Source organism: Rossellomorea vietnamensis (assembly GCF_008180615.1).
GTDB classification, from domain to species: Bacteria; Bacillota; Bacilli; order Bacillales; family Bacillaceae_B; genus Rossellomorea; species Rossellomorea vietnamensis_D.
The window spans coordinates 55321-111933 of sequence record NZ_VTEH01000013.1 but is presented as its reverse complement, the minus strand read 5'-3'; the positions used below and the strand labels follow the sequence as shown (position 1 = coordinate 111933).

The window sequence follows — 56613 nt, the reverse complement described above, 5'->3', positions numbered from 1 at the left end:
TCTCCAAAATCCTGCAAGACCGAGTCCGTGAGCTGCAAGAAGCATATTTTGTATAGCTGCAAAAACAGCTCCATATTCTTCTACGTCTATTACCTTGGGATGATCAGTAGAGGGTTCCACTGCCACTGTGATTATTAAAGGAGCCCTATATGGTTTGACCAGCGTTTTCTCCAGTTTCTTTTGATTGGTTTCACTGGATGGGTCGTCCATGCTTTCCTTTGCAATTTCTGCCAGAACACTTCCAAGAGGTTTTCTCCCCTCCCCTGTCAGCACGAAGAATCGCCAGGGCTCAGTACGGTAATGGCTTGGTGCCCAGCTGCCCGCCTCCAGTAGTTGATGAATGACTTCTTCCGGAACCGGTTCGTCTTTAACCAGTCCCATGCTTCTTCGAGTTCTGATTGCTTCAAAAATATCCATGTTTTCACCTCCGAAAGTTATAGCTCCTTACTTATATATGATAAGATTGATACTTTTACTAAGATTATTTAGGGGTTAAGGCAAGCACTGTTGTTCCTGTGTTAATCGAAATCTGTAGTGGGACTGTTACGAGTGTGTATAAATCACACTTTAAAAATATCCATATTTTATTGGTAATACATTTCCCGGCTTACCAAAGTGTAAAAAATTTTAGAGTGGAATCATAATTGCTGGTTTGAAAGTATCAAACCTGAAACTATATAGTTGTTACAGCAACCATTATTTCCGCATATTCTTTACCTAACTACCTCAGTACAATGAAACCACCTACTGTAGATTTAAAGCATTTCAGTCTTGTCCAGTGTAGTCATATAAAGATAAAGCGGCCAAAAGGGGCCGCTTTATTGTTTCTAGTCTTTTACAGGGAACCACCCAGGTGTATTGATGATGGCATTCCACAGATAATCGGGAATCACTAATTTTTTTTGATCGTCTTTAGACAGAGTCGTCGCTATCTCTTCTTCTCTGCCCTCTTCAACTTTTTGGACCCAGTCAGGTTCCATAATCAGCTCCCGGCCCAATGCCAGTAATGGGACACCTGCGTTAAGAGCTTTTAGGGCTTCTTCAGGAGTATGAATACCGCCTACTCCGATCAGAGGTGCTCTGTCATTGATGGTGTTTAACAGATATTGAATCCTTGTTTGATCAGCTTCCACTCCTCTTCTTGGTTCAGACCAGAAGTCCATTAGCGATACGTGCAGATAATCAAGGTTCTGATCGGCGAGTTTGTCTACAAGAACAAGAGTCTCATCCATCGTTATGCCTGGTGTCTCCTGCTCTTCAGGAGAGAAACGGTAACCTATGATGAAAGAATTTCCTTCGTGCTGTGCAGCTGTTTTTTTAACTTCATCAACGACAGCCAGCGGGAAATTCAAGCGGTTTTCCAGACTGCCTCCCCATTTGTCTGAACGGCGGTTGGAATGCGGCGAAAAGAATTGCTGAAGAATATAGCCGTTAGCTCCGTGGATTTCCACTCCATCGAATCCTGCTTCAATCGCTCGGCGGGTTGCATCGCCAAAAGCTTTGATGATTTCTTCTATTTCTCTTTCCTCCAGAGCTCTTGGAGTATGTTCGCTTCCTTCTGCAGCTACTGCACTGGCGCTGACGATGTCTCCGTCAGGTACCAATTCCGGAGGGCAGGCTCTTCCTCCATGGAAAATTTGCAGGATAGCTTTTGTTCCCTGTTCTTTAAGGGAATCTGCCAGTCTTTTCAGGCTGGGAATCATTTCATCACTGTCAGCCGCAAATTCACCGGGAAACCCTTTCCCGTTTGGAGTAACATTGGTGCACGCGGTAATAGCCATTCCAACACCTTTGGTACGACGGATATAATAATTGATTTCTTCGTCAGTTACAGTCCCGTCAGGATTTGAGGCAAAGTTTGTCATAGGAGCAAGTACCATCCGGTTTTTTAATTGTACTCCATTATTAAAAGTAAAAGTCTTCAGTAAAGCATCATAGTTTTCATTCATTTCTTAACACTCCATTCAATTGTGGGTAGGGTTCAATTTTTTAATTTACAAATGGAAATTTAACCGGCTGCCTGCAGGAAATGGCTTTCTTGCCTGGCTGTTTCTGGAACGATCTTCATGAAAATCTTTCAGGTCTGCAGTCAGTCGTTCAAACCATTCCTTATCATGTGTCAGAAGAGCAAGGTCAATTAGTTCCAAAATATCCGCTTTCGTTTTTTTGTGAAATTCCTGTAATGGTGTAACAGATTGGATAGGTGTTTCAATGGAACTGCCTTTTACTCCATCCTGTTCATCTTGGACAGCTTTCATTCTCACTGACTTGCCATTTTTATTCACATTTTCTATATAGCCAATGACAATTTCACCTTCAAAGGACTTGGCTTTAACCCAATCTCCAACGGTAATTTTTTTTGTGTTCATGCCCTTCACCTTCCTCTAAATGTAATTCTAAAAGTTACAGTTATGTTAAAAGAAAAGCCTAAATGGTTTAAACACTTAAGCTGATATAATCAAATGTGCTATTAACTTTGAATTTCTTACTGTAATCATATAACTTACAGTTTTTGTTGTCAAATCATCCGTTTCATTCTGTCTTCCCTCTGATTTGATTCAGTACTGATTTTATTGTGGTTTTATCAAGATATTCCGCAAAAAATTGATCAGCTTCTAAGAAAATACCATTGACAACTTCTTGAATATTGGTTGAAATCAGACAGGATTTTTCTCTTTCTCCCTTGCACCATGTCGGCTTGATGGCGCCAAAAGAGACGGAACGATATACCTGTCCCAATGTGATATCTTTAGGATCCGCAGTAAGGGTATATCCCCCTCCGGTCCCTTCTTTTGTTTTTACAAAACCTGCCTCCCTGAGACAGCTCATGATTTTCCTGACTCTTACCGGATTTGTTGCTACATTGTGGGCAATGGACTGGCTGCTCGCCATATGATCAGGCAGATACGCTAAATAGACTAAACTGTGAACGGCAATCGTAAATTCACTATTCACTGCAATCACTTCCTCCAGACTTCTTACTGTAATAATATGATTTACAGTTGGACATGTCAATGGTAGCAGGTTTTGTATGACTGCCAGCGAGCACAGTTCTAGGTGAGTCTCTCAAGAAAGCCGGATATTCGCCTTGTAATAACGGCAAACTACAAACAGGGAATAACCACTAAGCAAAATTCTTGCTTTCAAATCGGCAACAAGCCAAAATCAAGAGGTAAAAATACTCAGGCTTTTTTCGTAAACTTGCTGCTATTTGATACTAAATACAATAAATAACCATAGTTCACCTGAGTAAGCTGGTAAACATGAAAAGAAAGAGCCGCTCTTCCCAATTATAGAGGATATCCGGCTCTTGGAATTTTTCCGAAAGCAGCAATATATGCGAATAAAGCCATTACCAATAAGAAAGGAAGTTATAATATGGATTTAAAAGGAAAATCGGTGCTTATTACTGGCGCTGGCCGGGGAATCGGCCGTGCAGCAGCCATCGCGTTAGCCAAGGAAGGAGTCAATGTAGGATTGCTCGGATTGACAATGGAAAACCTGGAAAAGGTTTCTGAGGAACTGGCCGAGTACGATGTGAAAGTATCTGCAGCTGTTGCAGATGTATCGGATCTTGAATCTGTAACTCATGCAGCAGAGCATATCCGTTCTGACTTAGGAAGCATTGATATCCTGATTAATAATGCAGGTACAGCTAAATTTGGAGGCTTCCTTGATTTGGACCCGGTCGAATGGGAAAAAATCATTCGTGTGAATTTAATGGGTGTTTATAATGCGACAAGAGCCGTTCTCCCTGAGATGATTGAAAGAAAAACTGGTGATATCATCAATGTTTCTTCAACAGCAGGGCAAAAAGGAGCTCCTGTTACAAGTGCTTACAGTGCATCAAAGTTTGGTGTTTTAGGTTTGACAGAATCACTTATGCAGGAAGTCCGCAAATACAATATCCGTGTGACTGCGCTGACACCTAGTACAGTGGCGACAGACCTGGCGCAAGAAAACAACCTTTTGTCAGGCAGCACTGAAAATGTTATGCAGCCGGAAGACTTGGCTGAACTGATTGTTTCCACTCTAAAATTAAACCGCCGAGTGTTCATTAAGTCTTCAGGCATGTGGTCTACGAATCCTTAAAAACAATATTAATATTCTTATCTGACATAATCAAAAGGCTTGGATGCACTCTTCCAAGCCTTTTGTATTTTAAACACTATTTCTTTATAAGAGGCTTTAAGAACTTTTCTTCATGCAAGACTTAATCAGTATGAAAAGCACTTGAACCTATGGCATACACAAGGCAGCAATCTAAACCTATGAATCACTCAGTTCTCTGCTTCCATCGCATCCAGCTTCGTGTTATGAACCGTTCCATAAGGGTGTTCAGGCGGAGCATAAATGGCGTATACTTTCATTGGAGTATTTCCCGTATTCGTTATATTATGCCACTTTCCTGCTGGAATCATAACAGCAAAATCGGCCGAAACATTTTGTTGGTAAGTCAGATTATCCTTCGTATCTCCCATTTGTACAAGCCCTTGTCCCTCTTCAAGGCGTATGAATTGATCTGTTGTCGGATGAACTTCCAGGCCGATATCATCTCCCACATCAATACTCATCAATGTCACCTGCAAATGATCGCCTGTCCATATGGCAGTCCTGTAAGTATCATTCTCTATGGTTGCATTTTCGATATTTACGACAAAGGGAGTTGATCCGTAGTCTTTTAATCTGCTGGCAGCATCCGCTCTCAAATAATTTATCCGCAGGGCATTATCTCTTTGCCCTGCAAAAGCTTGAAGATATACATTCTGAATTAGAGGGTGTAAGGCATCATAAAAACTGTTTCTGTATTCTTCAGAATGATTGAACTCCAGTTGAAAAACTCGTTCCAGCCCTTCCTGGTAATTGGAAAAAACCAGCTGTTCAACTTGGCAGTCAGGGTACTGCCCGGTTATTTGTGAGAATAAATCTAAGAATGGTCTAGAATAAGCATCTTTACATCTCATCGCATCCAGCAGTATACTCTGATGCTCCTGGTTAGGAGCCGCGTATGCGAGGCTGCTGTAAAGGTTTATGATTTCAGTATTTCGGGATATGGTTGTAAGTAGTTCATTTAGTATTTGCTGATCTTTCATTTCATAGGTGAATTCATACTGATTCAAGTCTCTTCATTCCCTTCCAAAGTTTTACGGAATATCATATGCCCAATTACTGAGAATGTACATATACAATTACTGTATACAGTTCCTTTCTCATTGAAAATGAGAATAAAAAAGCAGATCATTCGGAATCACCTAATAATCTGCTTAGCCCCTTATTATTTTCTTTTCTTCTTCGAAAGATCAACTGCTGCCTTTTTAATCACTTGTTCCAGTTGGAGCTGAACATGAACTTTATTTCCTTCAATAATAGTTGTTTGGACCACTTTTGCTTTACGTCCTTTGATTTTGAATTCATCACCATCTGCCGGGATTTTCTTTCGTAACTGCTGCAGCAACAGATTTCGTTCATGATAAAAATAAACAATGTACATTCTTCTCACCTGCTTCAAATGAATTGAAGTGCCTATTCATCACTATATGAAGGGCAAGGAGAATAGATACGGATTGACAAGCTGAGAAAAGCAGGAGATTTTCTTCCTAGATTTAATCGATCTCCTACATATTTTTTTATCTGATTTATCTCCCACTTGTTTTTCAAGGCCAAAAACCAGCTGAGGTAGAAAAAGAGTTGATTACCAACAACCAAACATGAACTAAATCGCGTCTAAACTTATTATAAAAACAGCTTTCAGACAAAGTCCATATTTTGGACTTTGTATGAAAGCTGAACACACCTAAAAGTGCGTTTTTATTGAATATATTCCAAAGCCTGCTTAACACTCTTAAATGTATTTCTGCTGCTATTGGTTTCGATGCCGATACTGACAGCAGTCTTGGCTAAGTGCGGCGAAATACCAGTCGAAATCATTTGGATTCCTAAGAGGCGAAGCATCCGCCTGATATTTTGAATATTTACTGCTGCTATGTCATCTATTTCGATGACTCCGGAAAAGTCCACAATCAGAAAATCAATTTTCAAATCATTGACTTTGGGAAGGACTGAATCCATTAAATGGGCTGATCGATGCTGATCGAGTTTGCCGACAAGAGGTATAACTGCCATGTTCTCTTTTAAAGGTACTACCGGAAAAGAAATGATATCAATCTCCTCTTTAAATTCTTCTTTCATTTTGGCGTTGAACTCTTCAAAGGCAGTTACCGTTTCTTCCAGACTGATATCGAGCATTTTATTGACCTTCTTCAAAAGAAGGGTAAATTGATCAGTTGAAAGATTGAATTGGGATGTCCATTTGGTTATAAAGTCGGTCAAAACTTCCCTTGTAGGGGGATAACGGTATATAATTTCAGAAATATTCCCATTAGCCGACACCTGTTCATAGGCATTCTGCTTGCTCCATTCCAAGAGTTCGGCAGGCATGTTCTTTCCTTCATATTCCAATGAAGAGCAAAGGAACTCCACGAAGGACTTGTACATTGAGACAGCCCTGTCCTTTTCAACTTGAGGGATCTCTAATGACATAAGATCAAGGACAGATTCGACTATTTGATTGGCTATATCTTCATTATTCTCTTCTAAAAATTCAATAAGGTTGTTCATCTTTGGTTTCAATAGAAGATGCTCCTAATTTTTCTTTCTATTATAACAAGTTTGGTGAAATTCTTGAACCTTATGCGAGTGCTGATAAACCAAATGGTTCTTTCGGTCTATCTATAGGATTTTTAAGTAGTATTGAAAGAAATCTTCTTTGGATCCACCAAATCTCTTTTTTGAGCCAGCTTGAATTCTTTTTCAACGGCCTTATTTGCAGAAGAGTTTTCACTCCTAATCTGTTTCCGCATAAAATGTCTGTCATCAGTTGGTCTCCGAGAATTAATACCTGCTCTGGCTTAATATCTCCTTGCTCTAGAAAATTCTTGATGGACGGCTTTTTACAATTATTAAATATATTTACCATTAAATTAATTTTTAAAAGGATTTATTCGTTGAGGGCCGCAGATATTCCAGTTACTTTGATTCCGTTGTCATTCAAGTTTCTCATCCACTTTTTTGCCTTATCGTTAGTCTGACTGTTGGCATAGACCAGTGTTTGATCTAAAATCCACTAAGACAAGTTTTATCTTTTGAAGATGCAGCCATTCTGGATCCACATTGGTAAAGTGATTAGTATAAAAATCAGGATTCATTTTTAATATCGGTAGTCCTCTCATATTACATAAATTTATGAACTTGATGATGAAATCTTCCCCCAACCCAGTAATGTTAAACGTTTAAATGTGCTTCAAAAAAAGTGCTTGCCACTTTAAAAATATCGGGACATACACACATTTTAATTATTCCAATATGATAAACAGAATCTTTCTTATAAAGGAGAAATGTCCTGTGTTTTATCATATAAAGGAATTGCAATACCAAGCTAAACCTGATCGGCCGGATCCATTGTTTGCTAAGCAGCTGCAAGAGGTGCTTGGCGGGCAGTTTGGTGAAATTTCCGTAGCCCTTCAATATCTTTTTCAAGGATGGAACGTCAGAGGCAATGGAAAATATAAAGATTTATTAATGGATACCGGTGCCGAGGAACTAGCTCATATTGAAATGCTTGCTACAATGATTGCCAGATTGCTTGATGGTGCACCTGTTGGAGATTTAGAAGTGGCGGCCAAGGATCCCATAATCGGAGCCATATTAGGCGGGATGAATCCCCAGCATGCCATCGTTTCCGGTCTTGGAGCCATGCCCGCTGACAGTGTTGGCAACAGGTGGACAGCTGACTATATAATTGCCAGCGGAAACCTTCTTGCAGATTTCAGAGCCAACTTAAACGCTGAATCTCAAGGGCGCCTTCAGGTGGTACGTTTATATGAATCCACCTCTGACCGCGGAGTTAAAGATATGCTCTCATGGCTCATTGCTCGTGATACCATGCACCAGAATCAATGGATTGCCGCAATTAAAGAATTGGAAGCAAAAGAAAACGTGGTTGTTCCAAGTACGTTCCCTAAAGAACTTGAAAAAAGAGAAGTATCTTATACATTATTCAATCTTTCCAGAGGAAACAAAAGTGCTGCGGGAAGATGGGCAAGCGGACCTAGCATGGATGGAGAAGGCACTTTCAATTATGTTGAAGATCCTGTGCCTTTCGGACCTAAGCCTGCACTTCGGCCAGCACCTTCTTATATTCATGATACGCTGCCAGCGGTGCTCAAAAGCGATATGATGCCTCCTAACATGTGTTAAAAAATCCGCCGCTGGTGTTATGTAAAAGGTGTGTCTTACAAGATTGACCAGAAACCTGTTTGGGCAGTATTTAGATAATAAAAAGACTCGTCATTGACGAGTCTTTATTGATTTGCATATGCGATTGTGACTCACGATATAGCTCCTGCCAATTGCTGCCCTTCTGATCTTCGGCGTCAACGTTCTTTCCCCATTTAGAAATCCAGCTTTCCCCCTAATAATAAAGGACAGCTGCGGAGGATAGAATTCCAATACAGTTAGCGCTGGCGGGGCTTCTGCTTTTCCGCAGAGATTCATATTTCAAAAGATTTTATCTAGCTTTTACAAGCTGCCTTCCTCTCTGCAGCTGGGTGATTATGCTTTTGTTCTATAAGTTTTCCTGTTTATCTTGTAAACGATGACAATTATATATATGGCTGCAATCGGCAATATGGCTTCAGATGTGGAACTGGGCAGGACATTAAAGACAAAACTGCCAAGTGAAAGAATTACCATATAACTGCAAGTCCAAACTAACTTTGAAAGTCCTACTAAATATTCACTAAGCCCCTTCTTTAACTTTTCCCCTATCATCACAGAAAAGATTAAAGAGAATATCATAAGGATAAATAATACAGGCCGTAAGAATTCGGGTAAGACAAAATGGCTTCCAATGGTAAAATAAGTTAATACGGAGAATGCAATAAACAGGTGCAAGTTATACTTTATGATTGGTGACAATCTTCTTCCCCCCTATTTATAAGACGATTTACCATGATAATTAGTTTCATAAACCTGTATAAAGCAACCAATGGTTATTATGAGTTGCGCTAACCACACAATAGTGTTCCTAAAAACTTTGATTCCTGATAAGTTACTGTTCCCTTTTTCATATTCTGAATTTCTTCAGAATTGGAGTAAAGGCACCTCACTTTTTTTAAAAAAATTTTCTTATTTTTCGAAACAATTTACTTATCCTCATAGTTTAACAGATAACACTAACAAATCAGAATAACCCGGAGGAAAAAATGAACTGCAAAGCGAGTCTTTTACTAATAATCTCCATTTCTTTATTACTTGGCGGCTGCCGGATAGAGAGTGGAAGTAGTGATGAAAACGCAGAAAAGGTAGAAAATAAAGCTATGCAAGAAAATGACATGAAATCTAAAGAGGAAAAAACCTCTGCTCTTGCAACCATGGAGATGTATAATCAGCTGGAGAAAGGAATGAGTTACGAAGAAGTTAAAGAAATTATTGGTTCAGAAGGCAAGGCTGCTACAGAAGAGGGAGACGCTGATATGATGTATATATGGGACGGCAGCTATCCCAATTCATTTTTGAGCGTTTCCTTTAAAAGAAATAAGTTAATGTCCAAAACACAAATGGGCTTGAAGTGATTCTCCAGACTACTGCTGCTCCCTGTTGAAAATCAATTTTTTAAAAAAATAAAGCATTCACCCCCTCATATCTTTAAAAGGAATCGAAGGATATAGTGAAAGGGTTGGTGAAGTCCTATGAATAAACCATTAACGAAACTTTCTTATGACGATATAGATAAATTGCTTCAACCGGCAGATCAGGATCTGTTTCATAATATAAATTGGCAGTTCATTTCCGAGGAAGAAATGGAAACCCTATTGAGAACCCCTTAATGATACACAAAACGAATTTACGACAGAGGGGCTAAAATGAAAAACACAGAGAAGGACGCACTTGAATTCATTATAGAATTCGGTGCGTCTTTATATTTATCAATACCTTTTCGTATGGTAAGCGCTTTTTTCCTTCATCACGATGTAAATCGCAGGAGGTGAATTGATTATGGGAGATTTCACAATAACAGTGTTTTCGTTCCCTTAATTTGAGTAACCTATAATATCTCTTGGTTTCCCGGATAAAAGTAAATGTTAGAGATGACAGACTGATTTCTATTACTCAAACTTCAGTATCTCAATTATCTTATCAATGACTACAGGGACATCCTCAGGCTTTCCTATTGTAAAGAGACAGACAGCTTCTCCCTTATTTGACGAGAAGCTATTTTGCCTATCTGAATCCTGATTCTGGCGATTTAAGACTTCCGTAAAAGTCGATGCGCTTCTGAAGATTTTTGTGCTTCGTGCACTGCACGCTATACGCTGATGAAGTAACTCATCTGAAAGATTGAAATACACCAGAATACTTTGAAACCCCTCTCTGTGATAGTACTCCAGAACCCTTGATTGGCTGTTTCGATCTAGATTCGAGTTGCAGAGAATAAGGTGACTGTCCGTATTTTTAACAGCATACTCAACAATAGATTGGGTAATGGCTGTTTTTAATGTGTTGGGACCTTCTTCAGGCAGCAGTCTTTTATAATGTGTGTTAATAAATTCAGCATGGTTATCCTGGTCAATAACAAAAATGTCCTCTTGCTTCTCTTCCAGCAATCTCGCAAAGGTAGACTTCCCGCTATGTGTTTTTCCGACTGTCAGTATGACATATCTTTTCATTTGTTCACCGCCCCTGCTCCTTATATGTTGGTTAACGTTTATGTGGACTCCGATTTCTGGGAAATCTATGTAGTTAAAAGTGCATATAACTACTTAAATTATCCATTTGTTTAATTGTTTCTTTAAACAATTAATATGGTACCTTTGTTTGAAAGACGTATGTTATAACAGAAAAAAAGCTGGTCAACATGGCTGGGCTGTTATAATCGCTCCTTGATAAATACGAATGAACTAAATGAAAGTTTCGGTTTTACTCTCAAAATTCCATTTAAAAGGCTGTTTTCGCAAAGATTGTGGCTATTGAGAAATAATGGATTTCCGCTCCAGGCGTACGACTCCGCGGGCGGGCGGTGAGCCTCCTCGGCTTCATAAAAAGCGGAAGCGGCCGTTCAGCACCGTACGGATTTAAGGGCTCCTGCATGAGATAAAGGAATCACGAAGAGCGAGAGCGATTCGATGATGACTTATCGCAAGGAAGGAGACCGAAATCCGCTAGGTGCTGGCCGATGGAACTGGATTCGCCTGTGGGGTCTCACCTGTCCCGCTATTCCCGCAGGAGATCGTACGCCTTCCGCTCCAATCCTCCTACGTAAAGGGGAATGAAAGTAAAATCGAATTCTATTTTTTTCAGAAAAGACTATAAGAAAGACTGTTTTCGCATATTTTACTTTAGGGGAAATCCCAATAGCAGGTTTCTCCCCACAGATACTAAGTTTTTTCTCTCTAAACGGTGGAGCAGCTCTTTTTTTGTTGCTCACCAGAATATTTTGGTTAATGCTATCTGACGAAGTTCATATAAAACAGCACAAAGTTTACGAATAGAGCCATTTAAAAAATCCCTTCCATGAACAGAAAGGGATAAATTACAACCTTCTTATCTCTAGTTAAATCTTTAGTTCTTATACTGTAAATAACTGTTGAATTAATCCTTAAAACTTAAAAAGGGTATTCTTATTGCTGCTTTTATTACTTTTTTCTTTTGCTTTCTTGAGCTTTTAAGGCTACGGTTTCAAGTCCATCCTGGGCAAATTCCACGTCATTCTTGGGCATTGCAGGATTATGCTGAAGTTCTTTATTTTTCTTTTTAGACATCTTTCTCCCCCTTTCCTTTCTAGAGTTACTTTGCTCCTTCAGACTTCCGAATAGGCAAGCTGTATTATTTTGTGAGGATTTTAGGGATAGTATTCCCACTCTTATATTGCTTTTTATGGGTATTCATCTGATTACCTAAGTGGATTTCTATTCCATCCATGTCATTTCAGCAAGAAAGCTGTGAGAAAGAGCTCAATAAAAAAACGACTGAACTCTTATTAGAGACCAGTCGTTTCTAATGATCATTAAGGAATTAATACCTCATCAATCACATGTATGACACCATTGGATGTTTCGATATCCGCTTTTACCACATTGGCATTATTCACTCGTACAGGGTCAAGGGATACATCTACTGTTTTCTTGGCGAGAGTTTCTGCCTTCATCCCGTCTTTCAAGTCAGTTGAAAGAACCTTTCCAGGAACAACATGATACAGCAGAATATCTTTCAAGTCCTCTCTTGCTAGAAGTTCTTCCGCAGTGATGCCTAATTTGGTTAGAAGTTTTTCGAAGGCAGCGTCCGTAGGCGCAAAAACGGTGAAAGGACCTTCTCCCTTCAACGTTTCAACCAATCCGGCTTTCTGCAAGGCTGCTGCCAAGGTTGTGAACTCTCCAGCCTCTACAGCCGTATCAATAATATCCTTCTTACTCCCGGGCGTTTCTGCTGCAAAAGCACTGTTTGCCAATGACATGAATATACTCATGACCATCAACAAAATAATTCCTTTTTTCTTCATGAATACTACCTCCTTTTTTACTGTAAACCTCTACAGAAGACTATATATATCTCCTATGAGTTTACTCCAATGGTAGTATTCGTTAATTCATGTTTCCTATACCCATTTGCAAATACTTTACATTTAAGGTCCATTTCCAGGTCCGGATCCCGGTCCTGCATTGTAATTCTTATCTTCCCCAGGTCTTTCTCCAGGATTTATTCCCTTGATATTATGATCGTTCCCCCGTCTCTTTCTTCTCATATCAATCAGTAAAGCGAATAATAACAAGCCGATAATTAAAACAGGAACCCACCACATAGGGGCTTCCTCCTCTCTGTGATTATATGAGGCTGACCAAAAAACAAGAAAGACATCCATAATAAGACTATATTTTTAATGAATGGTATTAATCACAAGCTGTGAAATTCTTTACATGGATTTTCCAATGATAATTGTAAAAAATGGAATGATATAGAGAAAAGTGAAAAAATTGGGCAATCAAAGGAGCAGACCATAGCCACTCTAAAGAGATATTGCCGAATGAAATTTAATAGCGGATGAGTTCATCCGTTAATGTAACTTGGTGAAATTTCATCAATAGTTCCTCTAAGCCATCAGGTGTTAAATTGCTGTCATAGGCGCAGACCGAAACCAGCCCTTTTTCAGAAGTAAAGGATTGAACTTGAGTTTCATAAAGAACTATCTTATCAAGTATATTTTCATCATCGCCCCATTCAACCAGCCCCCATGTCCATACAGGAACTCCCTGCTTTAGGTGTGGCTCGACGGTTTCCTTGAAATAGGAAATAATTGAGTCGGGGTCAAAGCTTTGGGTAGCAGAGTAAAAATCAAAATTATTGGAGAAGTGGACATTAGCTATTTCCTTCTCACTGAGGATTTTTTTTAATTGCTGCTTGATGCTGAGTAAATGTCTGTCATTTTCAACAAGCAGTACAGGACTGCCGGCTTTGATTCCAGCTTCTATAAAAGCAACCGCATTTTGAATGTAAGTCTGTTTGTTATTGAAATGATACAGGATGTGATTATCCCGCCCTTTGGATTCTTCTAAAACTTCCATTATTAAACTGCCCATATATGTAAAAACTCCTTGTAATTTATCCTAAAATAATGCATCTATTTAGATGAATCGTTCTGTTTCATAGTATACCACTATACTAACATTTACATATAAAGAAGGCGAATGAACTGGACTTTAAGGAGGCAGGCACATACTATGCTAAGAATAATGTGACCATTTATTGTTCTATGGACTTTATTGGCATGAATATTTCCACCCTTTCTTCTAGTGCAATTGCTTCAAGGTGAAAAATTTCAATCGGGGAGGAAGATTCGCAGCGATTTAGTTCTAAGCTGTTCTCTTTTATCCAATCATACAGCTGTGAGTAGCCTTTATCTATGTTTCTGTTTGTGCAGGTTATCTTTGCATATTTCGTCAAAGGAATTCTGAACCCTGACATGCCATCAGGAATCTGTGTAAGATCAATGACTTCCAGGCAGGCGAAGTAAGTTACCATGAGTTCATTCCTCATATAGGGACTGATTAATACTTTGCGGTCTACAGCATTAGGTATACTGTCCATTTTTCGTTCAAACCCCTGCTGGACCTTGATCGCAGCTTCTGGAAAAGACTCCGGGAAATTAGCTGTAATACTTTCCCCGACTAATAAGAATTCTCTTTCAATTATTTCAACCCTCAAATCTGCCATTATTGTACCTCCATACTGAATTATTTCATACAATGGTAATTCGATGGAGGATCGGTTTATCCCTTTCTAAAAAATGTATAGACAAAAAAAATCAGCCAAAGAAAAATTCTTTAGCTGAACTTGCTTAAAATTAACAGAAGGTATCTTTAGGTTTTGGAACTGAAAGGCCAAACAGCGGCCTTAAATAAAGTGCGATAAAGGTACCTGCCAAGGCAAGGATTCCCCAAACATAACCATGAAGGCTGAAAGAGGCGATGCCTCCAAAATAGGCTCCGATATTACAACCAAACGCCAGTCGTGCACCATATCCCATCAGCAAGCCTCCAATGACAGAAGCAGCAGCATTCTTACCAGTGATTTTTGAAACTTTAAAAAGGCCGCCGGCAGCAGAAGCGATAAAAGCTCCTAAGATGACTCCTAAGTTCAACACAGTGGTAGAATCTGCAAAAATAGAAGACTGTAAGACATCAGCATTGGTTCCCTGCCAATACCCCCAGCTGGCAGCATCAATTCCAAAGAACACCGCTGCTTTAGAACCCCACAGGGCAAACGCAGAAGTGATTCCCCAAGGAGCACCGCGTGTCATCAGAGTCAATGCATTAAGAACTGCAAGCGCAATTGCTGCAGCGAATAATGGCCAAGAACCGCGTAATATTCTTTTCCATCCACTTGCAGAGGGAACCGGTGCCATTTTAGGTGACTTCTTCTTTCTTTCCACCACAATGGAAATCCATGCTATAAGAGCGAAAAGTGCTAGAGAAAGTACCCAGGCACCGCCGTAGCCTAAACCTGTGGAAGTTGCCAGTGAAATCGGTTCAAAGGTTGGAAGTTCTTCAGTCCAGAAAGGCAAATGTGCCGCACCCACGGTCGCGCCGATAATGAAGAACAATAAAGTTATGAACATCACAGATCGTCCGCCCCCTACTGCATAAAGAGTACCAGAGGCACAGCCGCCGCCAAGCTGCATTCCAATCCCGAACATGAACGCACCCACCACGAGGCTGATCCCTACCGGCGATACATAACCATTCACCGGACCTCCAAAAAAAGATAAACCGAATGCGAGAATTGGGGCAAATAGTGTAACCGCAACAGCGAGCATCAACATATGAGAGCGCAGCGCTTCCCCATTGCCGACAGACATGAATCTGCGGAAAGCGGAAGTGAAACCAAAACGTGCATGAAATAAGGTATATCCAAGCAATAAGCCGATGATAAGCAATAAAGGCTGTGCCGCTGATTGAGTCATCATCAGATAGATTAATAGAATGGCACTCATGATCAGCCCGCCATAAATCAAGGGCATTTGAGGATTGTTTAACTTTGTATCTTGACGCAGGACAGGATCCTTTGCGTCATTAATGGGTTGAACTTTTGTTGGAGACATCACCAACCACCCTTTCCTGATAGTTTTAGTCGGATTTACTTTTCATATGATACAAGGGTATTGGTGCTCTGTCAAAAAAATTGTTTGATGTAAGCTGAAGTACATTCTGTTTGGGAATTCTGCCGCAATGTTGCACCCCTTATGCTGAGAAAAGGACATTATAAACGCAACCAAGGTTATTATGCACTAGGTATGCCCTTCAACCGGTAAGTTGCACTAAAAGAAAAATAATTAATATGGAGGAAACCGAGCATTCTGCAAGATGCATAAAAAAGAGAAATCCAAAAGAGATTTCTTCCGCATACAAGCATTCAGTTACACCTCTGATGAATTCATTACCAAAAAGGTTTTATTTTTAATGCTATACGAGCTTTGCCGGCAAGCGCAAACCGTGGTTTCAAACTCATTGAAATTAATGGTATCCAACCATTGAGGTAGAAAGCTCGGTCATGGCGTCGCAATTTTGGATGTATTAGAAAAGATCTGCGGTGTTGTTCAAAATAAAATTCCCGTATAGTTGGACAGCGGCATTCGCACGGGAAGTGATATATTTAAAGCCTTAGCACCGGGGGCTTACCCTCTTGCTATGTAATCATATGCTTTCTTTTCCATCGCCGATTTTTCCTCTTCCTCCCATCATCAGTAGAAATATATGGAAAATTGAGTTATCAAAATTAAACTTGTCTGAAAAATCAGCAGAGAAAGTAATTTGGCACTTTTAAAAGGATAACTTATATTCAGTCAATTCAGCGTCTTTTGATTGTAGGTTACTCAGCATCATTTCCCAGAAAGCTGTTAACTCTGCCTCATCCAAAGAAGCCAGTTCTGTATCCTCCATTCTCTCATGGATATATTCCAAATCAGAGACCCAAACCTTTAAGGTATTTAAAAATTCTTCCTTTGGCATCTCATTAATGCCGGATGACGGAATAAAACTATACAGAGAAAATAGATCAGCCAGCCTGGAATATAGATCATCATCCGGTTGGATCGTTTCCATTGTATGAGTGGAAAGTTCCAAGCTCCATGACATTGCTGTTAAATATTCTGCCTTTTCTGCTTCTGAAAACTCTGCGTACTTTCTCGTAAGAATATCTCCAAACTGGAAAGTGTATGCAACTCCGTCTTGCACTTTATCAAACTGAGCTTCTTTAACTTCCTTCCTATTTTCGAGTTGAAGAACAAGAAAACATTGATTAGTAGAGATAATGAAAAACCAATCAGCAGTTTGTTTTCTTTAAGGGTTTTCATGATTGCCCTCCTGGGTATGAACCTTTTTATTGAATGGACTGCTTATCTTAATTTCATGGCCGATGACTCCTTCTTGCGGACCGTTATCTTGGTCATCCCGTTGTTTCAATGGCCTATAAACTTAGTATGCGGACCGTTATCTCCGGCATCCAATGGTTTCGTTGGCCCGCAAACTCAGTATGCAGGCCGTTATCTCTAGCATGCAGTCGGTTCGTTGGCCCGTAAACTCAGTATGCAGGCCGTTATCTCCGGCATCCAATGGTTTCGTTGGCCCATTAACTCAGTATGCGGGCTGTTATCTCCGGCATCCAATGGTTTCGTTGGCCCATTAACTCAGTATGCGGGCCGTTATCTCCGGTATCCAATGGTTTCATTGGCCCGTAAACTCAGTATGCGGGCTGTTATCTCTGCCTTGCAGTCGTTTTTATTAGTTTTACCTGATGCACCACGGCCTGAGATCCAGATTATCATTCGATCTCCGTATCCTCTTATATTTTCAACGATTTCCTCGATAACTTTCTCCATGTATTCCCCGCTTCTCCATGAACTCCTCTATATTTTGAAAGTTGCATCTTTCAGCTATTTCGGCTGCAATAAAATAATGCATCATTCTAGATCCCGCAAGAGTCCCGCCCCTATTCTTTTTCGACCATCACAGAAATTTTCCTGCACTATCTCTATTTTATTTTTCTATGAATCTCCTTGCGAATTACTTCTTGTATTATAATTTTCATAGTCATCTTGAAGTATTCCATAAATAGCACAATCCTTGTATTGATTCTTGGAATTCCGGATCATATCCCTGACGACTCCTTCCTGTCTCATCCCCGACTTCAGCATGACTTTTCCTGAGGAGGGGTTGTCGGTGTTGTGAGCTGCAGAGATTTTATGTACATTCATTGTTTTAAAAGCAAATCGTACGACTTCCCTTAATGCTTCAGTAGCATAGCCTTTGTTCCACCAATTCGGCCCAACTGAGTAACTGACTTCACAATTGCCAGTTTGTTCATCAAAATCATACAAATCTATTTCACCTATTAGTTCCCCGCTTGCTTTAAGTTCCATTCCCCAATGGCAAAACTTTTCATGGCCGTATTGTCCGCAGACGGTCTCCAGCTTCCTGACTGTTTCTGAAATTGATTTGTGTGCTGGACTTACACGGTTATCACTTACTCTTTCATCAGAGAGCCAGCGATCGAAAATAGCTTCAGCATCAGATAAAGTCAGCCTCCTTAAAACCAGCCGATTCGTTTCTAACTCTGTTGTTCCCTCAAATCTGAACATGCTTACACCTCTTTGATCTGTTTTAGTAAGAAAACGTTTTTAAAGATTTCTTTTCATAAGGTTGTTCAAAGCTCTACTAATCTCACTTACTTTAAATAAAAGGATTTTTTTGATTTCTTCCTCAGAATGCAAGCCTTGAAAATACTTCTCTACCTCCCAGGCAATCATCATTGTAGTGTGGTCAATGTAAAAATGGTAGAAGTCCTGCTGGTAACTCTCCATATCAAGGGTCAGATTATTCTTTCTTAATTGTTCTGTATAATATGTATCTGCGTAGTCAATTAGGTAAGGATCATATAAATCCTGCAGCATTATGGTAAAATCTCTTAACGGCGAGCTCATTGCTGCCCATTCCCAGTCTATGAACCACATCTGTTTATCGTGGTAAAAGATATTCTCAAGATGGGGATCACCATGAGTGAAGACTAAAGGACATTGCGCTATATAATCAATAAGCCCTAATCTTTCATATGCATATTTGATATCTTTTATCCACTTCGTATCCGCCCATTTCACATGAAAATGTAATTTTGATAATTGATCTGAACACCATTCAAGCGACTCGGCTGTGATTCTATGGATTGGAAACCTCTTATCTATATGGCTGGTTTCTAGGCTATGCAGCTCGGCTAATCTTTCCACGATCCTTTTTATTGTTAATTCTTTCTCAGGGAGAGTCGCATTTGAAAAAGTTGTTTTAACTGGCCTCCCTAGATCCTCCATCAGGATAGCGGGTGGTGAATCGTTCCAGATTTCATTCATTTTAGAAAAAGGAGAAATATAGTGACTGGCCATCTCCATAATCTCTATTTCATTTTCCCTGCCTTTAGCAAATTCTTTATAAACAAAAGAATATTGACGACCGTATTCGCTTTCTGCTGTAACTCTATAAATATACCCGGCATGTGCTCCCTTTATCATTTTCGTATTCTTTAAAACGAGGCCTTTATTATGTAACCGCTGATATACGTGCTTCACTTTATTCTCCTTTTTAAAAAAATTTGCTTTAATAGTGATTTATGTACCTTCCATGAGATTCCATATAATAAGGAATTTCCTTTTGTGATGCTTCTTTTTTGGGGTTCACGAACACCGTGACTAAGATTTCCAATGCTAGTCTCCTTATGGTTTCGTATAAGTAATCGATTTTACATATGCCTTCTCGTTTCCATACCAAGCATATTCCACATCATATCTTTCACCAACTTTAATAAGCTCCCATATTTCTTCTGATTTCACCCTCAAGGTGACTATTTCTTTCTCATTCTTAACTTCAATATAATATTCACCCTCATATGAAGAATGAATTTTATCTGTAACTCTTACTCCTTCCATCTTTTTTTCCTCTATTCTGTGATGGCTTAAATAATAGAAGCTTCCTATAGTGAATACTAGTAAAATCGTTATTCGTAAAAGCAACTTCATAAGATAACCTCCCTTAATGCCTGAATATTCCTGACTGTTCTAATTCTACTGCTGAGATAAATCAGTGACTTCATTCCCCTGCTCCCTCAGTTTTTAAAACAGTAGTCTGTGGAGGGCTGGATTCTCTAATATTGTCCTATCAAACCTTAAGCTGCTTCCCTTCTCTTGCAGCTTCTTTCAATAAGAATGCATAAAAACTTTATTCTGTTTTCTAAGGAATAACAGGGTACAAAAGGAATTCAAACTGACTACCTGATCAACTATTTTCGGCCGCCCCCCTTTGCTTTATAAAAAAGGGCTTAAGACTTAAAAGGCTCCCCTAGTTAAGGGAAGCCCTCGTTCTAACTGGTTTTTTCAAAACCAACACTCAACGGTTCATTGAGTTGTTTTAATAATGGATTCATCAAGAAGTACAGTGCGAATAGAAGATAACCACATCCTGAAGTGCTCAAGAGGAACAGACCGGACGTCATTTCCCCTATGACTCCTCCAAGCAGGTACCCTATAGGACTTAGTGAACCGAGCAGGGAACTGATAAATGCAAACCCGATCCCCATGTAATCTCTTGGAAGATTCACTCCAATCATCGTTTGGACAAAGATGCTCAGCATTCCAATTCCAGCCCAGGAAAAACCGAATAAGAGATAAGGCAGGACGGGAATCTCAAGCAAGGTAAACGCCATCAGCCAAAATGCGCCTGACCATATTGAAATAAGCGGCATGATCCGATTTAGCGGAAATTGCTGTACTTTGCTTGACAGGATCGTTCCCGTTAAAGTACCGGCCGACATCGAGGTTAACCAGAATCCATATTGAGCTGAAGTATCAGAAATAACAGGCAGCATAGCTAATCCCATGGTTGCCATTACGTTCATTCCGATAATCCCGAAAATAAAATGAAGCAGCCTTCTTCTCTTTTTAACTACCATCAGGCCTTCTTTGAAATCTTCTTTGTATTGCTTAAAGAAACCCAGGGTCGATCTATCAGTCTCTTTTTTCGATTTAGGTATATTCAAAAATAGAAGAAACAACAGTCCTGTTAAAACCAGGATGATAGAATTAGATAGGTAAATAACACCTAATCCAACGAAAGCAATAAGCACTCCTGAAACTGCATCACAAAGAATATCAAGAGTTTGATAAGAAAAAGCAAATATGGAATTCACCTTTGTCAGCTTGCCTTTCTCGGCCAATCGCTCGATCAGAGCACTTTCAGTAGGATAGGTGAGTTCAGAAAACGATAAAGCAAAGAAAAGCAATGCGAGTAGCAGCGGAACCCATAATAGATTGTTTAGATATAAAATAGAGATAACAGTGACAAGCAGCCCTTGCCCCATCATCGCAGTCACTAAAATTTTTCTTTTGGAAAATCGATCGATCAGCGGTCCGTAAATGAATTGAATGGTCACCGGCAGGATAGCGATTGCACTTGTCACCCCAATCAGCAGGGGCGAATCTGTTACTGTTTTAACGTACCAAATCGTAGCAATCATATAAAAGCTGTCGGCGAAATTCGTTAAAATTCTTCCTATTAATAAAATCACTAATTGTCTGTTCATCGTATTGGTCCTCCTTAATTAATATTGAATCAATCAATATTAATTAAGGAGGCTTCCACATAAATACTATACGTTAATGGTCAAAAGGATTTCGATAAATGATTTTGATCATTGCGTTCTCCTTCCCTTTTTTATATGGTAATTATTTCATAATGATTTCGAATATTCAACTTAATTCCCTCTTTTTAACGCATCGATCAACTAAAAGAATGAATTCATGAAACCTTTAATGAAGTCAGATCGTATACTAAGCAGGAGGTGGAGAAGATGGATTTTATGTTTTTTGTTATACTAATCACAGCTCTTTCACTGATATATTACGGTTATATACATAAGATAGAGAATGATGTAAAAAAGAAAGAATTAGAATTAGAGGAAAGAAAGATTGAGTTAGAGATCATGCAATTGGAAGTTCAAAAGGAAAGGAAAAAGAGTGAGTAAAGAACCCCCTGTCTTCAAACTGGAGGGTTCTCTTTTTTAGCGGTTCAGTTATCTTACAATCAGCTTTTTTAACAACGCAAATATAGGGATGAAAAGAGCAATGAATATGCCGAGATCTGCCAGAAGCAGCCCTAGGTTGAATTCATCTGAAAAAACCTTGTATTGCACCCCCAGAAATTCAGTGATTCTTTCAGAGTAAATGCCGACCAGAAAAATGGTTAGGAATGCAGCAAGAAATTCTTTCATAGTATGTACTCCCTTTTTTTCTTTTTTTATAATTTTATATTCCCATACCCATTCGCTTAAAGTGCCAGTAAACCGGGAATGGTTTTATAGAACATGCACCAGTAATATAACGGAAAAGGAGGGAATTCACATATGATCATCCGCGAAACCTCTCATTCATTCTACATGATCCTTCAGCATGATCATGCCTTTTTATCAGGAGAAATAGTGAGGCATTTTGATGAAAATTCACTGCTTTCTAAAGAAGCTTTTGCCCATGTTCAGTATGCCGCCTATGAACATGACCGAGGCTGGATCGGTTTGGATGAGACTCCAATTTGGAATGACCGTTCCAGGGAACCCTATTCGTTTTCAGACTATCCATTGTTACCTAAATTAGCATTCTACCGAATAGGTCTGGATGAGATTGAAGAAACCAGTGCTTATGCAGCTCTGTTGTGCAGCATGCACTTCTGTTCTTTCTTTGCCCGCTCAAATGATAGTGATTGTCTAGCCTTTCTACAGAAGGAAAGGAAACGGCAAGAAAGGATAAGAGGTGAAATTCAGGAAGTGAACGATGAATTAGTAATGCAGCATTTCCGCTTGCTTCAATTCTCAGATAATCTCTCCCTCTATCTTTGCTTAAATGAACCTGGAACCAGTAAAGAAAACGAACATCCCTGGTTTCAAAAGGATTCATGAATACAGAAACACTGCATCCAAGCAATCAGCTTTTTATCCCTCGGTGGTTGAACAGAGGTGAAATAACAGTTGACCCGTTCCCTTTTCAAGAAGAGTTTCCTCTTTCCTTAAAATATAAAGAGGTGTCCAAAAAGAATATCAAGGAAAAAGGAATTGCTGAGGCCTTTCACCATAGTGAATTGAAGGAGCTGTGTTTTTTCATTCGCAGACCTTAGAAATATTTCGAGAAAAAGTATCGCTAAAAAGCCGCAAATTCCAATGCTGCAATTGTAGCATTGGCTTCCTTTTATTCATTAAAGCCGGCAAAGAAATTCATGGCCATTATGTAAAGAGGATAAACAATGAAAGTCCCTATTATAAGTAAGCCGGATGCAGGATTCGGAAAATCACCGTTATGGGTGATCGGGAATAACGTTGCGAAAAGGAAAGCAAACAGAACATAATATGGAAGCCAAAGAACGAGGGTTAAATAGCGGGCTTTACCTCTACTCAGCCATTTCCTTGTCAAAAAGAACAAAAGCAAGCTGAAAACTAGAAAGGCGAGTAAAGATGTGAGACCGCTTATTCTATTAACAGTTTGAATGTTCCACTCTGTTATACGTGTAATTCTGTATACATTCAACACCAGCTGAATGGGAATTAAGATGGTTAGAGCATAAATGATGCTGATTCCATTGAGTTTTAAAAAGTAATTCATTTTTCCACTCCAGTCAGCTGAGGATTCTTGCCTTTAAGGCGGGTAGAATTCTAACTTTAACTGCGTTTTCTCTACCTTGCTTCTTTTAAAATAGAATTTTCAGCATTCTCTCCTTGGGTGACGAGGAAATGCCCTCTGCCCTTGGACAGATCAACAGTTACACTATTGTTAATCTTTTTAGTGGAATCTCCATTCGTTTCTGTGACTAGTACTACAATCTCGGCCTTCCCTTCTAAAGGCAGGTCTTCCTCGAGAAATTCGACCTCCAGATCTTCCTCTTTTTTAATTGGCGAACCATCAGCATGAACTGTCCCTGAAGAGGAAAGCATTTTTCCTTCTTGGTAAATTTCAAGCTGGATATGATCAATTTTGGATTGCAGTTGATTTAGAACATGTATGACGACACTCTGCCCCTTTTCCGCGTAGTTCGGTTGTCGGTCAGTTTCATTTGAACAGGAGCTTAACGTGAATAGTGATGAGAGTATCAGTGTTATTAGAACCCCTTTTTTCATTTATTCGTCCCCTCTTCTTCATTTAAATTTTCAGTATAACACCTGGTTGCAAATTTCCTTCTAAGTGGAGAAGCATATAGTTTTCGTTTTCCAATTTTTTTATGATACATAGGTCATAATAATTCCTTCCCCTTCTGAAAGTTCGGTATCAAGTATTTTTCTTGTTTATGCCGCCTAGACCGTTAATTCATTTTCTTCCTTAAGTTCAAGAGCGTTCTTTAAAAGGTTTTGAAGAAGAGCAGCGAAGATGGATATCACTATGGAAGAAAACATTATGATCAAGCCCATCAAAACAATACCAGGGTGGCCCGCATTCTGGCTGATAATCAAAATTTCACCGGCCAGGTAAATAACGAAAATGGTGACTGCACAATATTTGATGAGTACTAACCGCTTTACAGCCAATTCTGAAAATGCTTGGTTTCGATCAATAGAAATCAGCAGTTTCCATGCTTGATACAAAGCGAAAAAGAAGGGCAGTGCTGTCATGTATAATCCAATTAACAAAGGATATTGCAAATATGAAAATTCAGGATACGTCAGAGCTAATTCTCCTGCTTGCCAGGGCAGCCACAAGATACAAAGAGTGAGCACAGACAAGCCAATAAAAGAGACGGCAGCCTTTAAATAGAGTGTGGCAGTAAATTTCACAAAAATCACCTCGTTGGTCATTATTTCCTTTTATAATACCTTATAATTTATTGAATAACAATAAATTATTATCATTTTTCGTGATTGACCGATAAAAAAACACCAGCATTCTGTCTTGATAACAGATTGCTGGTGTTTTACGTTATACATTATTTCACTTGCTTTCTTCTCATCCATTGAGTGGCAGCCCATTTATCACCAATCACGACAGGGGCGCCTCCATGCAGAGTAAGATCGTTCAAGTCCTGATTATCATAAAAATATTCAAAGTAAACAGCCATGCCTTTTTGAGGAGAAACCGAAAGATTTAATTTGGGAAAGTATGTTTCTCCTCCTTCTTCAACATCATTTAAGTACATGACCATTGTGCTGATACGGGGGTTGCTTGCATTTTTAAAAAAATCAAAATGTGCTTTATATTCCTGGCCGATTTTGTAATTAAGCATTTGCAGTCCTTCTCCATGTTCATAAGGGACATTCATGACTTGTGCGATCCGTTTTTCCACTCTTGTCACAACTTCGCTTTCACCTTCTTCAATAAAGGTGCTGCTGCTTGTTCTCATATCATTTTCATCACGGGTGTGTCCAATTTTGGATCTCTTCATTTTATCCTTTGATAAACGAATCAAGGCATCGCACTCTTCATCGCTTAGGACATTTCCCAATACGACTATCAGCGGTTCTTCCACTTTTGCGATAATACGAATCTCTCTGTCTTCTGTTATGATTCTATTCCCTGTATGATGAAAAATACTTTGTTCCTTGAGGACAGCGTTTGGCGTTTCAATTGTCAACTTTCATCTACCTCTAATCTGTTAAATTCGAAATAATTAGAATTCTCACGATGCTGGACGCGGCAATTGAGATAGAACAAGAATTATCCTAATGTCCTGCAAATTCAGCAGCTTCAGAAATTTAAATTAATTTTACACTGTTCAAAGAGTTTTGACTATCTTTATTTCATCGGGAATATGTCTTTTTCATGGCGAATAATCGTAAATTCTGAGTACATAATATCTATGACTATAAGGAGGTGTTAAGATGCCGAATTTAAATGATAACAAGTTTAGGAAGATTCAATCAGAGGCAGCCAAACAAGGGAAATCTCAGGAAGAGTATGCTGCAGAATTAGAAATGAATAAATTGAAAGCTCAAAAGAGGAAGTAAGTTCATAGGGGGGCAGAAATTTGAGGTTCTGTCCCCTGGTCTTTAAGTTGTCCCCACTTTGTTTTCCAAACCCCGCAAAAGCTCTTTGAAATAGCTCCTCGGAAGTCCGTGGTCTTCAAGCTTGAGCTGGCTTTTTACCACAGCCACCAGCTTCAGTTTCGGTACAACGAAAATATTCTGGCCGTAGATTCCGCTCGCACAATAGAAGCTAAGAGGCTGATTGTGATGGGAGCTGGTATAGGTCCAGATTTGATAACCATACCCATATGTCCCCTGCTCTTCTGTCTTTGTTTCTTTATAAGGAGTTGTCATCTGCTGAATCCACTCTGCAGAAACAATTCTTATGTTATGATGCTCACCATTATTCAGTAATAAATACCCCAATGTCATCAACTGTTCAGGCTTCATTCTAATGCCGAACCCTCCAATATGGACCCCCTCAGGGTCCGTCAACCAGCTGTATTCATTGATGTTAAGAGGTTTAAAAAGGTTTTCTTCAGCAAACTCGGCAGCAGTCATTCCTGAGACTTTTTGTACAATCCCGCTCAGCAGGTGAGAATCCCCGGAGCTATATTGAAAAGTGGTCCCAGGTTCATATAACAGTGGCTGGTTTAAGACGGTCTCTATCCAATCTTTATTTCCTTCCAGCTCGTTGACTTCCATACCTGATGTCATGGTCAGCAGATGCCGGATCGTAATTTCTTTTTTCAGAGAATCCTTAGAATTTAAAATCTCGGGAAAATAGTTGTGTATCGGTGCTTCGAGGGAAGAGATCATCCCTCTGTCGACGAGAATGCCGATCAACAGGGAAACAATTGTCTTTGTGATGGAATACACTTTAAACGGTTTTTCCTTCACTTTCTTGTTTTTAGAATACTCGAAAATCTGCCTCTCTCCCTGGTTGATGATAAAAGCCTCAACTTTGATCTCTTTAATTTTCTTCTCTAAGCGATTGAGCAGTTCCTTATCCACTTGTTTTTTGCTCCCCTTCCAGCGTCTTTCTAATCAGCCTATCAATATTTCCCCTTTTTTTTACACAGCATCAAAAATTCTAAAATAGTAAGTTGATGGTGTAAAAAGCGCTCTTATATAGCATTAAAACCTGTCTATTAAGGATTTCGTGATGTAAAAAGGACCCTTATACAGCATCAGAACTTCTCAAATTGTTGTTTGATGATGTAAAAAGGACTCTTATACAGCATCAAAACTCATCTAATAGTAGTTTGAAGATGTAAAAAGGGCTTTTATACAGCATTAAAACCTGTCTATTAAGGATTTCGTGATGTAAAAAGGACCCTTATACAGCATCAAAACTCATCTAATAGTGGCTTGATGATGTAAAAAGGGCTTTTATACAGCATTAAAAGTGTCTAATATGGATTTCGTGACGTAAAAAGGGCTCTTATACAGCATCAAAACTCCTCTAATAGTAGTTTGATGATGTAAAAAGGGCTCTTATACAGCATCAAAACTCACCTAATAGTAGATTGATGATGTAATAGCACCCCTTTACAAGACCGAATCTTCAAATAGCGATGCTGCCAAAACGGTTCCCCAGACAATTTCTAAGAAAACTCCGAGTTAAGTACCTTTCTATTTTCAGTGAGGTTTTCTGGCTTTAATGATCATAGTGGATGGAAATCTCCTTGCTTTGTTTAAAGAATAATAGCGGTCGGATACTTCCTCCTGGATCGAATCAAATTTTCGGGAAACATCACTCTCGTGAACGGCTTCAATGGTGAATCCTGCAGCTATCAACTCATTGATATAGGTACTCATTTTTCTGGTGTGAATGACGACTGGAGCATCTTCTCCTTTGAAATGGGGATAAGTGATCGTTCCTTCCTCCTGATAAGACCCTTTCAATCGGAGTTCTCCATTTTCACTTGCTAAGTGTGCATACAGGGGGTGGTCCCAACTGAAAATAAAGGATCCTCCTGGCTGCAGGTACGAATAAATCAGGCGGAAGGTCGCTGATAAGTCAGATGTCCAGCCGATTGCAAATATCGAATAAACAATATCAAAATAGGACTTCGGCAAATCTATATCCTCTTCCATTGGTGTGCAGAATAATTTTGCATCACTACCTTTCAACGTGTTCCCAGCTGTACTGATCTGTGCTTGTGAAAGGTCTAAACCCCACAGTTCTCCTGCACCCTTTTCTGCCATGTACAGCAAAGAATGTCCGCTTCCACAACCTATATCAAGAATCTTCTTATCCTTCACATCTCCGAACAGTCCTAGTTCATCTTCTGTTTGTGCATAAGGACCGTAACTCGGAAGTGCATCTTTTCCATCAAAATGATGTGCCACCTTGTCCCAGCTATCTTTGTTTTGCTTCACCACATCCACCTTCATTTTATCTCCTCGGCTTTCTACTGAAAAGTATGTCTACTAAAATACTCCATTCTCATTAAGAGATTGCTCCGGTACTTGCTGCCCGATATCCCACAGTTCTTCAATTTTGTCATCGCTAAAGCGGAAGATATGAACAACAGCTGCTCCCGGGTCTCCTGAATTTTGCTTGATATGAGAATGTACGACAACGGTTTCTCCCTCTTCCACCGCTCTCTTTACCTCGATAACCTTGTCAGGATTCTCAGCAGCATTCTCTTCCATGGCAGTCATCAGTGAATCGGCATCTCCTTGGAAATAAGGATTATGATGGATGAAGCGGGCACCGACATGTTCATCAAAGGCTTTTGATACCTTGTTGGATACTATCAATTTTAAAAATGAAACCGCTCTTTCTTTATTCGTTACTCTATCATTCATAAGCTTCTTCCTTTCAATGATTTACTTTTTGAATCGAATACTATAGAACCTCATCGCTTTAGGAACACCTTTGATTTCGAATACTCCATTTAAAATTAAATGCCTGACCCGATATTCGAAAAATTGGTCACCGACATATTGATTGAGATGGCCGATCAGTTCTCCGATTAATCTGGCAGATTTCATGAATTCATCACTTCCTCGTTTCGCAAACAACCTTCTTGCGGTTTGAATGATGAGGTCATCGAAGTACCCTTCCTCCACACTTTTGATAGAATCTCCTTGCCAAATACGAAGGACTTCATTCGTTGAGGAGAGTTCTGTGTATTCTTTCTCAAGAGATCCTCTTTCCTCAGGAGTTAAAGGCTGGGTGTTCTGTCCTTTTTTGTACATAGTGATTAATTGTTCAGGAGAGATTTCTCCAGTATGTAAAAGCTGATACTGTATTTCTGAAGTATTGAAAAGGTTTCTATGAAGTTCGGTTGAATTAATTAATTGAATATCATTTGATCTTCCATTCAGCAGTCTCATTACCAGCCTTAAACCTGCCTGCTCATGAGCGTTCTCCCCAGCCCATATCGATATGACCGCATTACTAGGAATCTCTCTAATTTCCTTAATTGTTTTATTGAAAGTGTAGAGATAATCACTCGAAAAATCATCATCCACGATTATATGGTTTTCAAACCATTCACGCCTTGCCAAAACACCCTCTGCTTCCTCCAGCCTTGTAAGCGGTCCGATGGAAAAAAGGTCGGAAAAAGAAATCACTCTTTCTTCTTCATTCAATTTCAACTTTTTTAGTGCCTGTTTCAGGCTGCCAGCCGGCGAGTCTCCAAAAACTATATGGTAAGACTTATAGTCATGGCGCTGTTCAGTGGCTTGCTTTCTTTTATATTGGAGAAAATCATTATAGCTCCTTTTTACGTCGGAAGCTAAATCCGAATCGGTATACTCGGTAACCTCTTTATTCATGTGGATACCATATAAAGTTTGAAGCAGCAGCGATTTAGCTTCCTCTTCTGTAGTGCTTTTTAAGATTCGTTTAAACTCATCTATCATTTTTCATAGCTCCTTTTTAATGATTCAGCTCCTCGATGGTAGTGAAGATTCTTGAAAAAACCTCGTCAACAGTCTCATCCGTTTTTTCATCATTATAGAGACTGTACCCCCAGCTGTTTAAAGAATCATCTTCTCCAGACGAAAGAATCCCCACTGCAAAGCTTTTTCCTGGAGACCACTTCCAATTCTGATCCATCTCACTTTCTCTTTCTGTAAACGGAATATGACTCCAAGCTTCTAAAAAAAAGAAGGGGATGTCCGAATTGAGATAAGTCTCTTCATAATTACCTGCAGAAGCTTCTTTAAGGTTTTCTTCTGTAATAAAAACAGCATCATGATCCAGTTTTTTTAGATTATTCAGGTCCTCAAATGTTACTTCCGAGAAGGTGATATTTTCTTCCCTGACTTCCGGGGGCTCCCCAATGACCGCGATACTTAAAGGTTTCCCTTCATAAACTTTGAAATCTGGACTCGAGCTGCAGCCCGAAAGCAGAAAGATCAAGATTATCAGCCATTTTTTCCAGCCCACAAGAATCCCCTCCCGAATTTTTGTTTAGCTTGATTTACCATTCCATATGAAAGCCGCGATGTCCTCCTTAGAACGATGGAATCTTTAATAGTGTTGGAATAACATAGTGGTTTTCCTTGTGCTGTGAAAGTAAGTTAATGAAAAAACGACTTGGCATGAGTCAAGTCGTTTTCTTTTCTTAATCGCTCTTTTTGTAAACTTTGTTGCTATTCGATACTAATTCCGAAAAATAACAATACTAAAAGGGGGGAAATCTGGTACCACCGAAAAGTAAAGAACTACTCTTACTCCGAAAGCAACAATATATGAGAAAACAGCCTCTTAATAATACGTGATAATCATCATGATGAAACTAACAATTGTGTAAAGAACGGCTCCAAAAAATACAAATCCAACGTTCGCTTTCAATTCGTTATCTGGCTGAACTTTCCATCCTGCGGTACTTGCATCAAGCGTTGCACCTTTTGAAAGGACTCCTCCGCTGCTGTTGAAGAAAAACAGCACTACTGAAATGGCAAGCCCGATAAAGAAGCTCCAATCCATATATGAAATGGATAAAACCATAGCAGCTATCCACACCAGAATGCCGATAACCCCTGCTGATATGATTGTGCCTATAATATTCTTTTTCATATGCATCTCCTTCTACTGTGTTATTTTATGTATTGAATTACTTCGCATCGTCATTTGTCGTTCCCCAGTCATAACCTGACTTTCCCCAATAATACAAAAACATGGCTGATGATAAGATGCTTAACAAGATATAAATGAGCCCCATATGATCCCTCCTCGGTGATTTATGATAGTGTCCTTAATTGTTATACTGTTTAAAACTGTAAAAAGTTTCATAATTCATTTAATTTTTTAAGAATGTGTTATAGATTAGTTGAATCTGACACCTTCTTAGATGGCCTAAAGATGATTTTGCAGCAGTGTTTACTTCATGTGGCTCTTTACCAGCTTACAGTCTCTATATTACACCTGGAAACAATTACTGAGGACTTAGTCTTTATAGAGGAGAAAATAACATTTCGAATGAAAGATAGACATAAAAAAACAGCTCAATATTATAATTGAGCTGTTTTGATCTTACTTTATTTTCCATCCACAATTTCTTTAAAGATTTCATACGACCGCTTCTGTTTCTCCTGATCATAAATATAAGAAACCGCCATGATTTCATCGACATCATACTTCTCCTGGAAGCTGGTCAGCTGTTCTTTCACGGTCTGCTTGCTGCCCATTAGCGAGACACTCGTCATGGATTCAGCCATTTGCTTTTCACCAGGAGTCCACACAGCATCCATATCCTCGACAGGCGGACTCATTGGACTCTGAGTGCCTCGTACAACATTCAGGAAGAATTGCTGCATAGTCGTAGATTGCAGCTTCGCGTCTTCATCTGTTTCCGTTGCGATGACATTCAAACAGATGATTGCGTGGGGTTTGTCCAGATACTCTGAAGGATGGAACTGTCTTCTGTAAATCGATAAGGCTTCCTCCATATGTCTTGGCGCAAAGTGAGCTGCAAACGCATATGGCAGTCCTAGTTTAGCTGCTAAATAGGCGGAATCTGTAGAGGATCCGAGTATATAAAGCGGGATGTTCGTTCCCACTCCAGGGTATGCTTTTACATACCCCTGCCCCTCAGCAGGGCCGAAATAGGTCAGCAGCTGCTGGATATCATCCGGGAAAGTGTAGACATTCTCTTGAGAGGATGACCTTCTTAAAGCACTGGCAGTCATCATATCGGTGCCGGGTGCCCGGCCAAGCCCCAGATCCACTCTGTCAGGGTAAATGGTAGCCATTGTTCCAAACTGTTCTGCAACAACCAAAGGTGAATGATTTGGGAGCATGACGCCGCCTGAGCCTACCCGGATGGTTTCTGTGTTCTCCAATGTGTGCTTGATTAAAATGGATGTGGCGGAACTAACAAGTGTAGCGGTATTATGGTGTTCAGCTATCCAATAACGGGTGTAACCCATCTTTTCTGCAGCTTGTGCAAGGTCCACCATGGAATCAATGGCATCCTTAGAGTTTTGCCCTTTCCTGATTGGGGCGAGGTTCAATACGGAAACAGGAATATTTATATTTGTCATGAAAAATTTTCCTTTCTATTTCAGAATTCAAAACGTGGAAATCATGCTTTCAATATGCCCAAGTACGTCTGCAACATCCTTACCTATTAAATGTAAAAATAGAAGTTACAGTTGGGAATGTGAAAAAAGCTTAAACGTTGTCTAAGCTTTTTTATCAATACTGTAATAGTATTATTTACAGTTTAGATTGTCAAAGAATTGATGCTGAGATTCACTTCAAAGCTGTTCTATAAATCCTTCCATAGAATTGATAGGAACATCCTTTCCTCTCACCCATTCCCTAAAGTTGATGTCTAGGACCTTTCCGCTTTGGGCGATAGCGGTGAGAATCCGTGACTCTTCGTACCCATAAGAAAACGTGTGAAGTGTGCCAAATAATTGATCGTAGTCCCTAAAGAACACCGGTGATTGTTTGCTGCAAAAATGATTGAACGCCTGCTCATGCGAAATGTTACAATTTCTTAAGCTCATCAAGTGATTGCGCCTTTGTATTGAACCTTCCAAAGTACTACGGTTTTTATTCAGCAACTCTTTATCCTCGAAGTGATTAACACAGACAGCAGCCTCTTCTCCTTTACGGACTTTCACCTTTTCCGGTGCTGCTTCTACGACAGCGCGGTGACCTTTTTCATCAACTATAGAAAAATTGTAGCAGGCAGCATGAGGAAGTTCTTTCAGCATGTGGATGGCTTCTTCCATCGAAGAACATTTATCCAAAACCATGCGTAGAGCTGTCCAAGCTGAGATACCTGCTGTATAACTATCATAGCTGACGAAATGAAGTCCTGCAGCGAGGCCTTTTTCATTCACAGCATCATGCCTTCCTATCAGTTGAAGATTATACCCTGCTGATGCTAATACATTTCCTCCTTGTACAAGGCTGAATAAGCCGTCATACAAAGCTGGCGCAAAGTCGTAATTTCTTACATAAAATTCGTCCGTCATAAACGCCGAACAGCCCATAGCTTCTGTCTTAGGAACATCGTACCCGCTAAACAGGGCTGCGGCCTTTTCAAAAGAAATTCCCAGCCCATCTGATAAACCTTCTAGCTCTTCAAGGAGATGGGGGGCATAAGTTTTATAGATAGCTTTCATTTCCTCTATATTGATCTCTTGTTTTGTTATTGATCTCAAGATGTTTAATATGGAGAGATCACGTACCTGATCAGCTGTTTTTTGGCCGATATGATAAGAACTGCCCCTGGTCTGCAGCACCTTTACTTCAAAGTTTGACATTGAAACCACTCCCTGATAATACTTGATTACTTATAAGGATAAATATAAGTCATTCATTCTCAATTTTCCGGTTCTTTTTTGCTTCAATAAGACCGACTGTCAATAAGAGAAAACCCATCTCATTTCGAAATGGGTTCTCTTGGGTTATGAAGATATATCCAATTCCTTAATGATCCTGGCGGGGTTACCTCCAACCACCACGTTATCCGGTATATCCTTCGTAACTACCGCTCCGGAAGCGATAACCACATTGTCGCCCACCGAGACACCAGGATTGATCACTGCGCTGCCGCCAATCCAAACATTGTCACCAAAGCTTATAGGTTTAGCATATTCCCTTCCTGAATTCCTCTCCGCAGGATGAAGGGGGTGTGTTGCTGTATAAATATGTACACCCGGCGCCAGCATGCAGTTATCGCCAAATCGCACCTCGCAGACATCCAGGATGGTGCAGTCAAAATTAGCAAAAAAGTTTTCACCGACATGAGTGTTGTATCCATAATCAAAACGAATATTCGGCTCCATATAGACCGTCTCTCCGGTAGATCCCAGGAGTTCCTTCAGCATAGTCACACGCTTCTCTCCTTCAGTCTCTGTCGTTTGATTGTACAGCCTCACGCGTTTCCTGGCTTCCTCACGTTCTTCAGTTAACAAGGGATCAGCTGGATCGTACATCTCACCATTCAGCATCTTTTCTTTTTCAGTTCTCATTCTTTCATCTCCTTTCAAAAAAAATTAACAGGGTGATCATAGAAAGCAACTGTACCGCTTAAAAACGGAATGAGCTTGCTCTAGTAATAGTAATGGAGGTCTGTTCCCTCCCGGAAAAAGGGAACTTGAGTTTCATGAGTAAAGAGCATACCATTGTTTTTTCCAATCTAGTAAGGAACAGCTCATGGAAATGGTTATTGAAGCAAGTAACTGAATGAACTGTTTTTGACTATCTTTGTTTCTTCAGCCATTGTCCATTCCTTAACTGTCATGTCAGGGTGCTCTGCCAGAAAGCTTTCCATAATTTTATATCCAATCTTATAATTGGACCAAATAGGCAGACCTTTTGTGAAATTGCCTTCATGAAACTCGTTATAAAGCTCAATGCTCGTGGATTCCATATTTTCTTTTAGAACATTCAACACAGTATTTTCTTCTTCAGTGGTAAGCGGCTCTGTCCATGGTGCTTTCACTTTAGGATACAAACGGGAAGCGAAAGATTCGGCTTTTCCTTCAAAAATGATTCCTTCCAATAACGTGAAGCCCGCTTCATCATCTTTTTCCATTAACACTGAGTGGTAATATTCATGGGCTACCACATACTTAAGCATTTCCTCTTCATAAGATGGAGACAGAATCAGCAGGATTGCATCCTTGCTCAATGTCACAGCGCCTACCCCTTTCATATACTTTGTAAAAGTATCCTCGGGGGCTGCGGGTTTTATAAAAATCGTTTTCTTTCCCCCAGGAAGACTATTGGCGGATTTTCCAAGGCTATCTTCAATCGCTTTATTGATATCCTCTTGCAGTTTTAATAGTTCTCTGGCAGTTTCTGCTAATGCTTCAGGCTTCTTTGTAGGATAGAAATATGAAGAGTAATCGATGCCTCCCTTAAGACTGCTGTTTTCTGAGGATGCATAATCCAGGAAAGGCTGTGTCACTCTTGTATAATATTCACCAGCTGTGAGGCCGGATTGTTCCTCGACACTATTAGCATAATCCAGGACCTCTTCATAAAGGGGAACCAGATTGAAGGCTTGTCCTTCCTTAAGAATATTTACCTTTGATTGAGCCGGTACCGCTTCTTCATTTGAACATCCCACTAGAATGATGATCATGACGGCAAACAGGTTGATCGTTTTCGCCATTTTGACACCTCTTTTTTTAGTATGTAAGATAAATACGAGCCAGAATGGTAATTAGTTTCAATTCTTGTGATTTTTAGCATAAAAAACCAGGACCCCTTTAAAGGTCCTGGTTTTCATACTTACTTATAAAACACCTTGTCCACATTATACTTAGCTTGTAATGTGTTGATCATGTACGTTTCATAGATTTCCCGCTCCATGCTGTCTTCCACGAAGCTTACATCAATGCGGTACACTTCTTCTCTATGAGGCTTCAATGGAGACACGTTGTCCTCCAGATGCTTCTTTACACGCTGTCTAAGCTTGCGGGCTTTCCCAACGAAAAGCAGCTCGTCATTAATGTTATAAAACAAGATCATGCCGCCCTTGTCTCTTGGTATTTCATGGAGGTCGATAAAGCCTTCAACAGACTTGATCACCGGTTCATTTTCCTGTGAAGCCTGCTGTCGTTCTGTAATGGATACATCCACTTTAGGCAGTTCAATTTTAATCATAAATTCACGTCCTTTTCCTGTAAAGGTAAATGGTACCATAGATGGCCCGGGAATGCTAACACAAATAGGATTAGCCAATAGTAATTTTTTTATAAGGGAATATATCCCAGTATAATATCCGGATAAAGGGGTATTTACTATTAATCAGAAAAAGTTCTTAAAACTGGAGGGATTCTGATGAATAGAATGGCAAAGAATCTAATTATGGGTTCGCTTGTTTCAGCAGGCAGCGCCGCTTTGGCCACTGCGATGTATAAAAAGAGAAAGAAGAATAACTTCTCAGTCTATCCAGATACAGATATGAGAGACAGCATAAAAATCGATGTTCAGGAAAGTGTCAATGCTGACATGGAAGATGCAGAAAAAGGCCTCACCAAGCTAGATTCAGCTTACCGGTCAGAGTGGCAGGCAAACGGATTTCCTCAGACTCACGCAGAAATGGAAAGGCTGGAAGCTGAGAGCCGGCAGGAAAGATAGATAGGGCTATACCGAGGGAGACACCGAATTGGAATCTATTCCTAACTCGATGTCTCTCTTCTCTTTTCACAGATGAAAACAGCTATGTTATAAGAAAGTATGACTTGTACATAACCTCAAAAACTGATTTCTCTTCACATTCAACGAACTTCCAACGCCTGTTTAAACCTCTCTCTCCAATTCATCCAGACAAAAGTATCTAGTTTTGCCTCAAAGGTATCTTTCTTGCCTCCCAATCATCCTTCAAAAAACTTATCTTACCGTGTTAGAAAAATTACTCTTACTCTGCGAAAATAACCTCAACCACCATGCTACTCTTAAACCTCTTAAGAGAACTAAACATATTTAATACCTGAATGTATAAATATTTCTACCCGCGGCAGATCTTTTTCAATCGGGAATATTTAAGAATTACTCAAAAAATTTCTTCAACTGCATCAAATATTCGAAAACATTTGCAAACCAGGAACAGTTAGAAATGTGGTAAAATCAGGATAGAAAAAGATCCATAGAGGTAGTGGAAATGAGGGATAACTCGTGAAGGAACCAATTAAAATAATGTTATTAGGAATAACATTAATGATAGTAAGCCTATTCTTTCAAAATTTAACCAAATGGGACTCAAGTCCTCCCTCTAGTCTTGTACAGATTGTCTTTGCAGCAGGCTTAATTACAGCATTAACGGGTTATTTTTACAAAGGTGAAATTAAAAAATAGCGGATTGTGAAGTGGATAAATTGAAGCCTAAAATGAAAAGAAAAGGGTTAATGAATAATGATGGCATATGGAATGCTGTTACTAAAGTGATATGCGAGCATGATTTTCCTTCAGAAGAGGAAACCATATATGAATCTTTCATTGTGTTTCACTATTTTGCAGAACTGGAAAGCGGCGGGCATGAAATGTTCCTTACGTGGTTTTCTGATCATATTAAAAAAGCAGGCATAAGGAAGTATAGGATTGACCTTGCAGGCGTTCTTGAAAAAATCGGTGCTGATGATTATGCCGAGATTGTGAAAAAGCACCTGGATCCATTGTGGCACTTATACTTAGCTTTAGAAACGGACGAAAGTATAGAACATGAATTTTATAAACTTATTGAAAAAGCAGATAATGATTATCACCAACTAAATGGGCGTTTAGCACAATTATTAGAAGCTCATCTTGTTAAAATACACACCGATTTAATAGAAGTATTGGAAAATTGAATTTCTTCACTTCAAGTTTCACAAAAAATGTGATTTCCGTGAAACGCGGTACTCTTCACAAGTTAATGGAACCCTGCGTAATTTCCCTATTAATTTGCTCAGTATTCTTGTAACAGCTCAATACCCTATGTAGATCATTATTCTAGGACTCCCAAAGATGTCCATGAATTTGAAGTCATTCCATTCCTCCTTCAGTTTTATCAGGTATTAAGAGAAATTCACTTCTCCTATTCTTCCATCACAGCAGGAAAAACAGAGCAAAGAGCAGGACAAGAGTCCATACAAACGAAATATGCACGGTTTTTTCAACGGTTTGCGACCCTTTTTGTCTTTTAAGTTCAATTGAAAAAATGAACAAGAATATTAATAAGAGAAAATAAATCAAAAAAACATAGAGCAGGAAGCGCCACTGACTGACCCATTCCATCAAAGGACCGATTGTACCTCCCATGATAAATAAAATTCCAGATAAAACTCCTGCACCAACAAGAATTGACGGCATGCGCGACCATATACTGTATCTGAAAATGGGCTTTTCTTTTTTTGCCTCAAAGACAAAAATTAGATAAATTGATGTCATTATCAAGACAATCATTAAAAACGTTAGAAGAGGTGAGTTAACAGCTGTCCACCCTCCTGAGGAAGTCTGTATATTTAAGTTTTCACTGACGATTTCCAAGGTCCACATTACGATAATAATGAGAGAGACAGCCAGGAATTGCAGTATGGACCACTTCATGGTGAATCCCTCCTTTTCTTATTACTCTCTTTAGTAAGATTAGAATTGTAAAAATATTTTTTGGCTCAAGCCGCTCCATTTAGCGGTGGAGCGCGGTGAAACCAGCAGATAATTTAATCAGTCTGTTAACCATCCTGACAATAGTGGAATCTTTTCCTCATATTTTCTCAACGCATCGATTGTCTCACATATCTGCTCTGTCCCCAACTGCTGCTCTTCATTATCTCCACACTCAATCCATAAAGAACGCTTTAAATTGTATTCCAGCCAATCGAGTTTTGCTGAAAAGCCGGCATCAAGTACTGTTTTCCAGTTGGAACTTAATTCTTTCCCATGTTTCTGATAACCGCTGATAAAAGCAAAAAACCTTTCTTTCTGTATGCCGTCTTCCCCATCCTCAGACCAATATAGTGCAGTCTCCAACAAGTCTTGCATAGGATGAATGAAACCAGCGGATTCCCAATCAATGATCACCGGGCCAGTCTTAGTCCACCTAACATTTTTGGGGTCGAAATCTCTATGGCTGATTACCCTGCCATCAGAAAGTTGTTCAGCTGCCTCAGCAGCGCTTTTACTCCACTTATAAAGCGACTCGATAGTTGTAGAATATAAAGAAAGCCAGGTAGAATTATTCTCTATCCCTTTCCTTAAGTAAAAATCCCAATCGATAACCCTACTACTATGAGAATGGCTATCTGTTATGTTCAATTCTGTTAAATCTGCGGTATGTATTTCTCCCAGCAGCTCTCCGATTGTTTCTGAGTCGTTAAAGTCCAGTTCGCTTAGCGGTTTTGTTTTACCTTCTAACCAGCCATACACAAGGTAGTAATGATTTTGGAACTTCTGCAGGTGAGAGCCATCGATCTCCTTGGCGGAAAGCGCGGGAACTTTCCTCCCTAATGAACTGGCGATAATTTCTGAATTCCTATAGTTACCGGGTGCGTCAGTTCTTTTCATGATCTCAGGATTTAATAGTTTTATTGCATACTTGCCTTTCGTTGTTCTTACTGCAAATATTTTATGTAAAAGCCCGCCTGAAACTGAAGCTGGAGCTTCATTCATTTCACCGAGCCGGCAATGGAGGCAAAGCTTCTTTAAAGTATCCTTCATCTCTCTATTCGTCATGATTTTATCCACCTTGATTTTTTATATTTATTAGTATTACTAAGGAATCATCTCTTCAAGAGCTTACTGAACACCCATAACAAAAACACTGTAATCAATGCACTTTCCAAAGCTCCCACGATGAGGGCGAAGGATAAGCTTCCATAGTCATCCAGTTCATTAAATCCGTAATATTGAACTTCCCAATCGTAAAAGAGAGTCTTGATACTAACGAATAGCATAACAATGAAGAACAGCTTCCAAAAGTTTTCTTTTATGCTGTCCGGCAATCTGAATTCCATAGGAAACCTCCTTATTAAGTCTTTTTCAGTTTCTAAAGTCAGTCATCTCGTTTAAACACTTGTCTTAGTCCTTAAAGCTGCCAGGATTCATTACTCCATAGTAAAAAAGATCTTCATAGAGGTCGTCCTTCACTATATGTTCTTTAAGTACCCCTTCTTTCTCCATCCCGATCTTCTTCAATACCCTGCCTGAAGATGGATTGGAACCAAAGTGACGGGCAAACACTTTATGATAGTTCTTCTCAGCAAAAGCGTATTTCAGCATAGTTTCCGCTGCCTCAGTCGCATACCCTTTTCCCCAATACTCTTCTCCGATCCAATAAGCGATTTCACCATGACGGTTATGGTGATTGTTTGACAGAGCTATTGCTCCATAGAGAGTCCCCGTACCCTTATCAGTAACGGCAAATTCATATAATTTATCCTCCCTGAAATTAAGAGAGTGAGACTCAATCCAGGACAGCGCATCTTGTGTTGAGTAGGGATATGGAAGGTACATCGTATTTCTGTATAAGTTAAAGTTATTACAAAGCCTCGCAACCTCAGACGAATCAGAAGGCAGAAACCTCCTTAAAACCAGCCGCCTGCTCGTTATCGTTTCATTTACTTTATTATAAATCATTCAGCTCTCTCCTCCTTGATTAAATTCTTAAATTTTATCTGCGGAATTCCATTGTGATCCCTTCCCCAATATCAGATGATTGTTTCAGCAGCTCTCTCTGGACGTTATCAATCCAATAGTATTGAAGGGTTTCCCCATAGAATGTTTTGACTTTCCAGGCATTGGCCATTTCTAAAGAGTTTCGTTTAACCCTTTCCATTTCAGCTGTCTCAACATAGATATCAACTGCTGAAGCAGAAGCAGGATTAAATCCTTGAAATTCTATAGAAAAACCCTCCTTCAAAGGCAGCACTCTAAGTATCATTTCAACTGAAAATGTATCAAAAGAATGATTGAGAGTTTGGACCGATTCTCTATTATTATCATCTGTTATATGTACAGCGTCATTTTTATATAGCGCTTTATGTTTTTGAACTCCATCAACAAAATCTGTAAACGATATGGGTTTAAGAGTGTGTCTATCCACAACTGTTACGCCTTTTCTATTGCCAATGATAGGGGATGACAATGTTTGCACTCTCTCAATTGCTTTGTGTCCGTTCACTTCGATGTATTTCAGCTTCTCTGTTGTTGTTCCTGCCTTGTGTTCTTTTCCATTTTGTATAAGAAAAATTTCTTTTTCATCAAAAGACTCAGTCAACAAATTTCCATTAAGATTGGGCAAACTTGTTTTAGCCATTTCCAGCCTCCAATAAATATTATAGAAACACCGCAAGGGAAATTCCCATTGCGGCGCTTGTTTCTTTTTGGGTCATCTCTTCTTTTTCTTTTTCGCTTCAATAAGCCGGTTCATGGTTTCTGAGCGATTGGCTTCTTGAGGAGGTTTAGCCTGCACCCTTTTAGGGGGGAGTTCCTTTTCCAGGGTTTTTGTTTGAGATTTAGCAGGCTTCGGCTCCACCCTTTTTGGTGGTTCCTTCTTTTTGGAAGCGGAGGTTTGAAGCTTCTTGAAATGCTCCATTTTTACTTTCTGATTTTGCTGCTTTTCTTCCTGCCTTTTTTCTTTCTTTTTGGCGAAGGCGGCTGCAGGTCCTGCCAAACCGAACCTGCGCAGGGCGATCTCCAAAAATAGTAAGAAGAAAGCGGTCAATACCAGCCATTGGTGAATACTTGATTTAGTAAAAGATTTCGGCAGGTTATCCTTAAAAAGGCATTCTGATGAAGAGAGAACCTCGCCTCCACCTGCCTCAGCAATTCTTTCCAGGTTCGCAAGGTTGGCCTCCATGAGCCGGTATTCTGAAGAATAAGGAACCGAGATGCCTGTACGGAATACCCCATTTCCTTCCTCGCCGTTTTCTTCAATCAGTTGAAGGATATAGGTTCCTGGCTGGGCTGCGAAGGTCATTTCATATTCTCCGGGACCAGTGGTTCTGAAGGAAGAGGCAGTTTCCTCTCCTTTATTATTCACGAGTACGGCATCCATAGGGACTGCTTGGAAGTCTGGTTGAGAGATCGAAACATTCATTTCGTTTCCATTCAGGGTCTGGCTGACTTCAAATGCTGTATTTTGATAGTTTGGCAGTGTCCAGGTGACTAGCTGATTCCACAAATCCGGCCACCTTTCCCAAATAGGCCAGTCCCCGGACCACTCTCCAGGGATGTCCGAGGTCCAGGAGGCAGTCCTCCCTATTCCGTACTGCCATCTTGCCAGAACAGGGTCGTCTTTTTCACTCAAGAGTACGGAGTCCGCGCGGCCCTTTAGTGTGGTCGCAACATACGTATTCATCTGCGGAATTCCGGCATTGAATAAATCATCCAAGCCGCTGCCTCCCACTGGGATAGGGTAAAAAGGGTCATCTTCTATATAAGTCCTCGTCGTTAAGACGGTTTCCCTTGAGAGAATGCTCGGTATGGTAGAAGAGTCGACGGCATCATAGAATCTTCCCCCGCCTTCTTCAGCCAGTTCCTCCAGTAGAACCCGATCCGACCCGTCCCCTATCGCCACAGTGGAAAGGGTAATATTATTCGATTTTCCCTCTCCTATGGTTGTAAGGTAATCGGGCGAGGTCGCTGACTGTCCATCAGTCAATAGAATGATATGTTTCCGCTGCAGTTCGAGAGGTGTCAGCTGCTCATAGGCAAGCTCCAGGGATGGAAAGATGTTAGTCCCTCCTCCTGCAGTCAGCCCGTTGATTTGTTCTACTGCTTTGTCTTTATCACCAATGGGCTTTGTCTCGATAATTTGCCACGGCCGGTCATCGAAAGCGATGAATCCCAATGTATCTTTTTCTCTCAGCAGTTCAGCCGATCGGGTTGCTGCTTCTTTTGCCAGTTGAAGTTTGTACCCGGCCATACTGCCGGATCTGTCCAGGACGATGACCATTCCGAGAGAAGGAAGTTCCTTCTTTCCTTTCAGCTCCATATTTACCGGCAGCAATTTTTCTATCGGAGTTTTAAAATAGCCGCCTAGTCCAAAACTGTCTTCTCCTCCTGCCATAACAAAACCTGTTCCGAAATCCTTGACTGCACTGTGAATCAGCTCCATCTGCTGCCCCGTCACTTTAGTGGCAGGAACATTCACGAACGCAATCGACTGATACTGTACATAGCCCGATAGGACAGTCGGAAGCATTTCAGGAGAAATTACATCTACTCTCAAGCCGGAAGCAAGAAGGGACTCTGTCAGATTGCTTCCTTCGCCGGCTGTATTTTCTACGACAAGTACTTTCGGTTCGCCTGCCACAGTAGTGAAAGCAAAAGCTTCATTATTTTCACTGATGGTATCTCCACCTGTAATCACTTCTGCCCTATATTGCCGAAACCCTTCTTCAGAGGCTTTATGCTGAAAAGCAAAGTGGTTTTTTCCAGGCTGTATGGATACACCGCTGTCAATCACCGGTTTGTCATTTTCAAAAATTCTGATCCGGCTTTCTGATGCGATATTGCTTTCTAATTCGATTTCGATCTTTGCAGTTTCTCCCAGAAATTGAGTATCGGGAAGTTCTAAAGAACTTATGGCTGTATCTTCCCCATATACCGGTTCCACAGGAAACACATCGACCGTTAAGCCTTGCTGTTTCAGATATGCTGCCTGCTCCGCAGCATCACCGCCATTTTCATTTCCATCTGAAAGGAGGACAACCCTGCCGCTTGTATAAGATGGAATCAAGTTTCCGCCTAGTCGCAGCCCGCTGGATAGATCTGTACTGAAAGTATCCAATTCACTGCGGAACTGGATGCCGGCGTCTGTTTTCTCCTTCAGCGGCCGTTCAACGACGGAGGTGGTTCCAGTGGAAATCACTCCATATTTATCATCCGCCTTTATTTCTTTTGCTGCTTCATCAATAGCACTACGGATGGCTTCTTCCTGATTTTTCAGACTGTCCGATTGGTCGGCAACAAAGACGGTCGATATCCCGCTGACCGGAATCAGGACCTGCAAGCCAGCCAAGGCCAGAACGACCAGGAGAACAATGAGAGAGCGGATGGTAAGAATCAGCCTCTTTTCAAGAAGGGGGATTCCTGTCCGGCTTTTCCAAAATAGAAACAGTCCAACAGCTGCTGCTGGAAGGAGCAATAGCCACAAAGGCTGATCAAGTTGTAATTCCACGGCGGTATACCTCCCATTCCAGAATCAGCAGTATGAATGCCAACAGAGCTGCCCATTTCCAAAGAGGATGAATACTTTTTGTGCTATCATCCTCTTCACTGCTTCGACTGCCCCCGATGGCAAAGGATTCTTCCGATGCGATGGTTTGTTCTTTTTCAGAAAGCAAAACAGCAAAATAGCGGTCTCTTGTTCCTGAATCTGATGTTTCTTTCAGTGCGTAAATTCCCGGAGTTCCTGGCATGCGGATCGAATCGGAATTGAGCTCCACTTTATCTGATACTGCATTAGTCAGTGGATCGAAAATTTCTGCTGCTTTACTGTCAGAAGAAAAGGAGACCTGCTTTTCTTCATTTGGAGAAGCGTAGCCAAGGGTTTGATTTTCCTCCTGAAGGTAGTGGAGGGCATTTTTTATAAAGATTGGAAATCCGGGCTGAAGCGGCCAATCGGAATCTTCCAAATCCATTGCTGCCATCACCATTGGACTTCCTTCATATGTTCCGCTGCTGATTACCGGTTCATCTCCGCTCCAGACAATCGATTCGAGGCTGCTGGAAGTAAAAGGTTTTCTGGATTGAAGATAAACGTCTTCCATCTCCACATAACTGAGAAGAGGATGAGAATCTTCAACTGAAAGTCCCTCTTCTGTTTCTATTTCTTCTCCCACGTTTAAACTTCCACCAGGTACAGGAGATAAGATGAATTTAGGTCCTGCAGGCCAATCTTCCTGCTCTATCCCCGATAAGATATAAACACCTGAACCATCATCAGGATATAGTATTTCTCCCTCTTCATTTTCAGATAGTACTACTGGATCGTACCCAAGCAGAGGCAGAACTTTTTCTAAAAAAGGATTGGTTTCCCCCGCCAAATATACTTCTGCTGAAGCAGAATCACCCAGTATGGCTGAGATCGTGTTGTCCGCTTGGTAATCATCTTCATTTGTTATAATCGCTTCATAAAAAGCTGATGGTGCAAGGTCATTTATGTAAAGCAGCTCGGCGGCTTCCGCTTTAACAAGAATATTCTTGGCCACACTGCCGCCATCCCCCTCTATTGAGACAGATACATTGGTGTCTTTCTCACTTTCATTAGCTATTGTGAGTACACCGGTAATAGTCCCTTCCTTTTCAGCAGCACCAAACGCGCGAAGAGAAAGATTGTTCATTTGTTTACCAATATTGTGAACCACGAATTTATGGGAAGAAGGAACCTTTTTCAGCTCTTCTTTTTTCAAAGAGTCTGTAAAGAGGTGAATTTCTCCTTCTCCTTCGGGTGCAAGCGAAGTTGCATATCCCGCGGCCTGTATCATGTTATCTTCTTCAAATGTCGCTTCTAACTCGTTGATTTTCCTTTTCATCGTGTTCTTATCTGTTTCTTCACAGAACAGAAGCTGCGGAACCTTCCCGGCAGCCAGGAGGCTCATCTGCTGGCCGCTTCCTAGTGAATCGACCATATCCAAAACGGCCTCTTTTGCCGCTTGAAATCTGGTCGCCTCTCCTTCCCTTGCACCCATGGATGCAGAAGGATCGAGGACAACTACCACATGGCTGCCGCTGATACCCGATCCCGTGTAAAAAGGCTGGGCCATCGCCAATACCAACAGGCAGACGATTAAAATCTGCAGTAATAGAAGAAGGTGGCGCTGAAGCTTTCTCCACCATCTATTCGCTTTCCACTCTTGAACGAGGTGATCCCATAGAATAGTAGAGGAAATCTCTTTTTCTGTGAATTCCTTACGAAATAAATAAAATAATATCAGTACAGCTAGGAAACCTCCAAGCCATAAAGATGACGGCGTTAAAAATCCCATTTTCTCACCTCACATGACCCATCCTTTTCCAGCCATTGAAGAGAAAACCAGTTCCTCTAAGGGCTGTGCCGATGAGCACTGCAGATAACCGATTCCTCTTTCTCTGCAGAATCTTTCCAATTCGTTGTTATGTGCCTGCAGCCGTTCCTCGTATTCATGCAGTACTTTTCTGCTGATGGAAACCTCCCGCGGCTCTTTAGACTCACTGTCGACAAGCTTCAGGTCCCCATGAAAAGAAGGCTTGAGTTCATCTGGACTGAGAACCTGTACTATCCTGATTTCCTGCCTGGAAGCCTGCATCCTTTTCAACGCTTCTTTTATATGCTCAACCGGTTCCAGAAGGTCGCTGATAATGAGAGTCAGACCGTTTCTCTTTTGCTGTATTTCTGCCAGTCTTCTCCAGAAGGTTTCTGAGCCTGCTGGAATTTTTAATTCTGTTAGATAAGTTACCAGTCTTCCAGCGAAAGCTCTGCCTTTCTTATGCAGGAAGGAAGGAGCCCCGCTTCCGGCGGGATAGACGGAAACCCTGTCATCATGCACCAAGGACATATACCCGAGACATGCAGCCAGGGACTTGGCCATCTCCCACTTCGCAGCCGGGATCATCATCGACTTTGAGCAGTCCAAATAGATGGTAACGAACAGTTCCTGTTCATCAAGATAGCGCTTGATATAATGTTTCTGTGTCCGGGCAAAAGCGTTCCAGTCTATTAATCTAGGATCATCCCCCGGGACATACGTCCGAAAATCAGAGAATTCCAGGGATGTACCCTGCTTGGACGAACGCCTCTCTCCTTTATGCATTCCCCTGACCGATTTCCTCATCACAAGAGCATGCTTTGTGGAGCGCTGTAAAATACGTGGAGAAAGCAGCATCATTTAGCGCTCCCGTTTTTATCGACAGAAGCAAGAACTTCCTGGATGATATGGTCCTGAGATATCCCAGAAGCTTCTCCTTCAAAGTTTAGGAAGATTCGATGGCGGAGAACAGGCAGAGCCGCTGTCTTCAGATCACCGACTGAAACGTGGTACCTTCCAGAAAATAAAGCCCGTACTTTCGCTACCTTGATCAAACTCTGCAAGCCCCTTGGACCTGACCCGTATCGTACATTGTTTTTTACGATATCTGGAGATGATTCTTGGTCGGGCGAGGTTGCCAGGATTAAAGACACAGCATAATCAAGGATATGGTCAGCCACGACTATTTCTTTTGCGAGGTTCTGCGTATTCAAAATGAATTCTGCATCAACCTGCTTATTCAATACAATCTCTTCCAGCCCAGTTGTTCTCAAGGCGATTTCCTTTAATTCCTCTCTTCTCGGTGCCTCAATGTTGATCTTTAGAAGGAAGCGGTCCATTTGGGCTTCAGGAAGCGGATACGTTCCTTCTAGTTCGATCGGGTTTTGAGTAGCCAGGACAAAGAAAGGCTTTGGAAGCTTCTTCATTTCACCAAGCACGGTCACCGTCTGCTCCTGCATCGCTTCTAATAAGGAGCTCTGTGTTTTGGGGGTCGCCCTGTTGATTTCATCCGCGAGGACGATATTCGAAAAGATAGGTCCCTGGTGGAAATGGAATTTCTGCCGCCCCTGTTCATCCGGCTGGATCATCATCGTGCCGGTTATATCTGTCGGCATTAAGTCTGGAGTGTACTGGATTCTGGAAAATTGAAGATCCATTACATCTGATATAGTACGGACAAGCATCGTCTTTCCGAGGCCCGGTAAGCCTTCCAGAAGCGCATGCCCACCTGAAAATACTGCCCATAGGACCTGCTCAACGGTTTCTTCTTGTCCGACGATGAACTTACCGATTTCACCCTTAATTTTTCGGTAGGTTTCGGCTGCTTCATGCAGCTTCTGTTCTTTGATAGCAAGTTCTGTCAATGTGTTACTCCCCTTCCGGATTCAATTCACTGAAGTAATTCTTTACTACATTTTCAAGATTAGAAGGCAGTGCCATTCGGTCGACACTTTCCCGATAAGCCTGTTCATACTCTCCATAAACCTCATTGTAAGGTCTTGCTGATCCCTTGAGAGTTGGGCCCTCGTCCGTTGTCTGCCTTTCACCGGAACCTTGTCCAAGCTGGCCATTATCAACAGACTGATTCGTCTTTCCTCCCAAACGGTCAGGAACGGTCACTAGTTCTCTTGACCCTTGTCCGGAGCCGGCTCCATTACCGCCTCCTTGACCACTTCCATTCCCAGAGCCAGTTCCCGAACCTGCTCCAGAACCAGATCCAGTACCTGTTCCCGAACCTGACCCTGAACCCGAACCACTTCCGGAAGAACCGCTGCCTGTTCCCTGGCCGTTTCCGCTTTGTGAAGGATTACTTGCTTTTCCTCCTGGTGGGTTTTGTCCAGAAGCAGAAGGGTTGGATGAAGAATTATTGAAAGCCAGCGATTGGGCTGCGCCTAAATCAGCCGCGGCCATTTGCTGGTTCAGATTATTCGCAAGCTGCTGCAGGTCTTTCTGGGCAGCCGCTGTTTGCGAAAGGGACGACGCAGCAGCAATCGCTTCTTCCAGTGATTTCTCTAGGTTTGCCAGCATTTCCTTAAGCTGTTCCTCTGTAAGCTGTCTGAGATCTTTCCCTTCCCCCTCTGTTGCTTCCTGCATTTTTTGCAGTCCTGCAAGCTCTTCTTTACTCAGGCTTTGCTTGTTTTTAAGCTGCTTCATTGCTTCCTGAAGTTTTTTTTGATCCATGTTTTGCAGCGCCTCTGAGAGTTCATTGAGCTTGTTTCCTGCAGCAGCCTCAGAAAGAGAATGTACTTTCTTTTCTGCCTCTTCCGCTTCCTTCTTTAGTTGAGCTGTTTTTCTTTCTTTTTCTAAAAGTTTTTTCAAGGATTCTTCAGCAGTCTTGCTCTCAGCCAGTTCCTTTTGAAGCTCAGTGAGTTCCTTATTAACTTTTTCACCCCTGTCCTTCTTTTCGGCCAGTTTCTCAACCTTTTCTTTCGCTTCTTTCATAATCTTTTTTTCTTCTTCCTTCTGCTCGGCCTGTTCCATCATTGTGCTTGGAAAAGCCAGGGAGAATGAAACTATGAGTACCAGAAACAATGCGGTATAGAGAGGCTTCTTCGGAAGATTAAGCCTGCTGATCTTGTCTATGTTTTTCTTGGATTCTTTCATCCTTCTTAAAGCATCTTTACGCTGAAGTTGAAGCATGACATCTTCTTTATTGAGCCAGGAAAGTGCGGTGGACACCGCTTCTTCCCCGGCAAATTCATCATAATGCTGTGCGGCAGACTGACTTGTCGGCCGTTTTAGAAAAGCCCCAACAGCGAAAAAAAGGAGCAGCAGGACACTGGTTATCGCGATTTTTTCCCATAACCACGTAATGACGAACAGCCTGCCTGCAAGTGCAAGGAAAGCTGACGAACAGGCGGCACTTGCCAGGCCGTAAGAGAGCAGTCTGCTGAAATGCCTTACTGCCAGCTTCCTATGAAGGTAGGACAGCAAAGAAAGAAAGAGTTTGCGGTCATGCATCTTTCTTTCTTCCTCTTCTGTAAGGTTTCATATTAGGACGAAGCTTGGTGATGCTGATCCACAGAGATGCTGCGGCTATTATAATGAATGACGCACCGAACGTAATCCAAAATGGCAGTTCGATTCCTGTCCTTGTAAAAAACTCTTCCTGTATGTTGGGTTCAAATACCGTCATCAGAACAAAGGCCGGATTTGTCATGATCATAAAATAGGGAGCAATATTAGTTGTATTTCCATAGAAAAATGCGCTCATGAAAAACAGCGTGATGAATCCGGTCCCGGCTGTTAAGAACAGAGCCACCCCATATGTCGCAATCATTGCCACAATCGTTTTTTTCAGCAGGGTCGAAAATAAGATCCCAATACTTCCAATGGTGATGATGGTGATGACATAAATGCCGAACGTCGCCAGAAGCACTCCCGGTGAAACGCCTCCATACAAAAACACGATGCTGTATAACGGTAGTGATGCGGAAATCATCAGAAACAGAAATGCTACTGAAGAAATCAGCTTACTTAAAATGATGCTTGTTGATGATTGTTCCGTTGTCAGCAGCATATTGAGTGTCTGTCTTTCTCGCTCCCCGCTGATGACACCTGCTGTAAGGCCCGGTGTCATAAACATAATCAGTCCCAGCTGGACCATGGAGAGCACCATGAACATCATACGGCTTTCTTCCGGACGGATGTACCCCGCCTGGCTGTTCATCATCGTTATATAAATGAAACCGATAGCCACAATCCCCAGAGCGACTAGGTAAAACAGTATTCCCAGGAAGCTTTTCAACGACCGAAGGCGCAGCTTAATTTCTTTATTCAATACCGGGTTGATCAGAAGTGTTTTCATCTACTCATCTCCTTTCGTTATTTCCAGGAAGATGTCTTCTAGATCCGTCATCTTCTGGGTGAAGTCCATGATGGAAAGACCGGACTGCATGGCTTTCACCAACAAATCCACCTGTTCCCGGTCTGTCCCTGAGTAAGCAAAATGAATGGTATTCGGTTCTTTTTCATCTTGCAATACTTCAGCCACATGAGGATCGTCCTCGAAAAAGGAGACCGTTTTTTCTATTTCATCCATAACCGTGACATTCAAAATTTTGTTAGCCTGAAGCTGCTGATGGATAACTGACACAGAACCGGAAGCCACAAGTTTCCCATTCTCTATGACTCCGAGCTCATCACACATTTCGGCAAGCTCAGGGAGAATATGAGAGGAAATCAGGATTGTTTTCCCCATTGTTTTCAGTTCTTTCAAGATGTCCCTCATTTCAATCCTTGCCCGTGGATCTAATCCTGAAGCGGGTTCATCCAGAATTAAAACTTCTGGATCATGAATCAGGCAGCGAGCGAGGCACAGCCGCTGTTTCATCCCCCGGGAGAGCAGGTCGACATAGGAGTCTTTTTTATGAGACAAGTTGACGAGTTCGAGCAGCTGCGGAATCAGTGCCTTTCGCTCAGCTGCCGTCAAACCGTAGCTCGCTCCATAGAAATCAAGGTACTCAGAAGCTTTGAACTGATCATAAACGCCGAAGAAGTCGGGCATATATCCTATTTGCTTGCGAACCATTTTCGGATCCTTCGTTACATCAAAACCGTTAACATAAGCGGTTCCTTCTGTGGGTGCAAGGAGAGTGGCCAGGATGGAGAATGTGGTCGACTTCCCGGCTCCATTTGGGCCTACCACCCCGAAAACAGTCCCTTTCTCGATGGATAGGTTTAAGTTGTCCAGGGCTGTAAACGAGCCGTATTTTTTAGTCAAGTTGATGATTTCGATCATTGTACAAACTCCCCTTCTATCGTGACTCCCGGAACAGGAAGCTGAGGGTTATTCTGTCCTCTCTTTTCAATCCTGATAGTCAATTTTCCGTCTTTATCAATATAGCGCTGAACATCTTCTTCTATCTTTATTTGCCTTACACCAGATTCCAATTCCTCAGTTTCCCTTGTTTTGGCATTCACCAGTGATAGTCCGTCTGTTGTCTCGATATCCCTAAAAGAAAGAAGCATTTTCGTATAGGTGACTTTTTTATCGACGACTGAATCCGGAAGCTGGAATGAAAGATCGTAGGTGCCTGGTGCTGCATCGATATAGTAGTTGCCTTCCATGAAATCCTGATGATGAATCATTCCTTCTACCACAGACACCTGTGGTTCCATCTGTTCTTGTTTAAGTTTAAAGGTACCTGTATTATTCGACTCTATGTCGAAAGGCTGAAGAAATAAATTCAAAGACTCTTCTTCTGCACTTTTTCCATTTATGGTCAATTCAATAAGAGATTCATCGGAATAGCCTACGATCAGCGGCTTCTTCAGAGAATAATTGTATATTTTTTCTTGTAGTGCATAGTTCAGCAGATTGAACATTTTCCAGTCATCGCCCGGCTTTGTCTGTGGTCCTGGTCCTGGGCCATACATCATATTTTGCGCCCCGGGAAAAGCCCTTCCAGCTGCAATGCTGTTAGGAGAACTCAATAAAGTGGACGATTTCATTTCAACCTCAACATTCTTTTCTTCTCCTTTTGCCAATGAACCGATTTTGTATGCACTGCCTCCGGCAAGCACAAATACATCGTGAAGGTCATGCTTCATATTATTAGTCACAGTACCTGAAAGGAAATCATTGCCGGCTTTCAACTCCCCTTCGATTCTGCCGGTTTCAAGTGAGGTAAATTGATTCATTGCCGAGCGGACTGACCAATATTCTACCTCCTGGAAGGTGACCTTTGAGCCATCCACGGAATTCTGAATCATCGGGTAATCACTGAAGTTGGTTTCTTCAACATACCTTTGATTGAATGGAACGGGATTCAGGCTTTCTTTCCCGAACTCCATAGTATAATCTCCGCCTCCGCTTGAGAGCATGGAAGCAAAATGAAAGCCTGAGCCCATGCCTTTTTCGTTAACCGAGACAACGGCCACTTTATTCAGGTTTTCACCGCCTGTGCGGTCCGCCGCTCCTGTTATAAAGATTCCCAAACTTGTCAGAACCGCTATGGAAGGGATGATCCACCAGCCCCATTCTCTCTTATCTTTCTTTTTCAGGATAAAATAAAGGACGGGTACAATAATGATGATATAAAGGGCGAATAATAAAGTTATTACCGAGACTGGCAGGAACGAAGATGCGAACAATTCAGTTGTCGTCCGCAGAATGTTTTCTGCCTGGTCATAATAGGACATCGGATGCTTAAAACTGGTATCCAGTGTCGCAGTTAAAATCCTGTTCCACCAGCCGCTGTTTCCTTCCCATGAAGCAAGAGGTTCTTCAGCTAGACTATAGGTCAACTGGGTGACTTCTCCAGTGCCGAATCCTTTTTCTATAGCAAGCACCTTGCCGCCTTCTTCAATTACTGTATCTGCTCCTGGTTGGATTTCACCAGTCATTACGGTCATTTCTTCCATGGAGAGAGGTTTGTCGCTGAATCCTTTCAGGAAGGAAAGGTCCTTCAACTTCTCTTCACCTGTAATTTTCATTGGAACCAAAGTTTCCAAAGCCCCCATTTTCTGCTGCAGGTCGGGCGAACTTCCAATAATCATTCTGCCGCCAAGTTCTACCCACTGTTTAAGCGCAGACTGCTTCCTCTCACTCAGGCCATCAATAGAAAAGTTATGAATGATAACAGCATCAAACATGTTAAGGCCAAGACTATCCTCTGGCATTGTCTCTGCTGTCAAAGGCAGAACCTCAGGTGCCTCCCCTTGGTAGGATGTCAGCTTCAAAACGTTCATTTGATCCGGATTGTCACTCAGCACACCCAATACCGGTTTCATTTCAGGAACGAGGTTTGGTGTCAAACTGGTATCGCCGGTAAGCTTAATTTGCTTGCCGTCCTTCCAGCCTCCCTCATAGAACCTGATCCGTTTTTCCTTCTTGCCATTGGGGTTCATTGCTCCCCCCATATAGTCGTTAAAACCAGGAACAGAGAATTGAATTTTCTGTTCAGTACCTGCGGCTATTTCAACCGGTATTACTACATTTCCGTAAGCATGATAATGTGGACTTGTAGAAACGACCAGGTCACCGCTAATATCCTCGCCGTCATTGGTGATGGTCACAGTAACTGGAAAGGCACTTCCATTCTTTACTTTTCCTTTGATTCCTGGTTCTGTGTCAATCGTCAGTGTTCCTTGTGCAGCTGTCTCCACCGCCATCCATGGCATTAATCCCAAAAGGAGCAGCACAACTGCTAGTATTTTTCCTATGTACTGTTTCACCCAAATTTTCCCCCTCTTTATCTTCTCAATAGTAAAGACGAGTCTCAGGGTGAAAAAGTTCTCTTATTTATGTGATTTTTTAAAATATTTTTAGGTTTTCGGTTTTGTATATGTGATTTGGGGAATATAGATTGGTTGATTGACAGGTCGGTGTCTAATATGTGCGATATGGGGCATTTTTTTAAAAGAGGGAGTTTTTTTATTAGCTGTTTTCGTAAAGATTGTGGCTACTTAAATTGAAATGGATTTCCGCTCCAGGCGGTCGACTCCGCGGGGCGGGCGGTGAGCCTCCTCGGCTGCGCCTGTATAAAAAGTGGAAGCGCCTTGATCAGCCCCGACAGGCAAATGTTCTCAAGAGAAAAAAAGGTGATCTTTCCTTTTATTCTCTTGAGGTTATTTGACCCCGAGGGGCTAGGCGCTGGAACTGGATTGGGGGTCTCACCTGTCCCGCTAGTCCCGCAGGAGATCGTCCGCCTTCCGCTTCAATCCTCCTACGTAAAGGGGGGGAATGTAAAATCGTTTTCTAAATCAGCAAACATCCAGAAAAAAGCCTATTTAATAGACAGTTTTCCATTTTTTTCTTTCGGTAGTATCCCCCTCTCAAGGAGGGTCCTGAAACAGAACGTCTCACAAACAATCCCACCAACATATTAAAGCCACCTTCCAAACTCACTTATGTAACATGCTTCCTCCCCCGCCTCTCTGATGGCACACTCCTCAATTGCTCGCCTTCTTCCAGCCTTCCACCAGGCAAATCCCAAAGAGGGTAATCTTAACGCTTGGCTAATATCAGTTATCTCCTATGTTTCATAACAATCGTAAAGCACTCCGATGTTTTACTCATATAGCAGACTACCTTCCTCTTAGCTCGGATAAAATCAGTACAACTACTCTATTCACAGGAAGCGTTCCATCTACGATATAATCAGCATCCCCTTTAATAGTCGTTTCCATTTCTTCGTAGGCCCTCCGCCCTTCTTCTAAATAAAAGGTTATATCTTTATGGATTTCAGATGCGGTTCCATTCTTATAATCTCTTAAAATCCGCCTGCCCTGGGCAACGTCCAATGGGGTATCTATGTAAATGGACAGGTCGATCCAATCCTTCATCCCTTGATTTTGATAGGAGAAAGGGTAGTCAAGTAATATAAACGACGGAGGATCTACGGATTCTAACAAAGTCATGACGTCTTTTACCAATGGTTCTAAATTCCAAAGGTCATAATCTGCCCCATCCTTTACCCACTTCACAAGGTCTTCCGGCGCGTCCTTCCATATGTAATCGTCAAAAAAGAGGGATTCTGAATTCCTTAACCTTTCTCCTAAACATTTAGTCACAGTCGTTTTTCCGCTCCCTGACACTCCAGATACTGCAATGACCTTGGTTTCTCTGCTCATAACCTTGCCGTATCCTTTTCCTTCAGCATTTTATCCGCCATTGAAATGTTTTTCTTAAGATAAGAAGGGATCTCTGGGAGTTCCAGTATCTGAGACGTCGTCAGCCATACAACTTCATCGACTTCATCAACGCTTTTAGCGTAAGGTTCTCTAGAATGGTGCTGACACAAAAACACTATATCGATGACATGCACACCTGAATCTGTCACGAAGGAAGCACTGTTCACATAGCGAATGCCTGTTACTTCACAGCCTACTTCCTCAAAAATTTCCCGCTGCAATGTCCTTTCCAAAATATCAGAGGACACTCCTTCAATATCACACTTTCCGCCGACGAGCGAAAGTTGGCCTCCGGCGTGCTCTTCCTTTTCGCTTCTTAAAATCAACAGCCATTTTCCATCACGGTGAATGGCACCTTCGACATTGACAATAAACATGTTCATCACTCCTGCTTCTCTTCATTTTTTTGCAACAGCAGTTCAATCATTCCATGGTAATGAGGTTCTCCATGGCCCATATCCAAAGAGTATATCTGCGATGCCTTAATTGTTTTGTAACCAGAGAAATATCTCTCCAACTCTGACTTAGTGAAAAAATGGATAAAGGAATCTGATTTTGGGCGGTAAAATGTGTTTGGTGATACTTCCTCATATTCCTCTTTACTCTTCTCGTAACCTGGATCACTAATGTCGAATGCATTTATGTATATAAGTCCTTGGTCGACCAGCCCTTCTTTAGCCGATTGAATGATTTCGCTGATTTCTTCTTTATTAAAAAAGTTCAAGATATTGGATAGGATTATCAAAGAGTAAGAGTCTTCTTCAATTTGGTAATTTCTAAGGTCTTCTTTTAAAGTTAAAATACTCAACCCTGCTTCTTCAGCAGCAGTACGACAGCGTTCGATGGCTTTAGGTGAGAGATCTACTCCTTCTACAGTAAATCCCTGGCCGGCAAAATAGAGAGCATTTCTTCCTTCACCGATTCCAAGATCAAGAACTTTCCCATGTTCCAGAACTAGATTTTTATATTGAACCAGAGTTTCTTTGGGCTTCAACCCCCATAACCTGCTCACTTTGGAATATTGTTCATCCCAATAGGTCTTCATTTCAGTCACCCTCTTCGCCCTTTCTTTTTCAAACTCCATACATTATTTCAAAAATTACAACAATTTACAATGAGTATTCTAATAGATCTGGAGTGTGTAAAGTTGATTTACCACGTCATCAAGCTGGATAATAAGATCATGATTAAAATTATGTACAGAGGTGAAACACACTTGAATAATACGAATCACCCTTTATCAGAACCTTTAGCACTGCCTAATGGAGCTGAAATAAAAAACAGGTTTTTTAAATCTGCGATGAGTGAAGCACTTGGAACGGATGATCATAACTCTTCCCCTGCTCTCGTCACACTCTATAAAACCTGGGCTGACGGTGGAACAGGGCTTGTCGTAACAGGCAATGTCATGATTGACCGAAACGCTCTTGGAGAATCAGGAAATGTGGTTATTGAAGATGAAAGAGATTTAGCTGTGCTCAGTGATTGGGCAAAAGCTGGAACGAGAAATGGAACTCATCTTTGGATGCAATTAAATCATCCGGGAAAGCAGTCACCGAGAACTCTGTCGAAGACGCCGGTGGCTCCCAGTGCGATTCCATTATCCGGGAGTTTGAAAAAATTTTTCAATGAACCAAGGGCTCTTACCGAAGAAGAAATTCAGGGATTAGTCACACGCTTTGGCAAGGCAGCCAGTGTCGCCCAAAAAGCCGGTTTTACAGGTGTTCAAATTCATGCGGCCCACGGCTACCTCATCAGTCAATTTCTCTCACCTTATCACAACCGCCGCAGCGATGAATGGGGCGGCAGTTTGGAGAATCGGATGAGGTTTCTGCTGGAGGTTTATAAGGAAATCCGCATGCAGACGGGCGAAAACTTCCCCATTGGAATCAAATTGAATTCAGCTGACTTTCAGCGAGGCGGTTTCACCGAAGAGGAATCATTGGAGGTTATTCGCAAACTTGCCCAAGCAGGAGTTGATCTTATTGAAATTTCAGGCGGAAATTACGAAAATCCCATGATGCAGGG

General features: G+C 41.1%; 67 protein-coding genes (2 of these 67 cut by a window edge). 14 read left to right on the top strand and 53 right to left on the bottom strand.

Annotated elements, in window-relative coordinates:
* The 4 genes from FZC79_RS15880 to FZC79_RS15865 form a co-directional block, all read right to left on the bottom strand.
* Positions 1–417 carry the 5' portion of a nitroreductase family protein gene (locus FZC79_RS15880; protein WP_148947749.1) on the bottom strand. It extends 180 nt beyond the left edge of the window, so 417 of the gene's 597 nt are visible here — the first part of the coding sequence; it begins with the start codon at positions 415–417; its stop codon lies off the left edge, out of view.
* 410 nt (positions 418–827) lie between these two features.
* Positions 828–1949, bottom strand: coding sequence for an NADH-dependent flavin oxidoreductase (locus FZC79_RS15875; protein ID WP_148947748.1), 1122 nt, complete (start codon positions 1947–1949; stop codon positions 828–830).
* Positions 1950–1994: 45 nt separating this feature from the next.
* Positions 1995–2369: an IDEAL domain-containing protein gene (locus FZC79_RS15870; protein ID WP_148947747.1), complete on the bottom strand. Its 375-nt coding sequence runs from the start codon at positions 2367–2369 to the stop codon at positions 1995–1997.
* Positions 2370–2532: 163 nt separating this feature from the next.
* The gene (locus tag FZC79_RS15865; RefSeq protein WP_148947746.1) at positions 2533–2955 is read right to left on the bottom strand and encodes an Rrf2 family transcriptional regulator; all 423 of its coding nucleotides are present in this window, start codon (positions 2953–2955) and stop codon (positions 2533–2535) included.
* A gap of 423 nt (positions 2956–3378) precedes the next feature.
* On the opposite strand from FZC79_RS15865, the gene FZC79_RS15860 reads away from it, so the two are divergent.
* A complete protein-coding gene (locus FZC79_RS15860) occupies positions 3379–4092 on the top strand; it encodes a 3-ketoacyl-ACP reductase (protein WP_148947745.1) in 714 nt (237 codons plus the stop codon).
* Positions 4093–4280: 188 nt separating this feature from the next.
* Here the strand turns inward: FZC79_RS15860 and FZC79_RS15855 are convergent, their stop codons facing one another.
* From FZC79_RS15855 to FZC79_RS24030, 4 genes are all read right to left on the bottom strand, one after another.
* On the bottom strand, positions 4281–5120 hold the full coding sequence (locus FZC79_RS15855) for a cupin domain-containing protein (protein ID WP_252183360.1): 840 nt from the start codon (positions 5118–5120) through the stop codon (positions 4281–4283).
* A 155-nt stretch (positions 5121–5275) separates the two neighbouring features.
* Positions 5276–5491, bottom strand: a complete 216-nt coding sequence (locus tag FZC79_RS15850; RefSeq protein ID WP_148947744.1) for a hypothetical protein — start codon at positions 5489–5491, stop codon at positions 5276–5278.
* Positions 5492–5808: 317 nt separating this feature from the next.
* Positions 5809–6630 (bottom strand): STAS domain-containing protein, encoded by an 822-nt coding sequence (locus FZC79_RS15845; protein WP_148947743.1) that lies wholly within the window; start codon positions 6628–6630, stop codon positions 5809–5811.
* A 58-nt stretch (positions 6631–6688) separates the two neighbouring features.
* A complete protein-coding gene (locus FZC79_RS24030; RefSeq protein WP_148947742.1) occupies positions 6689–6976 on the bottom strand; it encodes an HAD hydrolase-like protein in 288 nt (95 codons plus the stop codon).
* A gap of 425 nt (positions 6977–7401) precedes the next feature.
* Here FZC79_RS24030 and FZC79_RS15835 point away from each other — a divergent pair, with 425 nt between their 5' ends.
* From FZC79_RS15835 to FZC79_RS23270, 3 genes are all read left to right on the top strand, one after another.
* The gene (locus FZC79_RS15835) at positions 7402–8256 is read left to right on the top strand and encodes a manganese catalase family protein (RefSeq protein ID WP_148947741.1); all 855 of its coding nucleotides are present in this window, start codon (positions 7402–7404) and stop codon (positions 8254–8256) included.
* A 1007-nt stretch (positions 8257–9263) separates the two neighbouring features.
* Positions 9264–9632: a hypothetical protein gene (locus FZC79_RS15830; protein WP_148947740.1), complete on the top strand. Its 369-nt coding sequence runs from the start codon at positions 9264–9266 to the stop codon at positions 9630–9632.
* Between the two features lie 117 nt (positions 9633–9749).
* A complete protein-coding gene (locus FZC79_RS23270; protein ID WP_187442822.1) occupies positions 9750–9887 on the top strand; it encodes a hypothetical protein in 138 nt (45 codons plus the stop codon).
* A 279-nt stretch (positions 9888–10166) separates the two neighbouring features.
* On the opposite strand, the gene FZC79_RS15825 is transcribed toward FZC79_RS23270, so the two are convergent.
* The 7 genes from FZC79_RS15825 to FZC79_RS15805 all read right to left on the bottom strand — a co-directional run bounded on the left by FZC79_RS15825 (position 10167) and on the right by FZC79_RS15805 (position 15652).
* Positions 10167–10727, bottom strand: coding sequence for an ATP-binding protein (locus FZC79_RS15825; RefSeq protein ID WP_148947739.1), 561 nt, complete (start codon positions 10725–10727; stop codon positions 10167–10169).
* Positions 10728–11693: 966 nt separating this feature from the next.
* On the bottom strand, positions 11694–11819 hold the full coding sequence (locus FZC79_RS23885) for a hypothetical protein (protein ID WP_262372147.1): 126 nt from the start codon (positions 11817–11819) through the stop codon (positions 11694–11696).
* A gap of 245 nt (positions 11820–12064) precedes the next feature.
* Positions 12065–12556, bottom strand: a complete 492-nt coding sequence (locus FZC79_RS15820; RefSeq protein WP_187442821.1) for a fasciclin domain-containing protein — start codon at positions 12554–12556, stop codon at positions 12065–12067.
* Between the two features lie 123 nt (positions 12557–12679).
* A complete protein-coding gene (locus tag FZC79_RS23265) occupies positions 12680–12856 on the bottom strand; it encodes a hypothetical protein (RefSeq protein ID WP_187442820.1) in 177 nt (58 codons plus the stop codon).
* A 229-nt stretch (positions 12857–13085) separates the two neighbouring features.
* Positions 13086–13631 carry an MEDS domain-containing protein gene (locus tag FZC79_RS15815; protein WP_148947738.1) on the bottom strand — a complete coding sequence of 182 codons (546 nt, stop codon included), beginning with the start codon at positions 13629–13631 and terminating at the stop codon, positions 13086–13088.
* Positions 13632–13794: 163 nt separating this feature from the next.
* On the bottom strand, positions 13795–14265 hold the full coding sequence (locus tag FZC79_RS15810; protein ID WP_148947737.1) for a GyrI-like domain-containing protein: 471 nt from the start codon (positions 14263–14265) through the stop codon (positions 13795–13797).
* 130 nt (positions 14266–14395) lie between these two features.
* On the bottom strand, positions 14396–15652 hold the full coding sequence (locus FZC79_RS15805; RefSeq protein ID WP_187442819.1) for a YeeE/YedE family protein: 1257 nt from the start codon (positions 15650–15652) through the stop codon (positions 14396–14398).
* Positions 15653–16169: 517 nt separating this feature from the next.
* On the opposite strand from FZC79_RS15805, the gene FZC79_RS24025 reads away from it, so the two are divergent.
* The gene (locus FZC79_RS24025) at positions 16170–16244 is read left to right on the top strand and encodes an alpha-hydroxy-acid oxidizing protein (RefSeq protein ID WP_148940002.1); all 75 of its coding nucleotides are present in this window, start codon (positions 16170–16172) and stop codon (positions 16242–16244) included.
* A 126-nt stretch (positions 16245–16370) separates the two neighbouring features.
* Here FZC79_RS24025 and FZC79_RS15795 read toward each other — a convergent pair whose 3' ends face one another.
* Positions 16371–16784: a hypothetical protein gene (locus FZC79_RS15795; protein ID WP_148947735.1), complete on the bottom strand. Its 414-nt coding sequence runs from the start codon at positions 16782–16784 to the stop codon at positions 16371–16373.
* Between the two features lie 60 nt (positions 16785–16844).
* On the opposite strand from FZC79_RS15795, the gene FZC79_RS15790 reads away from it, so the two are divergent.
* Complete coding sequence (locus FZC79_RS15790) at positions 16845–17102, top strand: hypothetical protein (RefSeq protein WP_187442818.1); 258 nt, start codon at positions 16845–16847, stop codon at positions 17100–17102.
* A gap of 149 nt (positions 17103–17251) precedes the next feature.
* Here the strand turns inward: FZC79_RS15790 and FZC79_RS23260 are convergent, their stop codons facing one another.
* The 5 genes from FZC79_RS23260 to FZC79_RS15770 all read right to left on the bottom strand — a co-directional run bounded on the left by FZC79_RS23260 (position 17252) and on the right by FZC79_RS15770 (position 21171).
* The gene (locus tag FZC79_RS23260) at positions 17252–17428 is read right to left on the bottom strand and encodes a hypothetical protein (RefSeq protein ID WP_187442817.1); all 177 of its coding nucleotides are present in this window, start codon (positions 17426–17428) and stop codon (positions 17252–17254) included.
* Positions 17429–17593: 165 nt separating this feature from the next.
* Positions 17594–18187 carry a GNAT family N-acetyltransferase gene (locus tag FZC79_RS15785; RefSeq protein ID WP_148947733.1) on the bottom strand — a complete coding sequence of 198 codons (594 nt, stop codon included), beginning with the start codon at positions 18185–18187 and terminating at the stop codon, positions 17594–17596.
* A gap of 39 nt (positions 18188–18226) precedes the next feature.
* Positions 18227–19165 (bottom strand): phosphotransferase family protein, encoded by a 939-nt coding sequence (locus FZC79_RS15780; RefSeq protein ID WP_187442816.1) that lies wholly within the window; start codon positions 19163–19165, stop codon positions 18227–18229.
* Between the two features lie 144 nt (positions 19166–19309).
* Positions 19310–19612 carry a hypothetical protein gene (locus FZC79_RS15775; RefSeq protein ID WP_148947731.1) on the bottom strand — a complete coding sequence of 101 codons (303 nt, stop codon included), beginning with the start codon at positions 19610–19612 and terminating at the stop codon, positions 19310–19312.
* A 341-nt stretch (positions 19613–19953) separates the two neighbouring features.
* On the bottom strand, positions 19954–21171 hold the full coding sequence (locus tag FZC79_RS15770; RefSeq protein ID WP_148947730.1) for an MFS transporter: 1218 nt from the start codon (positions 21169–21171) through the stop codon (positions 19954–19956).
* A 267-nt stretch (positions 21172–21438) separates the two neighbouring features.
* On the opposite strand from FZC79_RS15770, the gene FZC79_RS23255 reads away from it, so the two are divergent.
* Positions 21439–21612 carry a hypothetical protein gene (locus FZC79_RS23255; RefSeq protein WP_187442815.1) on the top strand — a complete coding sequence of 58 codons (174 nt, stop codon included), beginning with the start codon at positions 21439–21441 and terminating at the stop codon, positions 21610–21612.
* A gap of 48 nt (positions 21613–21660) precedes the next feature.
* Here the strand turns inward: FZC79_RS23255 and FZC79_RS15765 are convergent, their stop codons facing one another.
* Positions 21661–21858: a hypothetical protein gene (locus FZC79_RS15765; protein ID WP_148947729.1), complete on the bottom strand. Its 198-nt coding sequence runs from the start codon at positions 21856–21858 to the stop codon at positions 21661–21663.
* A 132-nt stretch (positions 21859–21990) separates the two neighbouring features.
* Here FZC79_RS15765 and FZC79_RS15760 point away from each other — a divergent pair, with 132 nt between their 5' ends.
* Positions 21991–22539: a DUF3891 family protein gene (locus FZC79_RS15760; protein WP_252183359.1), complete on the top strand. Its 549-nt coding sequence runs from the start codon at positions 21991–21993 to the stop codon at positions 22537–22539.
* Between the two features lie 286 nt (positions 22540–22825).
* Here FZC79_RS15760 and FZC79_RS15755 read toward each other — a convergent pair whose 3' ends face one another.
* The 4 genes from FZC79_RS15755 to FZC79_RS15740 form a co-directional block, all read right to left on the bottom strand.
* On the bottom strand, positions 22826–23236 hold the full coding sequence (locus tag FZC79_RS15755; protein ID WP_148947728.1) for a hypothetical protein: 411 nt from the start codon (positions 23234–23236) through the stop codon (positions 22826–22828).
* Between the two features lie 71 nt (positions 23237–23307).
* On the bottom strand, positions 23308–23748 hold the full coding sequence (locus FZC79_RS15750; protein WP_148947727.1) for a hypothetical protein: 441 nt from the start codon (positions 23746–23748) through the stop codon (positions 23308–23310).
* Between the two features lie 174 nt (positions 23749–23922).
* A complete protein-coding gene (locus FZC79_RS15745; RefSeq protein ID WP_148947726.1) occupies positions 23923–24399 on the bottom strand; it encodes a DUF2975 domain-containing protein in 477 nt (158 codons plus the stop codon).
* Between the two features lie 149 nt (positions 24400–24548).
* The gene (locus FZC79_RS15740) at positions 24549–25193 is read right to left on the bottom strand and encodes a 2OG-Fe(II) oxygenase (RefSeq protein ID WP_148947725.1); all 645 of its coding nucleotides are present in this window, start codon (positions 25191–25193) and stop codon (positions 24549–24551) included.
* A gap of 247 nt (positions 25194–25440) precedes the next feature.
* Here FZC79_RS15740 and FZC79_RS23880 point away from each other — a divergent pair, with 247 nt between their 5' ends.
* The gene (locus tag FZC79_RS23880; protein WP_262372146.1) at positions 25441–25566 is read left to right on the top strand and encodes a hypothetical protein; all 126 of its coding nucleotides are present in this window, start codon (positions 25441–25443) and stop codon (positions 25564–25566) included.
* Positions 25567–25608: 42 nt separating this feature from the next.
* Here FZC79_RS23880 and FZC79_RS15735 read toward each other — a convergent pair whose 3' ends face one another.
* The 11 genes from FZC79_RS15735 to FZC79_RS15685 form a co-directional block, all read right to left on the bottom strand.
* The gene (locus tag FZC79_RS15735) at positions 25609–26538 is read right to left on the bottom strand and encodes a serine hydrolase domain-containing protein (RefSeq protein WP_148947724.1); all 930 of its coding nucleotides are present in this window, start codon (positions 26536–26538) and stop codon (positions 25609–25611) included.
* Positions 26539–27165: 627 nt separating this feature from the next.
* A complete protein-coding gene (locus FZC79_RS15730; protein WP_148947723.1) occupies positions 27166–27924 on the bottom strand; it encodes a class I SAM-dependent methyltransferase in 759 nt (252 codons plus the stop codon).
* A gap of 36 nt (positions 27925–27960) precedes the next feature.
* The gene (locus FZC79_RS15725; protein ID WP_148947722.1) at positions 27961–28341 is read right to left on the bottom strand and encodes a nuclear transport factor 2 family protein; all 381 of its coding nucleotides are present in this window, start codon (positions 28339–28341) and stop codon (positions 27961–27963) included.
* 21 nt (positions 28342–28362) lie between these two features.
* A complete protein-coding gene (locus FZC79_RS15720; protein ID WP_148947721.1) occupies positions 28363–29403 on the bottom strand; it encodes a DUF1835 domain-containing protein in 1041 nt (346 codons plus the stop codon).
* 16 nt (positions 29404–29419) lie between these two features.
* Complete coding sequence (locus FZC79_RS15715; RefSeq protein WP_252183358.1) at positions 29420–29932, bottom strand: hypothetical protein; 513 nt, start codon at positions 29930–29932, stop codon at positions 29420–29422.
* Positions 29933–30253: 321 nt separating this feature from the next.
* On the bottom strand, positions 30254–30565 hold the full coding sequence (locus FZC79_RS15710) for a hypothetical protein (RefSeq protein ID WP_252183357.1): 312 nt from the start codon (positions 30563–30565) through the stop codon (positions 30254–30256).
* 461 nt (positions 30566–31026) lie between these two features.
* Positions 31027–32031: an LLM class flavin-dependent oxidoreductase gene (locus tag FZC79_RS15705; protein WP_148947718.1), complete on the bottom strand. Its 1005-nt coding sequence runs from the start codon at positions 32029–32031 to the stop codon at positions 31027–31029.
* A 216-nt stretch (positions 32032–32247) separates the two neighbouring features.
* Positions 32248–33267: a C45 family autoproteolytic acyltransferase/hydolase gene (locus FZC79_RS15700; RefSeq protein WP_148947717.1), complete on the bottom strand. Its 1020-nt coding sequence runs from the start codon at positions 33265–33267 to the stop codon at positions 32248–32250.
* A 144-nt stretch (positions 33268–33411) separates the two neighbouring features.
* Entirely contained in the window at positions 33412–33978 is a 567-nt protein-coding gene (locus FZC79_RS15695; RefSeq protein ID WP_148947716.1) for a sugar O-acetyltransferase, read from the bottom strand.
* A gap of 194 nt (positions 33979–34172) precedes the next feature.
* Entirely contained in the window at positions 34173–35126 is a 954-nt protein-coding gene (locus FZC79_RS15690) for a DUF2268 domain-containing protein (RefSeq protein ID WP_148947715.1), read from the bottom strand.
* Between the two features lie 119 nt (positions 35127–35245).
* Positions 35246–35620, bottom strand: a complete 375-nt coding sequence (locus tag FZC79_RS15685; RefSeq protein ID WP_148939930.1) for a nucleotide excision repair endonuclease — start codon at positions 35618–35620, stop codon at positions 35246–35248.
* Between the two features lie 177 nt (positions 35621–35797).
* On the opposite strand from FZC79_RS15685, the gene FZC79_RS15680 reads away from it, so the two are divergent.
* The 3 genes from FZC79_RS15680 (at position 35798) to FZC79_RS15670 (ending at position 37305) form a co-directional block, all read left to right on the top strand.
* A complete protein-coding gene (locus tag FZC79_RS15680) occupies positions 35798–36097 on the top strand; it encodes a hypothetical protein (protein ID WP_148947714.1) in 300 nt (99 codons plus the stop codon).
* 537 nt (positions 36098–36634) lie between these two features.
* Positions 36635–36814, top strand: coding sequence for a hypothetical protein (locus FZC79_RS15675; RefSeq protein ID WP_148947713.1), 180 nt, complete (start codon positions 36635–36637; stop codon positions 36812–36814).
* An 11-nt stretch (positions 36815–36825) separates the two neighbouring features.
* Positions 36826–37305, top strand: coding sequence for a DMP19 family protein (locus FZC79_RS15670; protein ID WP_252183356.1), 480 nt, complete (start codon positions 36826–36828; stop codon positions 37303–37305).
* 238 nt (positions 37306–37543) lie between these two features.
* On the opposite strand, the gene FZC79_RS15665 is transcribed toward FZC79_RS15670, so the two are convergent.
* The 13 genes from FZC79_RS15665 to FZC79_RS15605 all read right to left on the bottom strand — a co-directional run bounded on the left by FZC79_RS15665 (position 37544) and on the right by FZC79_RS15605 (position 53127).
* Complete coding sequence (locus tag FZC79_RS15665) at positions 37544–38044, bottom strand: hypothetical protein (protein ID WP_148947712.1); 501 nt, start codon at positions 38042–38044, stop codon at positions 37544–37546.
* Between the two features lie 117 nt (positions 38045–38161).
* Positions 38162–39169, bottom strand: a complete 1008-nt coding sequence (locus FZC79_RS15660) for a phosphotransferase family protein (protein ID WP_148947711.1) — start codon at positions 39167–39169, stop codon at positions 38162–38164.
* A gap of 47 nt (positions 39170–39216) precedes the next feature.
* Positions 39217–39450, bottom strand: a complete 234-nt coding sequence (locus FZC79_RS15655) for a hypothetical protein (RefSeq protein WP_148947710.1) — start codon at positions 39448–39450, stop codon at positions 39217–39219.
* 64 nt (positions 39451–39514) lie between these two features.
* Positions 39515–40072, bottom strand: a complete 558-nt coding sequence (locus FZC79_RS15650) for a GNAT family N-acetyltransferase (protein ID WP_148947709.1) — start codon at positions 40070–40072, stop codon at positions 39515–39517.
* A 34-nt stretch (positions 40073–40106) separates the two neighbouring features.
* The gene (locus FZC79_RS15645; protein WP_148947708.1) at positions 40107–40751 is read right to left on the bottom strand and encodes a DUF3108 domain-containing protein; all 645 of its coding nucleotides are present in this window, start codon (positions 40749–40751) and stop codon (positions 40107–40109) included.
* A gap of 72 nt (positions 40752–40823) precedes the next feature.
* Positions 40824–43619, bottom strand: coding sequence for a vWA domain-containing protein (locus tag FZC79_RS15640; protein WP_148947707.1), 2796 nt, complete (start codon positions 43617–43619; stop codon positions 40824–40826).
* Positions 43603–45429, bottom strand: coding sequence for a vWA domain-containing protein (locus FZC79_RS15635; protein ID WP_148947706.1), 1827 nt, complete (start codon positions 45427–45429; stop codon positions 43603–43605). Before FZC79_RS15635 ends, FZC79_RS15640 begins: the two co-directional genes overlap by 17 nt.
* A 9-nt stretch (positions 45430–45438) precedes the next feature.
* The gene (locus tag FZC79_RS15630; protein WP_148947705.1) at positions 45439–46308 is read right to left on the bottom strand and encodes a DUF58 domain-containing protein; all 870 of its coding nucleotides are present in this window, start codon (positions 46306–46308) and stop codon (positions 45439–45441) included.
* Positions 46305–47312 carry an AAA family ATPase gene (locus FZC79_RS15625; protein ID WP_148947704.1) on the bottom strand — a complete coding sequence of 336 codons (1008 nt, stop codon included), beginning with the start codon at positions 47310–47312 and terminating at the stop codon, positions 46305–46307. The genes FZC79_RS15630 and FZC79_RS15625 overlap by 4 nt, the downstream gene beginning before the upstream one ends.
* 4 nt (positions 47313–47316) lie before the next feature.
* Positions 47317–48909, bottom strand: a complete 1593-nt coding sequence (locus FZC79_RS15620) for a hypothetical protein (RefSeq protein ID WP_148947703.1) — start codon at positions 48907–48909, stop codon at positions 47317–47319.
* Complete coding sequence (locus FZC79_RS15615; protein ID WP_148947702.1) at positions 48902–49756, bottom strand: ABC transporter permease; 855 nt, start codon at positions 49754–49756, stop codon at positions 48902–48904. The genes FZC79_RS15620 and FZC79_RS15615 overlap by 8 nt, the downstream gene beginning before the upstream one ends.
* Positions 49757–50689 (bottom strand): ABC transporter ATP-binding protein, encoded by a 933-nt coding sequence (locus FZC79_RS15610; RefSeq protein WP_148947701.1) that lies wholly within the window; start codon positions 50687–50689, stop codon positions 49757–49759.
* Positions 50686–53127 (bottom strand): hypothetical protein, encoded by a 2442-nt coding sequence (locus FZC79_RS15605; RefSeq protein WP_148947700.1) that lies wholly within the window; start codon positions 53125–53127, stop codon positions 50686–50688. Before FZC79_RS15605 ends, FZC79_RS15610 begins: the two co-directional genes overlap by 4 nt.
* Positions 53128–53451: 324 nt before the next feature.
* Between FZC79_RS15605 and FZC79_RS23650 the strand changes: the two genes are divergently transcribed.
* On the top strand, positions 53452–53781 hold the full coding sequence (locus tag FZC79_RS23650) for a hypothetical protein (RefSeq protein WP_252183355.1): 330 nt from the start codon (positions 53452–53454) through the stop codon (positions 53779–53781).
* A 198-nt stretch (positions 53782–53979) separates the two neighbouring features.
* Here FZC79_RS23650 and FZC79_RS15595 read toward each other — a convergent pair whose 3' ends face one another.
* Genes FZC79_RS15595 through FZC79_RS15585 form a run of 3 tightly spaced genes read right to left on the bottom strand, consistent with a single transcriptional unit; the run spans position 53980 to position 55630 of the window.
* Positions 53980–54525: an AAA family ATPase gene (locus FZC79_RS15595; protein WP_148947699.1), complete on the bottom strand. Its 546-nt coding sequence runs from the start codon at positions 54523–54525 to the stop codon at positions 53980–53982.
* On the bottom strand, positions 54522–54962 hold the full coding sequence (locus FZC79_RS15590; protein WP_148947698.1) for an NUDIX hydrolase: 441 nt from the start codon (positions 54960–54962) through the stop codon (positions 54522–54524). Before FZC79_RS15590 ends, FZC79_RS15595 begins: the two co-directional genes overlap by 4 nt.
* Before the next feature lie 5 nt (positions 54963–54967).
* Entirely contained in the window at positions 54968–55630 is a 663-nt protein-coding gene (locus FZC79_RS15585) for a class I SAM-dependent methyltransferase (protein WP_187442814.1), read from the bottom strand.
* A 150-nt stretch (positions 55631–55780) separates the two neighbouring features.
* Between FZC79_RS15585 and FZC79_RS15580 the strand changes: the two genes are divergently transcribed.
* Positions 55781–56613: the 5' portion of an NADH:flavin oxidoreductase/NADH oxidase family protein gene (locus FZC79_RS15580; protein ID WP_148947758.1), read on the top strand. The gene runs 427 nt beyond the window's last position; only the first 833 of its 1260 coding nucleotides appear in the window; it begins with the start codon at positions 55781–55783; its stop codon lies beyond the right edge, outside the window.

Bases quoted from the DNA above. Each gene is read 5' to 3' on its own strand.
- FZC79_RS15620 (WP_148947703.1), bottom strand. From the start codon at position 48,909: ATGCATGACCGCAAACTCTTTCTTTCTTTGCTGTCCTACCTTCATAGG.
- FZC79_RS23885 (WP_262372147.1), bottom strand. From the start codon at position 11,819: ATGTCTAAAAAGAAAAATAAAGAACTTCAGCATAATCCTGCAATGCCC.
- FZC79_RS15760 (WP_252183359.1), top strand. From the start codon at position 21,991: ATGATCATCCGCGAAACCTCTCATTCATTCTACATGATCCTTCAGCAT.
- FZC79_RS15860 (WP_148947745.1), top strand. From the start codon at position 3,379: ATGGATTTAAAAGGAAAATCGGTGCTTATTACTGGCGCTGGCCGGGGA.
- FZC79_RS15775 (WP_148947731.1), bottom strand. From the start codon at position 19,612: ATGAAGTTGCTTTTACGAATAACGATTTTACTAGTATTCACTATAGGA.
- FZC79_RS23265 (WP_187442820.1), bottom strand. From the start codon at position 12,856: ATGTGGTGGGTTCCTGTTTTAATTATCGGCTTGTTATTATTCGCTTTA.
- FZC79_RS15850 (WP_148947744.1), bottom strand. From the start codon at position 5,491: ATGTACATTGTTTATTTTTATCATGAACGAAATCTGTTGCTGCAGCAG.
- FZC79_RS15815 (WP_148947738.1), bottom strand. From the start codon at position 13,631: ATGGGCAGTTTAATAATGGAAGTTTTAGAAGAATCCAAAGGGCGGGAT.
- FZC79_RS15875 (WP_148947748.1), bottom strand. From the start codon at position 1,949: ATGAATGAAAACTATGATGCTTTACTGAAGACTTTTACTTTTAATAAT.
- FZC79_RS15765 (WP_148947729.1), bottom strand. From the start codon at position 21,858: ATGAAAGAATTTCTTGCTGCATTCCTAACCATTTTTCTGGTCGGCATT.
- FZC79_RS23270 (WP_187442822.1), top strand. From the start codon at position 9,750: ATGAATAAACCATTAACGAAACTTTCTTATGACGATATAGATAAATTG.
- FZC79_RS15635 (WP_148947706.1), bottom strand. From the start codon at position 45,429: ATGGGATTTTTAACGCCGTCATCTTTATGGCTTGGAGGTTTCCTAGCT.
- FZC79_RS15825 (WP_148947739.1), bottom strand. From the start codon at position 10,727: ATGAAAAGATATGTCATACTGACAGTCGGAAAAACACATAGCGGGAAG.
- FZC79_RS23255 (WP_187442815.1), top strand. From the start codon at position 21,439: ATGGATTTTATGTTTTTTGTTATACTAATCACAGCTCTTTCACTGATA.
- FZC79_RS15755 (WP_148947728.1), bottom strand. From the start codon at position 23,236: ATGAATTACTTTTTAAAACTCAATGGAATCAGCATCATTTATGCTCTA.
- FZC79_RS23260 (WP_187442817.1), bottom strand. From the start codon at position 17,428: ATGGAGAAAGTTATCGAGGAAATCGTTGAAAATATAAGAGGATACGGA.
- FZC79_RS15730 (WP_148947723.1), bottom strand. From the start codon at position 27,924: ATGAAGGTGGATGTGGTGAAGCAAAACAAAGATAGCTGGGACAAGGTG.
- FZC79_RS15710 (WP_252183357.1), bottom strand. From the start codon at position 30,565: ATGAAAAAGAATATTATAGGCACAATCATATCAGCAGGGGTTATCGGC.
- FZC79_RS15720 (WP_148947721.1), bottom strand. From the start codon at position 29,403: ATGATAGATGAGTTTAAACGAATCTTAAAAAGCACTACAGAAGAGGAA.
- FZC79_RS15595 (WP_148947699.1), bottom strand. From the start codon at position 54,525: ATGAGCAGAGAAACCAAGGTCATTGCAGTATCTGGAGTGTCAGGGAGC.
- FZC79_RS15750 (WP_148947727.1), bottom strand. From the start codon at position 23,748: ATGAAAAAAGGGGTTCTAATAACACTGATACTCTCATCACTATTCACG.
- FZC79_RS15655 (WP_148947710.1), bottom strand. From the start codon at position 39,450: ATGGAATTCAGATTGCCGGACAGCATAAAAGAAAACTTTTGGAAGCTG.
- FZC79_RS15830 (WP_148947740.1), top strand. From the start codon at position 9,264: ATGAACTGCAAAGCGAGTCTTTTACTAATAATCTCCATTTCTTTATTA.
- FZC79_RS15705 (WP_148947718.1), bottom strand. From the start codon at position 32,031: ATGACAAATATAAATATTCCTGTTTCCGTATTGAACCTCGCCCCAATC.
- FZC79_RS15615 (WP_148947702.1), bottom strand. From the start codon at position 49,756: ATGAAAACACTTCTGATCAACCCGGTATTGAATAAAGAAATTAAGCTG.
- FZC79_RS15630 (WP_148947705.1), bottom strand. From the start codon at position 46,308: ATGATGCTGCTTTCTCCACGTATTTTACAGCGCTCCACAAAGCATGCT.
- FZC79_RS15810 (WP_148947737.1), bottom strand. From the start codon at position 14,265: ATGGCAGATTTGAGGGTTGAAATAATTGAAAGAGAATTCTTATTAGTC.
- FZC79_RS15805 (WP_187442819.1), bottom strand. From the start codon at position 15,652: ATGTCTCCAACAAAAGTTCAACCCATTAATGACGCAAAGGATCCTGTC.
- FZC79_RS15785 (WP_148947733.1), bottom strand. From the start codon at position 18,187: ATGTTCAGATTTGAGGGAACAACAGAGTTAGAAACGAATCGGCTGGTT.
- FZC79_RS15660 (WP_148947711.1), bottom strand. From the start codon at position 39,169: ATGACGAATAGAGAGATGAAGGATACTTTAAAGAAGCTTTGCCTCCAT.
- FZC79_RS15645 (WP_148947708.1), bottom strand. From the start codon at position 40,751: ATGGCTAAAACAAGTTTGCCCAATCTTAATGGAAATTTGTTGACTGAG.
- FZC79_RS15690 (WP_148947715.1), bottom strand. From the start codon at position 35,126: ATGGCGAAAACGATCAACCTGTTTGCCGTCATGATCATCATTCTAGTG.
- FZC79_RS15695 (WP_148947716.1), bottom strand. From the start codon at position 33,978: ATGAGAACTGAAAAAGAAAAGATGCTGAATGGTGAGATGTACGATCCA.
- FZC79_RS15700 (WP_148947717.1), bottom strand. From the start codon at position 33,267: ATGTCAAACTTTGAAGTAAAGGTGCTGCAGACCAGGGGCAGTTCTTAT.
- FZC79_RS15725 (WP_148947722.1), bottom strand. From the start codon at position 28,341: ATGAATGATAGAGTAACGAATAAAGAAAGAGCGGTTTCATTTTTAAAA.
- FZC79_RS15685 (WP_148939930.1), bottom strand. From the start codon at position 35,620: ATGATTAAAATTGAACTGCCTAAAGTGGATGTATCCATTACAGAACGA.
- FZC79_RS23880 (WP_262372146.1), top strand. From the start codon at position 25,441: ATGCCGAATTTAAATGATAACAAGTTTAGGAAGATTCAATCAGAGGCA.
- FZC79_RS15870 (WP_148947747.1), bottom strand. From the start codon at position 2,369: ATGAACACAAAAAAAATTACCGTTGGAGATTGGGTTAAAGCCAAGTCC.
- FZC79_RS15770 (WP_148947730.1), bottom strand. From the start codon at position 21,171: ATGAACAGACAATTAGTGATTTTATTAATAGGAAGAATTTTAACGAAT.
- FZC79_RS15650 (WP_148947709.1), bottom strand. From the start codon at position 40,072: ATGATTTATAATAAAGTAAATGAAACGATAACGAGCAGGCGGCTGGTT.
- FZC79_RS15665 (WP_148947712.1), bottom strand. From the start codon at position 38,044: ATGAAGTGGTCCATACTGCAATTCCTGGCTGTCTCTCTCATTATTATC.
- FZC79_RS15585 (WP_187442814.1), bottom strand. From the start codon at position 55,630: ATGAAGACCTATTGGGATGAACAATATTCCAAAGTGAGCAGGTTATGG.
- FZC79_RS15820 (WP_187442821.1), bottom strand. From the start codon at position 12,556: ATGAAGAAAAAAGGAATTATTTTGTTGATGGTCATGAGTATATTCATG.
- FZC79_RS15590 (WP_148947698.1), bottom strand. From the start codon at position 54,962: ATGTTTATTGTCAATGTCGAAGGTGCCATTCACCGTGATGGAAAATGG.
- FZC79_RS15680 (WP_148947714.1), top strand. From the start codon at position 35,798: ATGAATAGAATGGCAAAGAATCTAATTATGGGTTCGCTTGTTTCAGCA.
- FZC79_RS15610 (WP_148947701.1), bottom strand. From the start codon at position 50,689: ATGATCGAAATCATCAACTTGACTAAAAAATACGGCTCGTTTACAGCC.
- FZC79_RS24030 (WP_148947742.1), bottom strand. From the start codon at position 6,976: ATGGTAAATATATTTAATAATTGTAAAAAGCCGTCCATCAAGAATTTT.